Raw genomic sequence first — 57671 nt, 5'->3', positions numbered from 1 at the left:
CCGTGCCACCGGGACCCGGAACGGAGAGCAGGAGGCGTAGTCGAGGCCGGCGCGGTGGAAGAAGTGCACCGACTCCGCGTCTCCGCCGTGTTCGCCGCACACGCCTGTCTCCAGTGAGTCGCGGGCGGCCCTGCCCTCGGCGACGGCGACCTCCACCAGCCGTCCGACGCCCTCGCGGTCGATCGTCTCGAAGGGGGAGGCCGGCCGAGCCCGGAGGTGACGGCTCCCCCGCAGGGTGCACCAAGGCGGCGGGGGAGGGCCGTACGTCCCGACGTCTCGGGCCGGCCGGAACGGCTCTCTGCGGAGCCAGCCCCGTCGAGTACTCCTCCGGCCGACGGCGCACGCGCCGGCTCAACACCCGGGCGTGAGATCATCCGATGCGTCGAGCGATACGCCGTCCGCGAGGTCTTCAACCTGGTCAGACAGGTTCCCCGTACCCCCGCGTTACAGGGGCGTCCGTGAGACGTGAGAGGGTGCGGTGCGTGAGTGAGACACCGTCGAACACCCTGCGATACCGCTTTGACGGGCCAGAAGAGGCCCCGGTCCTGATCCTCGGTCCCTCACTGGGTTCCACATGGCACAGGTTGTAGAGACCGTCTGTGGGCGTCCACGCCAGTCCATGGTGTGTGCTTTGTAGCAGGTCAAGGCTTTGCTGTCCGGTGGTGTCGACGTAGTTGGTGACAGACGTGTGACAGGGCCGGTGATAGGCCGAGGCCCCGCCGGGGAGCATCCCTGGTGGGCCTCCTCTGCCCGGAGCCATGAGACGAGGCTCCGGCGGAGCGCTCCGGTGGGGCATCACCGTGCAGTTGACTGTGCGTACACGCGTGACGTGTTCGGCTCGTCATGCAGTTTGTCTTCCAGCGCTGTTCTCGATGACGCTGAATTTGCGATCGCAGCCATGACGGACGACTTGGCCCGCAGGGCAACTGGGCGGGCTCTGTCGGCTGGCGAGTGGATGCGCTGTGCCCTGCTCGGGCAGGCCAAACGGTATGCCGGATGCCCGTGGGTGAGTCGCGTAGCCGCCGTCGATGCTGACCCCCCGTTCGCCCCAGCGGATGCGTTTCTGGCTCTCGGAGGGCCTGTGGTTCGCCGTTCGCTACCCGGACACCGACGTCGCCCGCAAGAACTTGAGCCTGTACGTGGAGCGGCTGCGGGACGTCACCGCAGGCGTCGCCCGCGGTGACGTCCCGCGCAGTAGGGGGGCCGGTTCAGAAACCGACCGGGTGATTAAGGGCTGTCCCGCAAAGATCGGTTTGCGCATTCGGCCCCAAGACGTGTTTGAGATGTGGTCACGCCCGGGGCGCTTTGCCCCCGGGCTCGCGGCCTGTCAGGCGGCCGTCCCGCCCGCGTTGCGGATCAGCCGCTGGAGCACCTTCACCGTGGTGACGTAGTCCGCGTCGTCGATGCCCTCGTGGAGGACGGCGACGATCGAGGGCGCGATACTGGCCATGTCGACGCGGGCCTGTTCTCCCTCTGCGGTGAGCCACAGCCGTTTCTCGGCATCCCGGGTCAGCCAGCTGCGCTCCAAGAGCACTTCGGCCTCCGCCGCCAGATCGTCCTCGGGCCGGATGTAGGAGGTCATGGCCTGGCGCAGCTCGGGCAGGGTCATCCCCTCTCCGTCGGGCGAGATGTCGTTCTTCGACAGGTTGCGCAGCAGCCAGAACTGGGGCTGGGTGTAACCCTTTTCGGCCTGCCGGGCCCGGATGTACGCGATGAGCGCCTCGTAGGCGACACCGGTCCAGTACGCGGCGGGCTGGCTGGCGAGTTCGGCGTCGGAGAGCTGCTGGGTCGTCATGGAATGTCCCCTCCGGGTACTTCAGTGTGGAGCCCGCACACCGTGCAGGTCATGCGAAGAACGTAGGACCTCAAGTGCGGTTGAGGGCAAGCGAGTGTTCTTCCGAGTGGCCGTCGGCGCGTGAACGAGGAGCTTCTGCCTGCGGCCCCTGGCCGAGGGGCACTTGAGACGTTGACCCCTGCTGTCGAACGACCGCTGGAAGGCTTCCTGTAGCACCTGGTCACAGGTGGGATGATCTTCCGGTGGCTAGCGTGATCACGGCATCGGAACCGTCCTGGATAGCCCCGTTTGCCGGGCTGAGCCCGCGCCGCTTCAACAAGTTGGTGACAACCGTGCGCCGCGAGAGTGTGGCTGACGGACATCGCGGCCGACCGTGGAGCCTGTCGCTGGAGGACCGGATTCTGCTGGTCGTTGTGTACTGGCGCACGAACTTGACGATGCGACGGCTCGCGCCGCTGTTCGGTGTCTCGAGATCGGCGGCCTGCCGGATCATCGACCACCTCGGCCCGCTCCTCGCGCTCCAGTCACGTCAGCGGTTCCGTAAGGACACCGTGCTCATCGTGGACGGCACCCTCGTCCCCACCCGTGACCGCACGATCGCCGAGCAGTCCAAGAACTACCGATACTCCACAGCCCACCAGGTCGTCATCGACGCTGACTCACGCCTGGTCGTAGTGATCGGCCGGCCATTGCCCGGCAACCGACACGACTGCCGCGGCTGGGCGGAGTCCGGCACCAAGGACGCAGTCGGAACCACGATAACGATCGCGGATGGAGGCTACCAGGGCACCGGCCTGGTCATCCCGCACCGGCGCCAGAAGGGAAGGAATCTCCCGGCCTGGAAAGAGGAACACAACCGCTCGCACAAGCGAGTTCGCGCCCGCGTCGAGCACACCTTCGCCCGCATGAAGGGCTGGAAGATCCTCCGCGACTGCCGCCTCAAAGGCGACGGCGTCCACCATGCCATGCTCGGCATCGCCCGCCTGCACAACCTCGCCCTCGCCGGGTAGGGGACGAGCTCGCACGGCAGCCGACTGTGTCCACACCAACGTGGAGATCACTTACGGGACATCCTTTAGGCGAACAATGGACTCGCTCCCTTGTCGGCGGAATATTCGGACCATTGCTGAATCACTGCTCCATTTTCCACGGAATAACTATGCCGAATTTCCAGAGGTAGATTCCTGCCATGCAGTGATGATGACGAGCCCCGCCGTGGTGAGAATGATATTGCGCCGCCGTACTTTGGGATCGAGTGCGCGCTGGGCGGCTTCGGTTACCTTGCGCCGGGTCCAGCGTAGGACGATCTGTGCCCAGGTGAATTCGGTCGCCCAGATGGCCATGCCGCCGAAGATCACCAGCCAGCCCGGGCCGGGCAGCACCAGCATGGCGAAACCAGCCCCAACTACGGCGAGACCAACGACGAAAATTCCGACCCGCCAGCCCAGGCGGAGCAACCTTGACCTCCGGACGAACCCGGGGGCTCGCGAGCCCAGTTTCCGCCTAGTCGCACGCTCGTCCCCCGCAGTCGAATCAGCGGTCACCGTCACGGCGACTTTCTTCTGCATATCATTCTCCGCGTTCATGGAGCCCAACCTGTCGGAACCGAGACCTTTTCCGGATTGGAGGTGTGAGGAAGGAGCCGCCGCATCAGATCGTCGGTGGTGCTCATGATGCGCTGTTGTCTTCGCTGTCAGTGGTGGTGGCTGTCAGACGGCGGCGATGTCGATGGACATCACCCTGAATGCCTTATCCATCATGGCCGTTATGGCTTTCTTGCCGGTTCGGTTGGCCAGTGCCCTTTGCATGGCGGTGCGCATTACCTTGTCCTTGCGGGTCTGGGGGACGAATGTCGGCAGGCCCTCGGTGCGGGCGGACCTCTGTTGAGCGTCATGAAGGGGCGCAGTTTCTGGTCCCATTCGCGCAGGGCGCGGGGGGTGTTGCCGGGGTTGCGCTGGAGCAGGGTGCCCAGCAGGTCGGCGCCGGCCATTGCGGTGGAGGCTCCCATGCTGGAGTAGAGGGTCAGGCACCAGGCGGCGTCGCCGAGCAGGACGATCCGGTCGGTGTGCCAGGTGTCCATTTCGATCTGGTGGGCGGAGTCGAAGATGTAGTCCTCTGCCTGCTCGAATTGCCGGAGCAGGTGGCCGAGGACGGGGCCGACGGGCTCGGGTCCGAAGGCGGCGCGCACAGACTCGACGGGCGGGCGGCGGAACTGGGCGTCCTCGTCGTCGGTGCGGTAGTTGAACAGCAGTCCGGGCTGGTGGTCGGTGAAGGGGAAGGTCCACACGGAGCGCCCGGGTTCGGCGAGGACGCCGTCCTGGGGCCGGTATCCGGGAACGGGTTCCTTCATGGTGGTGGCGGCGACGATGTGGTGCAGCGGGCGCATGAACCGGCTGTCGGTCCCGAACGCGAGGCGGCGGACGGTGGAGCGCAGGCCGTCGGCGCCGATGACGAGGTCGAAGCGCTCGGTGGTCTCCGCGACGTCCTCGCCGGCGGTGGTGTGCAGGGTGACATCGACTCCTGCGAGGTGTTCGTCGAGGGCGGTGGGTGTGGTGCCGTAGCGGATTTCGGTCCGGGGCGCGACGGTGCCGTAGAGGGCGGTCTCGATGTCGCCGCGCAGGATCAGGCGAGGGCCGCCGGGCAGGTCGCCGTAACCCATGCCGGGACGGCGTCGTCCGTCCCGCTCGACGTCGTAGGTGATGCTGGTGGGGTCGGTGCGGTTGCCGATGGCGTCGAGGATGCCCATGCGCTTCGCGGTGGCGCGGCCGGTCTCGAAGAGGCCGATGAAGTAGCCGGCGGCGCGGCGTTCGGGGCCCGCTCGACGATCACGGGCTCCCACCCGATCTCATGCAGGCGCATCGCCGTGGCGAGGCCGCCGATTCCCATGCCGACGACCAGGGCTCGGGGCGCGGTGTTGTCCAATTGGGGTCTCTCCTCTGCAGTGCGTGCGGGTCCGTGACTGCGGATCCGCTACGTGATGCGGCGGCCGGGGGCTTGGGGACGGCGGGTGCGGCGGCGGGATCTTGCCTGACACGGCGCGGCGGCAAGCAGGCGGTGGACGACGGCTCCGATGGTTCAGGGAGACGGCGGACCGCGTGCAGAGCACGGAGGAGGTCCCCGGGGGTGCGCATGCGGGCGTGCTCCGGGCGGGCTGGGGCCGGTCCGGGGCGGACTGTTCCAGCCCTGTCCGTCGCTGCTGCTCGTGGCCTGCGGTAGCGAACCGCGAAGAGCAGGTGGTCAGGTGCCTTGCGGGAGGTTGAGCACGGCGGCCCGGGGGACGGAGCCGGCGAGGACGGGTGTCGTCACTGCCCGGCGTCGAGGCGTGCGGCCACTTCGGTGGCTGCGCGCCGGCCCGAGAGGATGGCGCCGTTCATGCTGCCGGAGGTCTCGTCGGCTGTCTCGCTGCCGGCCCAGTGGACGCGTCCGACCGGCTCGCGCAGGAACGGTCCGAAGGTGGTCCATGTCTTCGGTCCGACTGCCGGGTTCGGCCCGCCGGGTGCGAAGCTGTCGTTGCCCCAGGAGAAGTCGGTGTAGTCGATGGCGTGGCGCGCGGGTGCACCGTACAGGTGGATGAGGTGCCGCATGACGCGGCGGCGGCGCTCGTCCTTGTCGTACGCGTCGAATCCGCGGCCGTCACAGAAGACCATGAGGATGCCGGGGCCGTCGGCGTGGGGGCTGACGTCGAAGGTGAGGAAGACGGTCTCGTCGTCGGACATGCCTTCCCCCGAGAGACCTTCGTCCCGCCAGAAGGGCCGGTCGTAGGCGACGAATGCCTTGCTGAGCGCTCCCAGCCGCCAACTGCGCGAGAGCCCGTAGTGACGCTCCGGGAGTGCGGGTGTGAACTCGATGGTCGAGCGGTGTGTCGGCGACGCCGTAACGATGACGTACCGGGCATCGATGGCGTGCTTGCTGGTTTCGACCGTGACGCGTTCGCCGGCCGTGGTGATGCGCTCCACCGGGGAGGCGACGAGCAGACAGTCCTCCAACGTGCCGGCGAGCCTGGTGACGAGCGTGTGTGTTGTTCCCACAGCCGTCGCCCGCAACCACGGACAGCACCACCAGCACGATCAACGCCCGCACCCGCCCCGACACAGACGCCAGCACTCCCCACCCCTTTCACTCCATGCACACAAAGCAAGGCACCTTTGCGCAAGGTCAAGTTCCTGAGGATTCTCAGGTCCGCGATCAAGGGGTGTGCCATAGATTGGCTGATTGTCATGCCCTCGCCCGCCATCTGTCCCGTCCGCAACTCGGCAATCGGCAGGCAAATTTCAGGACGGACCGCAAGCCAAACGCCTGCAGGTAGCCCGTACCGCATGGCTGGTATTCGCCGTCTAAGACAGGCGTCCGGCCGCGACGGCAACCGCAATCGCCCGAGAGGCAAGCGGACCGGACCCGAGGCCGTCTTGGCCGCGAAGTTCCGGGCGCTGCTGTCGCTCCTGAACGCGCGTCACCGTCGGCTGTCCGTGGCGTCGGAAGCGCCGGCGCTGGGGTGCGGAGGGATTAGGGGGTGTCCGGCGGATCAGGGGCGGACCGGGACTCGGCGGGCCGGGGGCGTGTCATCGGTGGGCACGTCAAGGCTGGTGAGGAGGGCCTCTCCTGTGTCGGCGAACTCCCAGCGGGTTGTAATTGCTCCGGCCGCGGCGGGCCACTCGGCACGAACGACAGGGCGGCTCAACAGGCTCTCGAACCAGTCGGCGCACCGTAGGGCGAGTTCGTCGGCCGTGCCGGAGGCCCGGAAGAAGCCGTGCTTGTGTGACTCATGAAGGTTGAAGAGCTGGTCGGCGACTTTCCCTGCCCGCACGTGCGTGCCGTAGAAGTGCAGGGCCCACTCGCCGAGTATCAGTGGGTGTTCCTCATCGACGAGGGTGACCCAGACGAGGAGCGACGAGTCGTCCTCGGGCCGTGAGACGTTGTTGGAAGCCCAGGACACCCGCCAGGCGGCGGCCCGAGTGCGCAGCGCTGCAAGGAAGGCGAGTTCGGCCTCGTCGAAGTCCCAGGGGTCCTCGTCGTACTCCTCCGGGTTCTCAACTACGAACCAGGTGTGCTCACTGACCAGGAGGCGCAGCCCGTGCCCGGCCTCCGCCGCCCGTTCGCCGAGCGCGCGTCGGGAGTCAAGTTCGTCCCGGGTCAGCCGACGCCCGGTGGAGGAGGCCTCCGTCAGTATCTGCTCGTAGCCGACCAGATACTCGTCGGTCATCTCCCTGCCTCCTCCGCACCGCCCCTGAGGCAGTCGTGTGCTCGCGGTGTACTGCCCGTCCGCGCCGTGTCCCGTCGGAGCTTAGCGAACAGGGTGGGCTGAACCGGCGCTGCGTGCGAGTCCTGTGGCCGCTCTACGCCGCGTCCGCCGACGGCAAGGAGGGAGGAGCGGGGCTCGGTGACTCGACGACGGCACTGGACGTGCGGGGCGGCGAGGTGCTTTCGGGTCCTGTGGGCAGGTCCGGGGGCTCTTGGGGAAGGCAGGAGAAGAGTCCCAGCAGAACGGCGAGCGCGGCCGCGCCTGCCAGGATGCGCCCGAGGCGGCGTATTCGCCCACGTGTGTCGAGGTGGCGCCATGGAAGCTCGGCCGGTGCGTCTTCGCAGTACCAGGCATCGCCCACACGGACGTTCCTCCCCGGATGCCCAGTCCGTTCCCGGGCAGATGGCTCTCGCGGTGCGGACCGGGCGATGGCTTCCTCGCTGTCCGTGAGGAATCTTCTCCACACCGAGTCAGGGGTGGGATTCGGCACTGTCGCTCATTTCGCTGGTGTCGGTGCGTCATGACCGGGGCGGCGTGGCGCGTCCCGTGGGCAGGTGTCTGCATCGAGGCGGACGAAGGGGATCGTGCGCCCGGCCTCGCGCAGGGCCGACTCGGTGCCGTCGGTCGGCAGCCCCAGGTAGGCGCACAGGCGGCGGGCGGTGCGGGGGTGGCGTCGGCCGTAGTGCGCCATGACGTCGGCGCCTTCGTCCGGGGTGAGGAAGTGGGCGGTGACGGCGTGGTGGCGGTTGCCGAACTGCACGACCGTCTTCGGCTGGGCACGTAGGTTGCGGTACCAGTCGGAGCGCGGACCGAAGCCGGAGGCGACCGTCCAGGAACGATACGGCGCTTCGTAGGCCCCGACTTCGAGAACCACCCGGCGGTCGTGTCCGCTGATCCGCCCCACGTGGTGCAGCAGCAGCAACCGTCTGCCGAGCAGCGGTCCCAGGCCGGCTCGGAACAGGAAGATGGGCGCGCGAGCGGCCCGCCTGCGCCAGCCGGCCGGAACGCGCGGTCTGGCGGGGTCCGCTTCATCAGGTGTCATGCTCGCCTCCAGGGGGCGGCGGTGTCCAACCTCGCTTCGACGGGGCCGGAGACCCGAGGATTTTACTTCGGAAGGCAAAATTTTGCACAGTCTAAATGATGGATCCCGGGTAGAAAGGGTCCATGGTGGAGCGCGAGTCCCGCGAGGGGGCCATGGAGGACGTCGATGCCGTCACGCGGGAGGTGCTGACCGCCTCCCGGCTGCTGGTGGCGGTTTCCGCCCGGTCCCTGTCCGCCGTCGAGGAGCGGGTCACGCTGCCGCAGTTCCGGATGCTGGTCGTCCTCTCCACCCGGGGCGCCACGAAACTCGTCGCTCTCGCCGACCTTCTGCACGTCGCCCCCTCGACGGCCATGCGCATGGTGGACCGGCTCATCGCCGCCGGGCTGGCGGACCGCCAGGTCAATCCCGCCAACCGGCGCGAAACCCTGCTGCGGCTGACGTCGGAGGGTCGCCGCACGGTCGAGGAGGTCACCGCCCGGCGGCGCACGGAGATCGCCGTCATCGTCGAACGTCTGAGCCCAGAGAAGCGGCGGGTGCTGATCGACGCCCTGGCCGCCTTCAACGAGGCGGGCGCGGAGCCCTCCGCCCCGACTGCCGACACCGAGCCGTCCCCTCTCGGCTGGGAATGACGACACCGTACCCTGTTTTGCACAATGCAAGGAATTGGCGGAGCGGGCCTGTGCCCGTTGCGGGTGCGAGGGAGCCTACGTATGAGCAGACGGCGCCTGGGCCCGTCCGCGCACGGCTCTCACGCGGCGGCTCATGTGCGCGCCATGGTCTGGGGGCCGGCGGATTTCACGGGTCTGCCGCCTCGGTCGTTGATCGGTGAGGGTCTCTTCGCCGGATTCCTCGGAGCAGGGCTGATCGTGGGCGCCGGGGTCTTCGGCGCCTGGACCGGCGAGCCCGCATTCGCCGCGGGCGAAGTGGGCTTGGTGTGCGCGCTGGGCCTTGTTCTCTACCTGCTCCTGGTCCGCGCCGGCCGGGCCATGGTGGGGATCGTCGCCGTCCTTGCCCTGGGGCTCGCACTGCACACGCCTCAGACCGCCGCCGGCGTGGTCCTCACGGCCCGGGGGCGGGAAGGGTCCGTGGTCGTGACATCCGTCCAGGCGAGTGAGAAGGCGTCCGGGGCTCGGGGCCGACATTTCTGCTCGGTGGAAGGTCGGGACGGTGTGCCCTCCACGGCTCGGATCTTGCGGGGGTGCACCCAGGCCACCCGCCCGGGGGACGCGCTGGCGCTCGTCTACGACCCGAAAGGGCTGGTGCCTCCGCGCGGGGTCGAGGGCGCGACGGGCATCCTGAAAGAGCTGAGAGGTCTGGTCGGCTGGGCCGTCGGGCTGGTCGTCGCCTGCGTCATCGCGGTGGTGCGTTCCTTCCGCCTGCTCGACCGCCCGGCCGCCTCCGGCTCCGCCCGTCCTGGTGGCCGGAGTCCGACTCGTGCACGACGTTCGGGAACTAGTGGCGGCGGCGGGCGACGATTTCGCCGAGAAGACGGCTCCGAGGGACCCGCTCCGACCTGAGGTGTCCCGGTTGCACGACTGGCCGAGCGACTCTGTGCTGACCGGCCCGCTATGGGGTACCTGTCCACCTGATCATGGACGACCTCGACGAGCGGAGGTGAACGGATGGAGCGGCACGTGCAGCCGGCGGACTGGATCGAGGTCGTGGGCTGGTTCAGTCTCGCCGTGGCCTTCGCCAGTGCCCTCGTCATCCTGGCCGACATCGTTCTCGGCAGCCAACGCCAGAAGATGTGGATCATGAATGTGGTGTATCCGGTCACCGCCCTGTACTGGGGGCCGGTCGCCCTGTGGTTCTACTTCACGCGCGGTCGGCGCACCTCGAAGCCGATGGTCGAAGAGCAGGGCATGCCCGACTCCGACAAGCCACCGCAGTGGGACGTGCAGTCGAAGGCCATCAGCCACTGCGGGGCCGGGTGCACCCTGGGGGACATCGGTGCCGAGTGGCTCGTCTACGCGGCCTCACTCACGCTCGCAGGCAAGGCCCTCTACGCCGACTTCGCCCTGGACTTCGCCTTCGCCTGGATCCTGGGCATCCTCTTCCAGTACTTCACCATCGTCCCCATGCGCAACATCGGTCGGCTCAAGGGCGTCTGGGCAGCCGTGAAGGCCGACACCCTGTCCATCATCGCGTTTCAGGTCGGCCTCTTCCTCGGCATGTGGCTCTACCAGCAGGTCATCTTCTCGCCCGGCCTGCCGAAGACGAGTGCTGCCTACTGGATGCTGATGCAGGTGTCCATGGTCCTTGGCTTCTTCACCGCCTGGCCGGTCAACGCATGGCTGGTGCGGACCGGCTGGAAGGAGAAGATGTAAACCCCGGTCACGGGCTCCCCTGCGACGGTCAGCGGTGACAGTCACGGTACGGACAAACTGCTGCTGGTTCGTTGCCGGGCTCCGGCAACGAACAACGCTTGACCCTGCTGTGCTTCGCCCATGGACGTCTGGTGAAGGAGTCCGGGAGTATCGGATGGTCGGGTGTCGGGGGAGCAAGCAGGAGCGCTCCCAGCCCGACCGCCATCAGCACTGACAGGGGGAGGGCACGGGATGCTCGGACGCAGGCGGGTCAAGGGCCGGTTCGTGACACGTGACCGCATGCCGCGCGCCACGGGTGAGTCCGGCACCGGGAGTGACCTCTGGGCATGCCCGGAGCCTCCAGGGACGAAACATGGAAGGGGTGCTCCCATCGTCGTTCACACGCCCACCGTTTCGGACGGTGGCCGCGCCATGTCCCTGCAGGGCAGGGCGGTTGGTGTGGCACACGGCGCCCAAGACGTCATCCTGCTGATGCGTCGGCACGGTGTGGAGCTGGATCGCGAAGACCTGGACCGCAGTCCGCTCGTCGAGTGGCGGGGAGGCGGCTCCGAGGCGTGGGGGCTGTCGCAAAGCGTTTCTTCCTGAGCCCGAATCGGTTGGTCACCGAAGGTGCGCGCGCCTTCGTCCGGACCACGGCCCGCCAGGTGCGGTACCGCCTTCTGGAACGCAACTGGTGGACCCACGAACTCACTACCTCTACTGCCACGACGCAGGTCGCGCTATAGCGTCGGTCGCTCGGCCTCATCGGGTTGTTCGAGCCCTGGGAGCCGTTGTCGGCTCGCTTCACCGCTGTGACGGGGTCTCCTCCCCTGTGCCAGGTCTGCTATGGCGATCCGGCTCGTCGCGCGGTCAGAGCGGTGGTGCGCTGCCCATCTCTGCGGTGAAGAGGACGGGGTCACTGTCGAATCCTCGCACCGCTTCCCGGAACTCCCAGGCCCCCGAGGTGTTCCGGGTGAACTCCGCCACCGTGGCGGCAGTGGCCCCGGCGACCCGCTGGAAGTCGTCCGTCAGAAGTTCCTCGTATCCCTCCGCGACGACCACCCCGGTGTTCGAGACATCGCCGAAGGTCTTGTGTCCGTCGTCCTGATGAATCGCAACTCCAACGACCACGCGTGCGAAAGAGGGGGACAGGCGGTCGAGTTCGAACGTCATCTCCTCGACGAAGCCGAAGCCCTGACCGGTCCGGCTGTGCCGGCTCATGTTGATGGTCCCGTCCGGTGATCGCTTGTCGAACTGGACGACGTACACCGGCCGCCCGTGCGGTGCGTCCGTGGCGTAGGTCGTGGCGATGATGTCGAGGTGGTGAGGCGGCAGGTCCCAGGGGCTCGGGTCCCACTTGAGCCGCACATCGACCTTCTTCAGCCCCTTGGCGTTGCTGCTCACCGGCTTGCCACCCTCTCGTTCCAGTCACCGCGGGGCGCTCCCGCACAGTCAAGTATGAGCCGCCGGGCCCTCGGTGGACCGCTCGCAGCGGTGCGCTTGCCCGGAACCGTGGCGCTGCGTTTCCCTGGGGCGGTGTCCGAGGAGCCGTGGGATCGCGAGCCTCCCGCTCGCCGATCCCGGCGCTTTCGAGGACCTGCTCCCACCTGGGCCGCACGGGCCGTGGTCATGGGCCGCCGCCGTCACCACGGGAACGCGCCCGATCCAGGGAAACTGGCCAGGAACCAAATCACCAGCGGCATGAGTACGAGGAGCACGAACGCGGCCAGCGCCTTTGCCCACGTTGCTGACCTTCCAGGACGCTCGCCAGACATATCGGCTGCGGTGCGACGGCGCGGCGTCGGTGGGCGCCGGCCCCGCTGTGAGGATAGCTGCTGCGTGTACTGAGCATGAACCTGTCTTCGGCAGGGGGAGTTGCCCGCTCTGAACGGTCAGCGGCACCGCGGGCGGCGCCGTCGACGAGCCTCCGGCCCTGGTGAGGCAGCCGAGGGGCTCGTTGGGCAGGACGTGCGGGTCGACTAAGCTCGACGTCTTGGTCTGAACCATGAGGGGTGTGGTCTGTGCGGCGGTGGCGGTCGGGTCAGGGGCGCGCCGTCCGGAGCCGGATGGGGCGAACGTGGCTCGCCTGTCTGGTGGCCGGGGGTGTGCTGCTGAGCTGTGGGAGCGCGTACGGGTACTGGCGGTACAGCAAGACTGTGCGAGCCGTTGCCCGTTGCTTGCGGACCCCCGCCGCAGCATCGCACGCCGAGCACGGAGACCGGAGGGCGGTCTCCGTGCCGGTAATCGGTCCCGGCACGTTCGCCACCGCGGCCGCTGAAGGCCGGGTGGTCGGTACGGGAGCGCGGCTGCGGCGGTACCAGGTGCAGGTCGAGGACGGCAGCGGCGTCGTGGCGGACGCTGCGGCGCGGGAGATCGCCGGGATCCTGGGGGATCCGCGCGGCTGGGGCAGCGACGGCGCGGACTCGTTCCGGCTCGTGGCCTCGGGGCCGCGCGACTTCGTCGTCAAAATCGCTACGCCGCACACGGTGGACTGTCTGTGTGGCGCGGCCGGCCTGGACACGCACGGTGAGGTCAATTGCAGTGTCGGCCGTACCGTGGTGGTGAATCTGCGGCGCTGGCTGCTCGGGTCGCCGGAGTTCGACGGGCCGATCGAGGAGTACCGGGCGCTCATCATCAACCACGAGGTCGGGCACCGCATCGGGCACGGCCACGAGACCTGCCCCGGTGCTGGCCGACCCGCACCGGTGATGATGCAGCAGATCAAGGGGCTGAAGGGATGCGTCGCGAACGCCTGGCCGTTCGACGCCGACGGGCGCTACCTCGGCGGCCCGCACGTCTCGTGACCGGTGACGGGCGAACACCGAAGGGATACTTTGCGCGGATCGGCGAGCCTGAGCCCTCTGTCACCGAGGAGACGTGGCCGGCGGGATGTCCTGCGGCGGGTGCAGTGATCTCAGGGCGCCTTGGTGGCTCAACCAGCCGACCGGTTCGTCCTTTTCGGCGTCCAGGACCGGGAGTCCCGTGCCGGAGGCGGACAGCAATGGACGCAGGGCGTGCGCGAGTTGCTGGTCGGCGGTTACGCGTGGTGGCGTCTGCACGAGGTCGCCCGTCACCGACGGTGCGCCGTCGGGTTGTTCCGCCAGGGCTTCGGTCACTGCGCGCGCGGTGACGATGCCCATGTACGCGCCCTCGGGATCGCGGACCGGCAGCGCTCCGTGTGCGGAACGGCTCAGGAGACGAGCCGCTTCAGCCAGCTTCAAGGAGTCGGCCACCGGGGCCGGCAGCGGTTCCATGACGCTGGCGACCGCCTCGCCGCCAATGGCCGCGCCTGCCGCCGGGCCCTCCAAGTCGATGCCGCGGCGGCGCAGTTTGAGGGTGTAGACGGTGTCCCTGGTCAGCACCCGGCTGGTGACGGTGGCCAGGACGATCGCCAGCATCAACGGCAGAATGATCGAGTATTCACTGGTGAGCTCGAAGAGGATCACCACCGCAGTGATCGGGGCGCGGGCGGCGCCCGCGAAGACGGCCCCCATGCCGACCAGCGCATACGCGCCGACCGCGCCCGCGGCCCCGGGCAGCAGGGCGTGGGCTCCGGCGCCGAATGCCGCGCCCAGCGTCGCCCCGATGAACAGGCTGGGCGCGAACACTCCGCCCGACCCGCCGATGCCGATGGTCAGACTGGTGGCGATCATCTTTCCCAGGAGCAGGACCAGGAGGAATCCGATCGCGTACTTGCCGTCGGTGGCGCTTTCCAGTACCGGGTAGCCCACGCCGTACATCTCCGGCAGGGCGAGCAGGACGAGGCCGAGGGCCAGGCCGCCCGCCGCGGGTCGCAGCCATTCCGGCCCGCGCCAGGCCCAGTCGCAGGCGTCCTCGATCGCGTACAGGACGCGCGTGAAGGCGACCCCGACCCCGCCCGCGAGGACTCCCAGGAGGGCGAAGAAGGTGTACTGGATCAGGTGTTGGACATGGAAGGCGGGCAGGGTGAGGAAGGCCACGTCTCCGAAGGCGGCGCGGCCGATGATGCTGGCCACGACGCTGGCGAGGACGGTGGCACCGAACGCCTCGATACTGAAGGCGGCCAGTATCAGTTCCAACGCGAAGATGACTCCGGCCAGCGGGGCATTGAAGGTGGCAGCGATGCCTCCCGCCGCGCCACACGCGACCAGGAGCTTCACCCGGTCCTCGGTCAGTCTGGTCAGGCGGCCCAGAGTCGACCCGAGCGCGGAGCCGATCTGCACGATCGGCCCCTCGCGGCCCACCGACCCTCCCGAGCCGATGGTCAGCGCCGAGGCGAGAGTCTTGACCACGGCGACCTTGGGGCTGATTCTCCCTCCGCGCTGCGCCACCGCAAGCATGACCTCCGGGACACCGTGACCGCGTGCCTCCTTGGCGAACCGGTTGACCAGCGGTCCGTACAGCAGCCCGCCGACGACCGGCACCGCGAGCACGAAGAAGGGCCCCAGCCAGGAAACGTGCGGATTGCTGCTCCCGGGTGCCGCCGCGTAGTCGTCGTGCCCCGAGAAGAACCGGGTGAAGGTCTGGATGCACCACCGGAAGGCGATCGAGCCCAGCCCCGTCCCCGCGCCGACCAGCATGGCCAGTCCCATCATCGAGCCCCGGGTGTCCGAGACCGGGCGTCCGGCCCGTCCCTCACGATGTATGACGCTCACTGCTTCCCCTTCCTCACTTTTGCATTATGCAAAGAGTGTCAAGAGGGCGCGGCTCGCGGGTATCGGTTCCTTCCCGTCAGTCCGCGGCGGGGCGCGCGGGGGCGTTTCTTGCGGATCACCGCGGTGTGCACGTACGGCTGACGGTGGTCTCCGACGTCGAGCCGTCTGGGCAGGGGCAGCTCGTGGCGGACCGGGCGGGTGCGGTCGGCCAGTTGGCGGCGCGGGTTGTAGACCTGGTTGAACTTCCACAGCATCCGGGTGAAGTTGGACTGTCCGTGCAGCAGGTTCCGGCCCAGGATGCAGGTCGCGCCGAGAGCGGTGCGCGGGCCCAGGTGCCTGCGGTTGATCACGGCCTGGGTGCGCACCAGCTCCTCGTAGAACCGCTCCAGGGGTAGTGCGGTGGGGACCACAGCGTGCTGGGTGTCGCGAAGAGGCGGTAGTCGCGGGGTGTGAGCCGGCGCGACTCGGTGTGCCAGATCTTCGTGCCGGGGTAGGGCGTCATCACGGTGAAGTGGACGATCACCGGCACCGAGAGGGTGAACTCCCGCACCACGCGGAACCGCTTCTCGTCCCAGGCGGGATCGACACGGAGCCGAGAACGTGTGTACGGACCTGCCCGCAGCCAACGCCTTGTGGGGTGGGAAGACGGTGACCTATCCCACATACTGGTCCGACGTAGCCGAGCCGGACCTCGTCGTGGCAGGGGTCCCCGCACCCCAGGGTGCGGGATTCGCCATGTGGGACGTCAAGCCCGCCTCGGCCTACGGACGCAGCCGCACGGCATCCGTGGACAAGCTCGCCGGCTACGTCCAGGGCTCCCACAACGAGTTCGGCCGGCCCGTGGTGGCGGTGACCCGATTGTTCCCGAAGCACGCCCCGACCCGAAGGACCCGAACGGTGACGAAGGGGTCATGAGGCCGACGGCCTGATCTGCTGCCAGCTGGACAAACTCCAGCGGGAGAAGGGCCGGGGGCGCTGGGGTGCTGCGCTGACGCGAGGTCCGCGCCCGGTCGACGAGCACACCATCTTGAGCTCTGGACGATTTCTCGCCAAATCGAGCAATCCGGCGTTGTCCTTCGTCCTCTCAGCCAGGAGCCCCTTTCCCGGGGTGAATGCGAGCCCGTCGCATTTCGGCCCCGATTCCTGCAGCACGTTAGTTCGAGCGTTCCCCTGATCATGCATCACCGCGACCTCTCTTCACTCCTGACTCACAGGTGATGCACTGTGCGCACACAAGCGCGAAGACTCGTCACGGTCGTGCTGGCCCTGGCTCTCCTGACCACAGCGGGGGGCACGCCCTCCTGGGCCTCGCCCCGGGACCGGCCCCACACCTCGGCCACCGGGGCCATCGATCACCAGCCGGCCCGGACAGCCGACGACCTGCCCGAGCCCCCCAAGGCCATGACGCTGGCCGAACGCCGCAAGCAGGTCGCCGAGGACCGGCACGAACGATCGCCGATGCGTGACTACATGAACGCCCCGGAGCGGACACCCAAGGGCGAACGCCACAGCCGGCCGGACACAAACCACGTCGACCGTGGACCGGCCGCCCAGTCGAGCGTGTCACTGCAGCCCCTCGCCGCAGCGGCCGAAAACCCCACCTGGGTGTCGTCCTGGGCCACCGCCTATCCGGGGATGCTGTCAATCGGTGGACAGGTGAAACTGCCCAAGCAAGGATCGTCATACACCGGAATGTGGCTGTACGTCCTGGACGAGAGCGGATACCCCGTCGTCCAGCAGGAGATCAAGAAGTCCACGGACGATCCCAGCGGTGACACTCCGGACACGGGTGCCTGGTGCTACGACTGGTGGTCGAGCAACTCCTACCCCGCGGACCAGTGCTTCTGGTGGGCCGGCAGCGCGCTGGGCGGCATCCTCGAGGACGGCAAGGAGTACTACGCCTGGGTCTTCCTCAACAGCGCCGACGGGACGTCGAGCCCGGGCGGTACCACCTCGCCGTTGGTGGAGGCGTTCTACACGCCGGTCATCCCCGGGGCCCAGGCCGGAATCTGCACCTGCTACGCGCAGGCGCACCGCGCCGACCCGGTCAACACGGCCACCGGCATGTTCTTCGAGCAACTCACCGACGCCTCCCTGGTGAGCCCCGGCGTGCCCCTGGCCCTGGAACGCACCTACCGCTCCGACTCAAGCGCCGTCGGCCTGCTGGGACGCGGCTGGGCCACCCCGTTCGACGCCAAGCTGACCCTCGCCACGGGAAAGGTGACCTACCGGACGGACGACGGCGCGTCGTTCGTGTTCACGCAGAACGGTGACGGCTCGTACACCGGCCCGGCGGGCTCGGCGGCCAAGCTCGTCAAGGGTACGAACACGTACACGATCACCACCCCGGACCACACCGGACGGACCTTCGACAGCAGCGGCCGGCTCACCTCCGTGACCGACAAGGCCGGCCAGGGCCTGGCCCTGACCTACGCGTCCGGGAAACTCGTCTCCGTCAAGGACGCCGCCGGACGCACCACCACCTTCACACCCGGCACCGACGGACTGCTCTCGAACGTGGGCCTGCCCGACGGCACATCGGTGTCGTACGGGTACACCGGCGGTCTGCTCACCTCGGTGACCGACCCGGCAGGCAGGACGTCGTCCTACGCCTACGACGCGAACAAGCGCCTGTCCTCCTATACCGACCCTGCGGGCGGCAAGGTCACCAACGTCTACGACACGTCGGGCCGCATCACGTCCCAGACCGACCAGAACGGCAAGACCACCACCTTCGCCTGGGACGGCAAGAGCGAGTCCCACACCACGGCGCCGGACGGCGGCGTGTGGACAGACGTCTACGCAGGCAACGTCCTGATGGAGACGATCGACCCGTACGGCGAGAGCATCACCTACGACTACGACCGCCGTCTGCGTCCCGTCGCCATCACCGACCAGCGCGGCAACACCACGGAGATGACCTACGACAGCGCCGGGCGGATGCTCACCCGCAGCGCCCCCTCCGCTCTCGGCTACGCGGAGAGCTGGACCTACGACGGCGCGGGCAACATCACCAGCCACACCGACGGCCGCGGCAACAAGACCACCTACACCTACAACACGTCCAACCAGCTGACGTCGGCGACGGATCCCCTGGGTGGCAAGACCGGGTACACATACACCGCGCTCGGCTCACTGGACACCGTGACGACCCCGCGCGGCAAGGTCACCACCTACGGCTACGACGCGGCAGGAAACCGGACGTCGGTCACGACCCCGCTCGGCGAGAAGACGACGTTCACCTACGACGACGCCGGTCGCATCCTGTCCAAGACGGACCCGCGCGGCAACGCCGCGGGAGCCGATCCGGGCGCCCACACCACGGCGTACGCCTACGACGGCCGCGGGCTGCTCACCTCGGCCACGGACGCCCTGGGTCGCACGACCGCCTACGAGTACAACGGCGCCGAGCAGTTGGTGTCGGCCACCAACCCGGCAGGCGAGAAGACGACGTTCGCCTACGACGACGCCGGCCACCTGACCCGGACCACCGACCCGGCCGCCAACTCCATCACCCGCACCTACGACGCGAGCGGACGCCTGTCCTCCGAGACCGACGCGACCGGCGGCACCACCACCTACACCTACGACAAAGTGGGCCGCCTGCTCAGCAGCGTCTCACCACGCGGCAACGCCGACGGCGCCGACCCGGCCGGCCACACCACCAGCTACGCCTACGACGCGGCCGGCAACACCACCGAGGTGACCGGTCCGACTGGCGCGGCCTCCACCACGACCTACGACGCGATCAACCGTCCCCTCGTGGTCACCGACCCGCTGGGCCGCACCACTGGCTACACCTACGACGCCAACGACAACGTCACCAAGGTCACCGACGCCGCGGGCGAGACGGTCACATCCGTCTACGACAAGAACAACCGGCTCACCAGCAGCACCAACCAGCTCGGCAAGACCACCTCCTACGCCTACGACGCCGACGGCAACCTGCTCAGCCATACCTCCCCGCTCGGCCACAAGGCGAGCTGGACCTACGACGCCGACGGCCGTCAGACCACCGCGGTCGACCCGCGCGGCAACGCCACCGGCGCCGACCCGGCCAAGTACACGACCGCCTACGGGTACGACCCGGCGGGCAACCCCACCACGGTCACCGACCCGCTCGGCGGCGTGACCACCACCACCTACGACGCGGTGAACAACGTCGTCGAGCAGACGGACGCGGACGAGCGTGCCACCGTCTACGGCTACGACGACCTGGACCGGCTGACCGAGGTCACCGCTCCCGGTGGGGCAGTAACCGCGTACGAGCACGACACGGCCGGCAACGTCACCGGCCGCACCGACGCGAACGGCCACGTCACCACGTACGGCTACGACGCGGCCCATCGCCTGACCTCGGTCACCGACCCGCTGGAGCGGGTGACCAGCTACGGCTACGACGCCGACGGCAACCTCACCGGCAAGACCACACCCCGCGGATCCACCGACTACACCCACGACCCGCGCGGCCTGCTCACCGAGATCGACTACTCGGACGCCACACCGGACGTGACCTTCGGTTACGACGAAGCCGGCCGCATGACCGCCCGCGCCAACTCGAAGATCTCCGAAGACTTCGCCTACGACTCCGTCGGCAACCTCACCAAGACCCGCCACTTCGCCTACACCTACGACGCCGCCGGACAGATACTCACCCGCACCCACAGCGGCGGCTCCGTCGCGTACACCTACGACGACGACGGCCGCACGTCCACGATGACGGCCGACGGCGAGACCACCACCTACACCTGGGGCCCGGCCGCGCACCTCACCCGGTCCGCGCTGCCCAACACGGAGACGGAGGACCGCGGCTACGACCGCGCGGGCCGCCTGACCGCCGTCACCTCCGCCAAACAGGGCGTCACGGTCACCAAGACCGCGCTCACCCTCTCCGCGGCCGGTCTGCCCACCCACGTGGACATCACCAGGGCCGGTGTCGGCGCCGGCGGCTACGACCAGACCTACGACACCGCAGGCCGCCTCGCCACCGGGTGCTTCCCACAACCCGGAATCGCAGGATGCGCCTCCGGCCGGGCCACGTCCTACACCTACGACAAGGTCGGCAACCGCCTCACCACCACCCTGGGCGACACGTCGACCAGCCACACCTACGACGCCGCCGACCAGCTCACCTCCACCACCACCGGCACCACGACCACCGCATACGGCTACGACACCGAGGGCAACCGGACCAAGAAGGGCCCCGACACCTACACCTACGACCTGGCCGGGCAGATCTCCGCCGCCACGATCGCCGGAGCGAACTACACCTACGACCACGATGCCAGTGGCAACCAGGTCACCGTCGCCAAAAACGGCACGACAACCAACCGCTACCAGTGGGACCCCAACGCCCCCCTGCCTCTGCTGGCCTCGGAGTCCACCGGCCTGGGCAGCGCGCAGACCTACCGCTACGACCCGCTGGGGCAACCGGAGTCGACGGAGACCGGCGCCGGCGCCGTCTACTACTACCACCACGACACCCAAGGCTCCCCGGTCGACGTCACCGACAGCACCGGCACCCTCCACCAGCGCTGGGCCTACGACCCGTACGGCACCCGCACTCTGGACACCGTCACCGACGGGGCTCCCGCGAGCACCCCTTCCTACACCGGCGCCCGCTACGAGACCACCACCGGCAACCTCGACCTGCACGCCCGCCAGTACGACACCACCACCGGCCGCTTCACCCGGCCCGACCCGGCAACTCGCCCCCTGTCGACACCGTATGTGTCACCGTACGCATACGCGGACAACGTCCCTTCCCTCCTGACGGATCCCAGCGGTCTGTCTCCCGACGACCCGAACAACGACCGCGTCGACAGCCTCGGCGAGGCGGCGAGCATCTTCGGCGACGGCTTCGTCGAGGGCCTGAAGTCCCCCTTCGTCTTCCTCGGAGACGCCTACAACGCGCTCACCGGCCAGAACGGCGGTGCCGGCGCGTTCGTCGACAAGTACCTGCCCGTCCGCCCCGCCTACCGTCTGTACCGCGCCGATTACATGCTTCGCCAGCAGGGCTGCGACGCTCTCGCGGACCTGTACACCGAAGCGGCCGAAGAACTCACCAAACAAATCCTCCTCGTGGGAATCGGCGGGCTGACCGGATGGCGCCGGACGGCCGTCGCCCCCGAGACCGCGACGGTCCTCAACGTGGGGAACCTGCGGTTCGGGCCTGGAGGTGGCGGGGTCACCAGAGGGTACGGAGGCATTGCCTACAAGACCCCGATCACAGAACAGCTCAGAGCACTGGTGAACCCGCAACGCGGCGAAGCCAACTGTCGCGCCTGCGCGGTAGCAGTCGACCGCCTGCTGGCCGACGGTGCTCCGTCCTCAGCGCCCGGAGGTCTCAGGGAAGGCTCCACAGCGCCCATCGAAGCGCTGTACGGCGGACGGCAATTCAAGTCGTCCACCGTCTCCGGCATCGTCAATGAGATCAAGAACGCCGGAAACGGCGCCCGAGGTATCGTGATGGGGCAGAAGGGACGGCGAGCCCACGTGTTCAACGTGGTCAACATCAAGGGAGACGTCGTCTTCCTGGACGGTCAATCGGGCCACGCCAATCTCTCAACATGGCGCAACTTCTCCCTCCTGAGGACAGACTGATGCTCGACATGGAAGAGGCAACCAGGCTGGCCAGGCAGTTCCTGGACCAGGCGGTCAGTCATGAAGGCATGGCCTTCGCGCTAGTCGAGGGCGAGCGCGTCCAGGTGGGCACCGCCTTCTACTTCGACTGCCAGTCGGTCGCCTACCTCCGCACCGGGAACCTCCGGGACATGGCCATCGGCACGGGCTACATTCGCGTCGACGGGGAAACCGGGGAGTGCCGCATGCTGGGAGCAACCGAATCCGCCCAGCTCGACCTCTTCTGACCAACTGTGGCCGCACCTCTGGTGTGACGCATGAGGGCCGGGCCGGTGGACGGGGCGACGCCTCGCGCATCCACCGGCTCGGCAATGCCACATGCCTACGGAGAGCCGGCCCGAACCGGGGGCCGTACACATGAGGGCAGCCCATTGCTGCAGCCCGTCCCAGGGGCTGTCCGATGGGTCGTGCGAGCTCCTTGCCTGCGACGTCGGTTGAGGAATTGGGAGCAGCGCCTCAGGCGGATGCCGTGGTACTCCGGCATGAGTGGAGACGCCGAGGTCATCGTCCTCGCTCGCTGGTCGGACGAGGTGATGGATCCACTGACCCAGGACGACCCGGAGCGCACGCTCTACTCGCGACCAGGACGACGACTGCTTCGGGCTGTGGATGCTCCAAGAGGGCATGCTGCTGCGCACCGACCAAATCAAGGCTCTGCCCGGGCAGACGTCAGAAGCACGCCGCGACACCCGCCCACCCTGGTAGTCCGAGTTCGACGGCTCATCCTGGGACGTCAGGGCTGTCGGCGGACCTCACCGAGGACCATGTCGATGCATGGATGCGATGGGCGCTCCAGGAGGGGCGTGGGCGGGGAGGGAAGCCGGGCACCGGCCTGGGGGCGACTTCGGTCCAGATGTCGCTGGCCCGGCTGAAGGAGGCGCTTGACCGGGCAGTGACACAAGGCTTGCTCCGGGTGAACGTCGCTCGTGAGGTGACCGTCCCCTGTAGGGCACGGAAGGCAGAGCGCGGGGTCAGGAAGGCCGTGCCGCCGTGGAGCGTCGCGGAGGTACGCGCCTTTGTCCGTGCGATCGAAGGTGACCGCCTGCAGGCACCGTTCCTCCTGGCTCTGATGGGTCTTCGGCCGGCGGAGGTCCGTGGCCTGCTCTGGGCGGACGTCGACCTGGGCGAAGCCACGGTGTCCATCACCAACACCCGGACGGTCGTGGGTAACGACATCGTGGTGGAGAAGGACGCCAAGTCGCTTGCCGGTGAGCGGCAGCTCCCTCTGCCGGCTCCGGTTGTGGCTGCTTTGACCGCGTTCCGGGATGCTCAGGCAGCCGAGAAGACGGCGGCCGGGCACGGGTACGAAAACAGCGGCTACCTTCTCGTGGACGCTCGGGGCAGGGCGCTCAACGGACGCCAGCTGCGTGAGCGGGCCTACAAGGTCATGGACCGCAGCGGGCTGCGTCGGGTCCGTCTGTACGACGCCGGTGCGAGCTGCCTGACATACCTGGCGAACCACGGGGTCCCGGACCATCTCCTCGCCCGGTGGGCAGGCCACGCCGACGCCCGGACCACGAAACGCTGGTACGTGAAGCCGGATGTGGAGGACCTGCGGCCGGCGGCGGACACGTGGGGAGGTCTGGCGAGTGGCTCCGCCCCCGTTCACGGAGAGAATGTGAGATGTGGGAGCGTGAACGGGTGAGTGAGAAGAACGTCGACAGCATGCAATACCGCTTTGACGGGCCGGAACAGGCCCCGGTCCTGGTCATGGGGCCGTCCCTCGGTGCTACATGGCACAGGTTGTAGAGACCGTCCAGGGGCGTCTATGCCAGTCCACTGCGGGCATGAAATTGCAGGTCGGAGCCTCTTGGTCCGAGAGCGTCTGCCCAGTTGGTGATGGCTGTGTGATACGCGGGTGATATGGCGAGGCCCTGCCGCGGTCCGTCATGGCGGGGTCTCTGCCCGGATCCGTGAGACGTCGAAGCCGCACCGGAGCGCTCCGGTGCGGCTTCGACGTGAGGTCGAACGCGTTGGCGCGCACGATGCGGTCGGTGCCTCTAAGGGGTCCGTGTGCCTGTAACTCTCTCGGGTGCCTGATTTGCGATCGCACCCGCTTATCCGTCCGTACCGGGGTGCGTCTTTCTCCCAGCGCGACGAGACAGGCTCATGCATCTCGATTGCTACATTGCCCGAGGGGCCGACCACTTGGCCGGGCTCACACGGCCATGATGGCCATCAGAAGCGGAGTGGTAGGCTATAAAGCTTCCTCATCGAATCGGCGACCGAGCAGGACGCCGGACTCTGGGCGGGCTATCCCGCCGTGGTCCTGGCAGGGCTGCGTACCGGACGCTCCTGGAGGCATCCGAACTTCGCCCCCTTGTTGATACGGCGCGTCGAGATCATCCAAAAACCGGCTTCACGAAACGGCTGCTCGACGATTTCACGGACCTCGGTCCAGGCGCTGTCGCCGCCGAGGAGGATGCCTTGCTCCGACGACTGACCGGCAGGGGCACACCGCCGAGGTAACCGCCTACCCTCGTCGTGGCTTCGCAGCGGCTGGCCGTCCTTTCACAAGAGGGGCTTGTGGGAAACGAGCGGCTGCTGCCGGCTCCGAGTCATCGTTGCCGCGGTACGGCCGGACCGGGAGGAATCGAGGCCGTTCCGGCCATAAAGGAGGGCCTGTCTTCCGCGACGGCCCCGGCGAGTCGAGTGATCACGATCTTGCAGCCGAGTCGTGGAGGGCGGTAGCCCATGGGAGTGCGTCGTTGTCTCAGGTATGAGCCTTCTGGGGGATAACGGAGATGGTGTGACGTTCGCTCAACTGACGGATTCCTACTGGTTGGACGACGTTAGCGGTGATTGCCGCGAGAGCAGGCAGGATGTCGAGCCCGTTGGCGCCGGCCGCGTCGTGGGCCGCTGGGCCGGCTGCGTGTGGTCATGCTGCCGGTCGCGTCGGCCACGGTGAGCGCTGCGATCGTGGTGATGACCGCCGACGGCCCGCTGGACGACCTCGGCACCCGCATACGGCCGGAAGCCGGCACGCCCCCCTGCGCCGAGCAGACAAGGGACGATAGGAAGGGGGCCGGCCCGCCGCCCGTGAGGGTGGCAGGCCGACGAGGCCGCGCCGCCTCCGGTGGCAACGCCGTGGCCTGCCCACTTCGAATCGCCACTACGCGTCTTCAGCGGGTGCGTGAGTCAGACCTCTGGGGGACTGCACCGCAGTTCCGTTGCAGACCGGCTCCGCCCGACGCGTCATGTGGCCGGTCCCCGCCCCTGTTTCAGGCCAGCTTCGCGGTCAGGGTGATGGTCGTGCCGGTCAGGGCCTGGCTGACCGGGCAGTTCTTCTTGGCGTTCTCGGCGGCGGCGACAAAGGTGTCGTTGTCGAGGCCGGGGACGGTGCCCTCCACCGTGAGGTGGATGCCCTTGATGCCCTCGCCGGGCTGGAAGGTGACGTCGGCGGAGGTGGTGAGCTTGCTGGGCGGGGTGCCGGCGCCGGTCAGGCCGTGCGACAGTGCCATGGAGAAGCAGCTGGAGTGGGCGGCGGCGATCAGCTCCTCCGGGCTGGTCCTGCCGTTCGCCTGCTCGGCGCGCGACGGCCACGACACCGGCTGCTCGCCGATGCCGGACGAGTCGAAGGTGACGACGCCGTTGCCCTCGAGCAGGTTGCCTTCCCAGACGGTGTGCGCGGAGCGCGTGGTTGCCACGGTGGTTCCCTTCGTTGAGCCTTCGGCCCCTGATCGGGGCAGCGAGCCCATCGGATCACAGGAGGACGTGGCGCGGCGGCACGGTGTCCCACGGCGATACCGGCGGTCGTGCGGTGTCAGCACCGCCCGCGAACGCAGACCCTCGCCATGACGGCACGCTTCACGAAGTTGATCGTGATTTACTTCTGCGTAAGCGTTACTGCAGGCTGTGGGGGCACGTGAGTTAGTAAGGCTAAGGGGAAGAGCTCCGACAGATGATTCCTCGGTTGCTGGAGCAACCCTTTCGGGCCGGCTTGATCAGTCGCCAGGCCGGAGAAGCGTGCCCTCTCGTCTCTCCACGTCGGCTGCGTCACGCTGCGCGCATCGACCCAGCGCGTCCCGGACGACCCGTGCAGATATCGTGATCTGTCGTCATCGAGAGCCGGTACACATGCTCGTCATCGGCGCATCGCTCGGGGCGGCAGTCGAGTCGGCCGCCCGTTTCACCCGCACCGCACGCCGGTGCACCGCACGAAGGAAGCCTCTTCCATGGAGTCCGTCCGCGTTCTGCTGGTCGACGACCAGCAGATGATCCGCACCGGTTTCCGTCTCATCCTCGAATGCGAACCGGACATCGCCGTTGTCGGCGAGGCGTCCGACGGCGACTCCGCTGTCGAGCAGGTCTTCGCCCTGCGGCCGGACGTCGTCCTGATGGACGTCCGCATGCCCGGCACGGACGGTGTCGAGGCCACCCGGCGCATCGTGGAGTCCGGTGCGGAAGCCCAGGTCGTGATGTTGACCACGTTCGACCTGGATCGGCACGTCCTGGACGCTCTCAGGGCCGGAGCCGTCGGTTTCCTGCTCAAGGACGGGCCCGCACAGTCTCTGGTGGAGGCGGTACGGATGGTGGCCGCCGGTGACGCGGTCCTGTCCCCCCGTGTCACTCGGCGGCTTCTGGACCGCTTCGCCCGTCTGCCTCAGCCGGCCGTCGGGGCCGCGTCCAGGCGGCTGGAGCATCTCACGGCCCGCGAGGTCGACGTGTTGCGTGCGCTGAGTCGGGGGCTGTCCAACGAGGAGATCGCTCAGGAGTTGGACGTCAGCAAGAACACGGTCAGGACACACATCGCTCATATCCTGGAGAAGTACCATCTGCGTGACCGGGTGCAAGCGGTGATCCTGGCCTACGACGCCGGCCTGGTCACACCGGTCGGGCACGCTTCCACCGTCCGCTGACAGGCTGTTCCTCCCTGACGGCCTCCCACGAACGAGTCGTCAGCGCGGGGCGCGAGATCAGAGGCGCAACGGCGACTGCTCGGGCGGCACTTCGTACGGCACGCCCTCGCGCATACCCGTGTACCTGGTCCGGCCCCACCGGTGTACGGCGTCGACGGAGACCCCGTACGGCGCCAGACGTCCGTTCAGACGCATCACACGGGCTTGCAGCGCCCGTTTGCTCACCGGCTCCCCGGCGGTGCCGAGCAGCAGACCCAGATCGTGACAACACCACTCACGGGAAGGCAGGCTCAGAAGTTCCAACAACACCTGTTGAGAAGCCTGGTGAGGCACGACCTGCGGACGACTCCGGGACGGTGCCCGCAGGCGTTGACGCCTCGAAGAGAGATCGATCCACCTGCGTTCGGCGACGATCCGTCCGGCCAACTCCCTAGGAGGGGTGTCCCGGGGGAGCACGTTGACGGCCCCCGCACGCAGCGTGGCGACCACGTCCACGTCCCGGGGGGCCAGCACCACGACCGAGGAGATCGTGCTGAGCACGCGCACGCGCTGCTCAAGTCGGTCCGTTCCGCCGTCCTCTGACACATCGAGGACGGTCAGTCCGTCGGGCCTGCGCAGCAGCGACATGTAGGCCGGTGCGGAACCCCATGAGTGGGACAGGGCCGGCAGCACGTGGTACGGGCGCATGGTGCGCAGCAGACGGGCTGTCTTCTGCCGGCGCAGTGAGAGGACGACATCGACGGGGCAGGAGGAGGACATCGCAGTTGTGGGCATGGGCATGGGCATGGGCATGGGGGTGGGGTGGGGGTGGTACTCGTGTGGCGGGTCCGTTCCATGCTCGGCACCCCCGCGCGCCACCGGCTGCTCAAGCGGTGGTCGTCATGTGCTCACCTGTGCTCAACGGCGGCCGCCGAGGGTGCAGGGGCGACGAACTCTCCGCCCCTCGTGGGCGGCCGCTCTTGGTGATCCACGGACGCATATGCTCCTCTCGGAGTACTCCCGTCGCGGCCGCGCTCCGCGCTGTCGCGGTCAGCGGCCCGGGCGCGTCGGGCGAGACGGAGAGGCGGAGTGAGTGAGCACGCGCGGCGGCAGCCTGGGCCGGCGGTTGGAACGAGTCCGGGAGCGTTCATTCCTCGGACGCAGGCATGAGCTCCACTTCTTCCGCGCAGCGTTGCACGGAGCATCCGGCGCCGCCTGCGTTCTCAACCTGCACGGTCCGGAGGGCACGGGCAAGTCGATGCTCTTGCGCCGGTTCGCGCTGGAGGCCCGTGCCGCAGGCCGCACCGTCGTACGGGTCGACGGGCGGACCACGCCGGCGACCGCCGATGCGTTCACGCGTGCCGTACGTCCCGTCACGCGGGAGCCTGGAGCCGTTCTGCTCGTCGATTCCTTCGAGCACTGCCGGTCCTTGGAGGACTGGTTGCGTGAGGAGTGCCTACCCCGCCTCCCCTGGGGCACCGTGGTCGTCGTGGCGAGCCGCCACGAGCCTGACCCTCACTGGCCGGCCGACCCGGGCTGGACGGGGCTGCTGCGTGTACTGCCCCTCGGCGGTCTGAGCAAGCCCGACACAGCGGCGTTCCTCCGGCAGCGAGGCGTGCTCCCTCACCTGCACGACGCCCTGCTGGAGTTCACCGGAGGGCACCCCCTGGCTCTCGCCCTGGCTGCGGAGGCGGCGGTGCGCACGGAGACCGATGGCGGTGCCGATCACGCGGATCCTCCGCTGGGCCAGGACGCCGTCGCCACTCTGCTGCGCCGCCTCGTCGGTACCCCGCCCGACGAGGCTCACCAGGCAGCCCTGGACGTGTGCGCCCAGGTCCGTGTCACTTCGGTGGCGTTGCTGCGGGCGGTCCTCGGTGACCAGGGCGAGGATCTCTTCCTCTGGCTGCGCGACCAGCCGTTCGTCCAGACCACCCGGCTCGGTGTGGCCCCCCACGCCGTCGTACGCGAGGCGCTGAGAGCCGATCTACGCTGGCGTGATCCGGCCGGATTCGCAGAACTGCACCGGAGGATCCGGGGCCACCTGCTCGAACGGACGAGGCTCGGGCCCGCTTCCCGCGTCCTCGAGACCGTGGGGGACCTGCGGTTCCTCCACCGCTCCGGGCGCTTTCTGGCAGATGCGCACGGCCGGGCGTCGGGCGGCCGGGCCGAAGAGCTGCCCCGCGCGGTCGGGCACGAGGCGACGCTGATCCGCCGGATACGCCGCCAGGAGGGACCGGAGTCGGCGCGCATGGCCGCGCACTGGCTGCGCGAGCAGCCCGAGTCCTTCCTTCTGCAACGCCTCGGACCTGGTGAGGAGGACGTCGGAGGTTCGGCGTGGTTGAGGCTCATGCCCTTCGAAGGGGAGGCGGAGGACCCGGTCGTCGCCGCCGCCTGGGCGCACACCAGGAAGCACGGTCCGGTGCGGGCCGGCGAGCACATCGCGCTGGCGCGGTTCCACGTCGGCGAGTATGGCGATCACCGTCCCTCCCCCGTGATGGACGCGTCCCTCGGGCGCATGGTGGGGGACATCATCCGCGACGACAGACTGGCCTGGGCGTTCGCCGTCCTGCGCGACGACGGCTTCTGGGACTCTCATCTGCGCCACCACGCCATGGAACCGACGGCCGGCACGGTGACCGTCGACGGCCACCGTCACCGTCTCTTCGCCTGCGACCGGCGTGCCCTGCCCGCGGTGTTGGGGGGTGCGGCGAACGCTCCCTTGCTCACCGGCGCCGCTCCTGGTCCAGCCCGCTCCGGGAAGGAATCGTGCACGGCGGCGGAGATCCTGGTGCTGGGCGAGGAGGAGTTCGCCGTCGCCGTGAAGGCCGCTCTGCGAGCCTTGCACCGGCCACGTGAGCTGGCGCTCAACCCGCTCCAGCGCAGTCGTCTCGTCCTGGCGCACGGCATGGGTCTCAAGGACGTGGTCACCAGCGCGATCGGCAGCCTGCCGCTCGAGCGCGGTGGTGACAAGGGCTACCGGGCGGCGACCGCCGCCTACGTCGAAGGGGCCTCGACGCAGGCGGCCGCCGCTCGGCGCCTGGGGCTTCCCCTCAGCACCTACCGCCGCCACCTGGCGTGGGCGACACACCGGATCACGCGGATCATGTGGGAGCACGAACTGTCCGGAACCCCGCTGCTGTCACCCGCGGACCGGCCGCGGCGTTGACTCAGGTGACCGGGAGAGCGAGGACGGTCCCGGCCTCGTCGTCGTGGGACCCGGTGCCGTCGTCGTGGGACCCGGTGCCGTCCTCGTGGCCAACGGGATCGGCGAGGACGCAGGAGCTCCGGTCGTCCGGCGGGGGCGGGCCGTACACGGACGGAAGGGGGAGGGCGGCATGCACACAGTAACCGCCTCCGGGCCGGTGACCGGTGTGCAGTGTGCCGCCCATGGCCGCGACCCGTTCCCGGATCCCGACCAGCCCGTGCCCCGCCCCCCGGTCGAAGACGTGGGCCGGTGAAGGCGCGGCCTGCTCGCCGGGGCCCGCGTCGCAGATCCTCACGGAGAGCCTGCGGCGGTCGTGCTCCCACGTCAGCGTGACGGCGGTGCGGGTGCGGCCCGCGTGCTTGAGGGTGTTGGTGAGGGCTTCCTGCACGATCCGGTAGACAGCCAGTTGCGAGCCGGCCGACAGGTCGACCGGTTCCCCGCTGATGGTGCAGTGGACCTGGAGACCGGCGGCACGTACCGACTCCAGCAGCGCCGGGATGGCGTCGATGGTGGGCTGCGGTGGCTGCTTGCTGGGGTCGGTGTCGTCCTCGTCGTCGGTGCGGAGCACGTCCAGCAGTTGCCGTAGCTCGGCGACGGTGGCCCGGCCGGTCTCCTCGATGGTGCGGTGCAGTTCGTGGGCCTTCTCGGGGTCGCGGGCCTGGACCCGGTCGGCGGCGATGGTCTGCACGACCATGAGGCTGACGTTGTGGGCGACGATGTCGTGCAGTTCCCGGGCGATGCGCGCGCGTTCCTCCATGACGGCGGCACGGGCTTTGGCGAGCTGTTCACCCTCCAGTGCCTTGGCGCGCTCCAGCGCCTGATCCTGCATAGCGGTCCGGGTTCGTACCAGCCGGCCGAGGGACCAGGCCGCGGCCGTCAGCACCGCCTCGGTCGTGCCCGCGGCAAGCCAGTGATCCGCGGGCGCCAGCACGGCTTCCGTCACGGACAGCGCCGGAACGTGGAGGAGCGCCACAAGAGCGGCGGTGCGGTGTTCGGTCCGCACGGCGGTCAGGAACAGAGCCGTCGCGGCGCACAGGTAGGTGGGGCTGATCGCGGTCCCCTGCGGCCCCACCAGGTGGGGCACGTAACGCAGCGCCTGAAGGATGCTGCAGGCGACCGCGACAACCACGAGGCTCGCCAGCGGGAACCGGTGATGAACGGTAATGGGCGCACCACAGACCAGGATGAGCGCGACCCACCAGCCGCCCGGCGCGTTGTGCAGGGCCTCGCTCGCAGGGACCAGGGAGGGCAGGGCCAGGCACCAGCCTGTCAGGAGAACGCCCAGGGCCAGGTCGGTCAGGGCGGGGGGCAGACGGCGGCGCGGCCACGAGTTCAGTGCGCTCATGACGGTCCACGGTAGACCGCGCCGGCCGGCAGCGGCCCGCCGGGACAGCGGAAGACGGCGTACCCCTCGTCCGTGGGTCAGCGCGAGCACGGACAGTCCGGATGTCTGTGCAAAAGCGTCCGGGTGCACGTACTCGTTCTCCAGGACGAGCAGGAGAGCGACCTCGTCCGGTCGGCCGATCCGCGAGTTCGCCTCGAAGGCGGAGCTCGCGGACGACCGGGACGGTTGGACTGGAGGGGTTGACCGATCCCTTCGCAGAGGAGTTCCGGTGAGTCCGGGACCAGTCCCTACCCGAGCCGACCCAGTGAGCGGCAGCAACGCCACGGACCCCGCCGGCTCCTGTGGTGGCGGTCTGCTCGGCGAGCACGTGGCCGCCGCACGTGCCCGGGCCTTCGTCGGCAGGGCGGCCGAGCGGGACGCGTTCCGAGCGGCGCTGGCGGGAGAAGCCGAAGCCCGTCCCGTCCTCTTCGTGCACGGGCCCGGCGGTATCGGTAAGTCCGCCCTGCTGCACCGCCTGTCCTTGGACGCGACCGCCGCCGGCAGGACGGTGGTGTGGGTGGACGGTGCGAGGACACCGGCGGACGCCTGCGGTCGCCTGGATGTGTTCCGTGATGTCCTTGACGATCCCGCAACAGTCCTGTTGGTCGATTCCCTGGAGCGGTGCACCGGGCTGGAGGCGTGGCTGCGCGAGAGCTTCCTGCCCGACGTACCGAGTGATGCGGTCGTGGTCATGGCGTCAAGAACCCCGCCGCAGCTCGGCTGGAGAACCGATCCCGGCTGGGCCGCCTGCGCCCGGTCGATGAAGTTGCCCGCGCTCAGTGCGGAGGAGACCAATAGGGTCCTGGGCGACCAGGACGTGCCGCCGCCCCTGAACGTGTGCGTGCGGGAGTTCGCGGGCGGCAATCCCCTGGCTCTGTCCCTGGTCGCGGCCGCCGCCCGCACAGGTGGGGAAGCAGGGTGGTCCATGGACGGGGGCGTCTCCCGACGGCTGACCGCGGTCCTGTTCCACCGTCTCGTCGGCGGCCTTCCCACCGAGCAGCACCGACGGACTCTGCAGGTGACCGCCCGGGCGGGGACCGTCACGGAGGAGTTGCTGCGCGCCGAACTCGGCGCCGGCGCGGCGGCCCGGTCGTTCGCGTGGCTGCGTGCGCAGCCCTGGGTGACGGCCGTCGGATGCGGCCTGCTGCTGGACGAGGCGGTACGCAACACGGTCGCGCACGACGCCAGATGGAACGACCCCGACGGGTTCGCCGCTCTGCACGAGCGCCTGCACGACCATCTGGTGGAGCAGATACGCACCGTGCCTTTCGGCCGCGCCCTGGACGCTGCGGCAGCCCTGCACCGCCTGTACCGGGACATCACGGTGCTGCCACCCGCTCATGAGTGGACCGCGCGGGACAGTCACGAGGATGAGGCGTGCAGACCTGTGGACGAGGCCGCCGTGCTCGGCCTGATCGCGGACTGCGAGGGGCCGGACTCCGCGGAGAACGCACGGTTCTGGCTGCGTCACCAGCCGGAGGCGTTCAGGGTCCGGCGGCCAGTCCCGTACGGCCCACCGCGAGCCTGTTCGGCCTGGCTGAGGCTGACGGCGTACGAAGGGGAGACAGCGGATCCCGTGGTCGCCGCCGTCTGGGACCACGTCCGGCGGCACGGGCCACTGCGGGCGAACGAGCGGGTCTCGGTGGCCCGCTTCCACGCCGGCCCGCAAGAGCGACGGGACGCCTCATCGGCCGTGGCGCTGTCGCTGCGGTGCCTCGTCGCGGAGACCGTGCGGACCGGCGGACCGGCCTGGGTGTTCTTCGTGCTCCGGGACGACGGCGACGGCGTCTGGGACGGGGCGCTGCGCCGGCACGGGCTGCTTCCCACGGAGCACCGCTGGGACGTCGGTGGTCTTCCCCAGCGTCTCTTCGCCCGTGACGTGCGGGTCTTCCCCACTTCCGACTGGCTGCGCGGGCTGCTGCGCTCCGTGGCGGGTGAGGGCGACGGCCGCGACCCCTGTCATCGGGTGAACGGTGCCGGCCTCGTCCGCACGGACGAGGCACGGACGCCGGCGGGTGCACTGTCCGAGCGGGAGTTCGCCGACGCCGTGCACGCGGGACTGCGTGCGTTGCGGCGGCCGTCGGAGCTCGCGCTGAATCCGTTGCGGCGTAGCCGGGTGGCTGCCGTAGGCGGTGCAGACCTGGCGTCCGTGCTCCAACAGGCCGTCTACGAGCTGGCCGAGGAGCAAGGCGGGCACGGACCGCACCAGGCCGCGGTGACCGCGTTCGTCGAAGGGACGGCCACGCACCGGGCAGCGGCCGAACGACTGGGTGTGTCACTGAGCACCTACCGCCGTCATCTCAGGACTGCGGTCGAGCGCGTCTCGGCTCGTCTGTGGCATGAGGAGGTGTACGCGTCCGGTGTGCCGGACGGGTACACCTCCTCCGTGGGCGACCGGGAACAGAGCCGCGTGGACCGCTGACGCACGAGGGCGGCAGCCGGAAGGGCGGCACCCTCGTGCGGGTCTATGCTTCGCGGACTAGGTGCAATTCCTCCTGGTGGCCGAGATCGCAGCGGATTCCGCGCGAAAGGATCGGCTCATGGATCGCATGCATGTTCTCGTCGCCCTGATCGCTGTTGTGGCCCTTGCCCTCACTGCATGGACCAAGCCTCTCAAGGTGTTGTCCTTCTGGCCCCTCGTCATCGTCTGCATGATCTCCTACCCCGTGGGCGCACGGCTGTTCTCAGCGTTCGAGAAGGGGCGGTCCGGCGGTGCGTGGGTCGAATGGACCTTCCTGCTCAGCGTCGCCCTTCTGATCACCGTGCTCGTCGCGTCGGCCCTCCGGTTCCTCACGTCCTCCCGAGGCCCACACACCGACCGTCACGCCTACCACCAAGACCCCGACGCGTGAGTGTCCCTCTCCCGTAGTCCGGTGAACCTTGATCTGTGACGGCCCGGGGTTCCCCTGAGTTCGGAACGCTGCTGCGGCCCCGGACCGAGAGGTCGTGTCGGTGAGCGGGGCGCGGGGCGCGTGTTCCGAACACTCCGTGTCGTTCGGCAGCGTCGCCGACACGGCTGTTCAGCACCATGCTTCGACGGTCAGCTTCGTCATGGACGACAGCCTCCCGCTCCGGCCGGGCCCGCACGGGAATGACTCCCCTCCAAGGGGCCGAGATCCTGTCACGCCGGGATCCTGTCACGGGGGACGACGCCGCAGCCGACGGTGACGAGCCTCGGTCGGTGGCCCCGCAACGGCTGTCGGCGGTTGCCGCACTCCTGCACCGTGCCCTGCCCCCGCCTTCTCTGACTCCATAAGCCGAGGACCACTATGCCCGCCCCCGCTGCGATGACCACCGCACCCCATCGCCCCCGCCTGCCGCACACCGGGACCCGCACCATCACCCGTCCCGCTACGCTCGATGACTTCGACGCGGTGAACGCGCTGCACAACCGCTGCTCGCTCGAGACGCGCTTCGCGCGCTACCAGGCCGCCCGGCGTTCCCTGCGCCGAGGCGAGTTCCACCACCTGACCCGCCCCGACCTGGGCCTCACCTGGGTCACCCACCCGGAGGACGATCCACAGCGACTCATCGCGACCACCAACCTGGTCCGCACGACCGAGCCCGCACCGCCGAACTCGGCATCATGATCGAGGACCCGTGGCAGAGCCGTGGCCTGGGCACCACGCTGGCGCAGCACGCCCGGGAGCAGGCCCGCACCTTCGGCTGCTGCTCCATGAGTGTCATGACCGGCTTGGACAACGTGCGCATGCTGAGAATCCTAAGGACGCTCGGTGCCTCCCGGCCCGCCGTTCACCGCTCGACCGCCGACCTCACAGTCTCCGTCGAGCAGCCGTAGCCGCTGCTGCCGGGCACCGGTGTCCTCCAGGACCGCACCGATCAGCTCGGGATCGATGATGTCGGTCAACTCGCCCAGATGGCCGGGCGCATACACGTCGAGGGCTGTCGCACCGGACCTGACGCTGACAGGATTCTGCGGCAACGGGACCTCCGGGACACTCGCAAAGGCTTCGACACCATGCGAACTACCAGAGGTCCCGCCTTCTCGACAGGGCGCACGAACCCTTAACGCACTGGCGTTGCACACAGCGGGACGCCAGCTTGGCGCACCGTGGCCGGTGACCGGTATGCGTCTGGTGAACGTCCGCCCAAGCACCGGGTACGGCGGTTGCGGCGGCGTCGCGGAGGGGCGGTCGTTCAGCCGAGGGTGTAGCCGTACTTCTCGGCAACCTCACCCATGGCGACCACATCGGCCGGGTCGAGGGGAGGGCCGACCTGGCCCCGGACACCGGGGCGGCCGATCTCCTGGAACATGCCGTCCATGCCGCCAGGCACATAGAGGAAGTACATGCGGGCGGGGTGGCCCGGGCTGGTGTTCTTGAAAGAGTGACGAACGCCCTTGGGGACGTACACAACCCCTCCGGGTTCGACGTCGAACTGCTCGTCACCGGCGGTCACACGAAGTGTTCCGTCAAGAAGAACGAACGTCTCGGACTCGCCATGGTGGGTGTGCGGCGGGGGGCCGGCATCGGCCGGAACGATGGCCTCTGCCAGGGACAGTTCACCGCCGGTGTCAGCGGCGCTGAGCAAGGTGGTGTAGGTGTCCCCCACGAGGAACACCGGGTAGCCGCCGTCCGGCGGTATGTGCAGTGGGGGCAAAGACATGGTTCGTACTTTCTTGCGGGTGCGGGGAGCGCTGTGTTGCGCCTTGCTTGCGGGAAGAGGCGTGGCCTGTGCCCGAACCACGGGCACGTCGGCCGCCACCTCGCGCCCATCCGGTGCCGGGAACGGTCGAAGAGCAGTCGGCGAAGATGCTCGCCGGACGGGTGGCGAGAACAGCGCCGCTCGTGGAGGGCGTGTCGTTCTCGGGGGTGTCGCGGGGGTGTCGCCGGGGCAGTGACGGCGGCCCGCCGGATCGGCCCGTTGCGTCGACGACTGCGGAGCGTGTGGTCTCCCAGGAGTCGCCGGAAGGATCGCCTGCCCGCCGTTGGGGCCGGGTAGTTCGCGCCTCGGTGGGTCCGTCCGCCAACAGCATGAAGGGGCGGCAGAAGCGGGCGGCCGCGGTCAGCTCCTCGGGAGCCCTGCTGCCGCTCGTCTGCTCGCCGATGCCGAAGAAGACGAAGGCGACGGCGCGTTCGCCCTCAAGCGGGTTCCTTCCCAGACGGTGGGTGCAGGCACGGTGGGTCCCATCCTCCTCGTGTATCGAGCCTCTCGTCGGGGCTGCGGGACATATCCGAGCACACGATGCCGCGATACGGCGGCTGGACGAGTGACAGCAACATGGCACCTTGTGTCCCTCTTGTGAGGAATGATTCGCAGGGTCGGCGGCCGTCTCGCCGACCGTCGAATGACGCACTCCAAGAAGCGCCGATCGCCTCGACCGTCAGCGGGATTCACTTCCGCGAAAGGCATGAGGGGAGGTTCATGGTCAGAAGAAGCCTTGAATTATGTAGGGAAGATGCCGTACAAGCGGCCTTCGCGTTGCTTCAGTAATTGATGTGGCGCGACTCGTCGATCACCGGCAGGAGCAATGCGCCGTCTCGTCCGTCCGCGAACCCCGTGTCTCGACGGCACGGATCGTCGCAGTGAGATCACGGAACGACCCGTGCGGGTTTCGTGACCTGCTCTGCCGGTGGTCTTCGTGGTCGTACCTGCCGAGTAGCAGCGCACGGGGAGCGGACAAAGGCCCGGTGGTGACTGTTCCGGGGCCTGGCCCGTCCGCGCTGGGCGGCCTTGCTTTCGGGGTCCAGGACGGCAGGCGAAGAAGACTGGGCGGAGTCGGCCCGCGCAGGGCAGCGGCGGCGCAGTCCACCGCGGGTCCGCGATCGCGACTGCCGGCTTCGCGGCCAACTCTCCCTCTGATCGCCCTGGTGCAGGCAAGCGGAGGGCGCTCAGAGAGTCGGCGTCACCGACGGGCGGACCAGCCCACTCTCGTAGGCGAAAATGGTCGCCTGCACACGATCCCGTAGGCCCAGCTTGTTGAGCACTGAGCTCACGTGCACCTTCACCGTTCCCACGGCTACTTCCAGACGCGCGCCGATCTCCGCGTTGCTCAGGCCCGTGGCGACGAGGACGAGGATCTCGCGTTCGCGGTTGGTGAGGCTGTCCAGCGCCCTCGTGATCTCCGGAGGGAAGGAGGCCCCCCGAGCGAAGGCTGCTATCAGACGTCCCGTGACCGCGGGCGCGAGGACGCCGTCACCGGAGGCGACCACCCGTATCGCGGCCAGGAGGTCCTCCGGCTCGGAATCCTTGAGTAGAAAGCCGGAGGCCCCGGCGCGCAGAGCCTCGTAGACATAGGCGTCGAGGTCGAACGTGGTGAGCACGAGAACCCGGGCGCCGCTGCCGTGATTGGTGATCAGCCGGGTCGCCGTCAGTCCGTCCATACCCGGCATGCGGATGTCCATGAGCACCAGGTCGGGCGCGAGCTGTGCCGACATCGCCACAGCCGCGTCACCGTCCGCTGCCTCGCCGACCACGGTCATGTCGGCCTCGGCCGTCAGGATCGCCACGAAACCCGCGCGGACGATCGCCTGATCGTCCACGACCAGCACACGGATACCGATGGTCCTGCTCCTCTCTTCGCCCGCACCGGGGCCACTGTCTGTGCCGCATCCTCCCATGGAGGCGGTGCGCGGGAACCACCAGGTCGGCGTGCGCATCCAGAGGCCGCCACGCAGTCGCCGACCTGTCGGCACGGGCCACTTCTACATGCGAGGGGTGTTCGCCACGACGGCTCTTCGAGGCGCTTTCGGCGCTCTGCCGGCGTCCAGGCTTCCGAGCAACTGGCGCATGGCGCTCAGTGTCGCCCGCGTAGCGGCGGCCACCTGCTCCAGGCTGCCCTCCTCAGCCGAGGAGATCATCCGGTCCGTCTGCCGGAGCACCGTCTCCCGCAGACCGACGGCGACTCGCTGCCGTTCGCCGTGGACCATGGCCCTCGTGCTCGACAGCACAGTGGTGAGGGCCGTGTCCTCCCGGCTCAGTTCCCGCCGGCGACGCCTGTGCATCAGCCATCCCGCCCCCCAGGCGGCCGTGCATCCCAGGCCGCACAGGACCAGCGTCCAGCAGGCGAGGAACAGCACGAGAAAAGGCCCGGCCGGGTCTCCGAGCAGCGTCCCGTCGGCGGCGAAGGCGGCCGTCAAGGAGATCGCCGACGGGAGAACCGCGGCGGGCACGGACAGAAACGACAGCCGTGAGCCCGCCGGAGATGTCAGTGGATGCGCCGTCGGCGGCGGGACGTTTCGGCCGGAGGGCACGGGCGCGGTTCTCAGGACCCGGCCGTACGCCGCGACCGCGTAGACCGCGGCCGGTGCGACGATGCCGCCGCCGAGGAAGCAGATCGCGGAGGACGGCGGCAGCGCGCCACCGCGGAGCAGAACCGGCCACAGGAGGGCGGCGGCCCCGGTCACCGCCAGGACCGCCCAGGGCGCGTGGCGGCGCCACAGCAACGGCAGTGCGTGGAGGGTCAGCACCGACACGAGCAGCAGGCATGTGCCGGCCTCGTAGCCGGCGTCCTCCGCCTTCGTCAGGGCGACGCCCGACGCCACCGCGGCGGCCGAGCCGAAGACCGCCCTGTCCGCGATCCGCTGTTCGCGAGGAAAGTCGCGCCGACGTCCTGGGCTCGGCCGAGGGCCGGACGCGGCGTCGGGGAGCACGGCGTGTACGCGCCAGCCTCCGTCGGGGCGGGGTCCCGCGGACAGCCTCCCGCCGAGGACGGCGGCACGCCGGTGCATTCCTTCCACCCCCCGGCCGGAGCCGATCCCCGCCGTGCCGGTGTGCGCGCCGCCGGGCGGCCTGCCGTTGTCGACGGTCAGATGCAGGGTGTCCCCGTCCCGTTGCACCCGCACGCTGACCGCGGCGCCCGGCGCGTAGCGAAGGGCGTTGGTCAGGGCTTCCCGGATGATGCCGTGGGCCGCTTCCGCCGCGGGTCCGGTGAGATCAGCGGGCAGGGAGACGGAGACGGGGCGGCCCAGCCTGCTGAATCCGGCGATCAGCGTCTCGATCGGAGCGGTCATCGCCTGGGGAGCCGGTGGGTCGTCCACCTGCATGACCGCTACGAGACGCCGCAGTGCGGACTGGGTCTCCCGTGCGGTGCGGCGCGCGAACGCGAGTGCCTCCGCGGCCAGGTCGGGCCTGCTGTCACCGAGCCTGCGGGCGGCCTCGACGGATACCACGACGGAGGTGAGGTGGTGCGCGCTGATGTCGTGCAACTCACCGGCCAGCCGTTCCCGTTCCGCCTCGGCGGCCTGCGCCTGCTGCTGCTCGGCACCGGCCAGCCGCTCCGCCGTGGCCTGCCGTTCCCGCAGCCAGTGCCGGCGGCCGGTGCCGAGAGCGGACACCAGCAGAAAGGGGCCGACGCCAGTGAGCCAGTCGGAGAGGAGAAGACCGCCGACGCCGTGCCGTGCGGCCGCCTGCAGGAGCTGGACGACGGCGACAGCCGCGGTCGCGCCCAGGCCGACGGGCCAGCTGCACAGAACGGTGGCGGTGAACAGCGCCACCATGACCGCCAGCCCTGGTACCAGGCCCAGCAGGTCGGGTGGCGCCAGGATCTGTCCCACCACGGACACCGCGACGATGACGCCCAGGGCGGCGATGGGTGCCCGGTGACGCCGATCGAGCGCCACCACAGCGAGCGTCGTGGCACAGAAGGCGGTGATCCACTCAATGGTGTCCGGCGGCTCCTTCGAAGACGCAACGACGCTGAACCACAGCAGCAGTTGCGCTCCCATGAACAGTACCGGCAGTGGCCTGACCCGACGTCCTTTCCCCATTGGCGCAAGTGTATGGCCGGGTGTCGCCCTTCCCGTCACCGCGGGGTTCAAGGGGTCACGCGGTGCCGGCCCTGCGGTCGCGCCACCGCTCTATGTCCCGCGGACTAGGCGACGATCCTTCCGGCGGGCGACGGGGCGGCACGTTCAGCGCGAAAGGATCGGCACATGGATCGCGTCGTCGCGTCGAGCCTCCGGGGGGATCAGGTCCTTCCAGGGCACACGCACCGACCGGTACGCCCACCACCACGACTTCGTGTGAGCGGCCGTCCACTGCGCCCGTATCACCCACACCAACTGGAGACCGGCACAAGCATGCCCGCACAACCTCGCATGTCCCGGACCGCTGTCGCCCTGGCGTCGCTTGCCGTGCTGGCGGCCACCGCGGTGACAGCCTGCAACCCCGAGACCGCCGACGACGCTCGCGGCGATGCCGCGATACCCGCGGTGCCCACCGCTCTCAGCGAGCAGGAACTGAAGTGGAGCGCGTGTTCCGCTCCGTCCACGGCCCAGGGCGGCGGAGACAGGCCCGAGAAGCTGCCGGACGGAACGACGTGGCAGTGCAGCACCATGAAGGCTCCGCTGGACTACGCGGACCCCGACGGCGAAACCATCGATCTGGCCCTGATCCGGGCGAAGGCGTCCCCGGACTCCGGCGAGAAGCGCCTCGGGTCCCTGGTCTTCAACTTCGGCGGCCCCGGCGGCTCCGGGGTGCTCACCCTCCCCCTCGCCGCCGGCGACGAGTACATGACGCTTCACAAGCGCTATGACCTGGTCAGTTTCGACCCTCGCGGGGTTGGGGACAGTGCCGGCGTGCACTGTCTGGACACGAAGGCCATGGACGCCTGGCTGGCCGCGGACGCCACCCCTGACGACGCCACGGAGGAGAAGGCCCGCGAGCGTGGGGTACGCGCGTTCGCCCGGGCCTGCCAGAGCGAGTCGGGCGCGGTGCTGGATCACGTCGGCACCCAGGAGGCGGCACGTGACCTCGACCTGATGCGCCACGTCCTGGGTGACGAGAAACTCAACTACTTCGGCATCTCCTACGGCACACAGCTCGGCGGCGTCTACGCACATCTCTTCCCGAAGCGTGTCGGGCGCTTCGTCTTCGACGCCGTGGTCGACCCCACCGAGGACGCCCTGAACGGTGCCCTCGGCCAGGCGAAGGGGTTCCAGGGCGCACTGCGCAACTTCCTGGAGGACTGCGCACGGCAGGACTCCTGCTTCTTCGAAGGCACGAACCCGCAGCAGGGCGAGAAGGACATCATCGCGCTGCTCGAGCGCCTGGACACCGACCCCCTGCCCACGGAGTTCGGGCGTCCCCTGACTCAGAGCCACGCCCTCAACGGCATCGCCGCCGCCCTCTACGACCAGGAGAGCTGGCTGCTGCTCAGGGGCGGACTGGCCGCCGCCATGGACGGCGACGGCAGCGCACTGCTGCTGCTCTCCGACCTCCTCAACGAACGGATCGACGACGACGGATACGCCAACATCAACGCAGCCAACACCGCGGTGAACTGCGCGGACTACAAGGACCGCTTCACCCTTGAGGACGTACACCGTCACCTGCCCCGATTCCGCACGGCATCTTCGGTGTTCGGCGACTGGATGGCCTGGGGGCTGCTCCAGTGCACCGGCTGGCCCGCTGACGGCCACGCATCCACCGTCGAGGTGTCGGCCGACGGCGCGAACCCAGTCCTCGTCATCGGCAACACCGGTGATCCGGCCACTCCCTACGAGGGTGCCAAGAAGATGGCGGACGAACTGGGAGAGAAGGTCGGCGTCCACCTCACCGTGGACGGCGAGGGGCACGGCACCTACGCCGTCAACGACTGCCTGACCGAGCTGGTCGACGCGTATCTGCTCGACGGGACGGTCCCGGCGAACGGCACCGTCTGCTCGTGACGTTGGCGTCCCCGCGGCTTCCCTGAGCCACCGTCCCCAGCGGCGGGCAGGTCCGCTGCCCGCCGGCGTGGACGGTGAGGTGAGCCCGCCTGGCCTCAGGCCCGACGGATCACCAAGGTCTGGGTCCGGCGGGTCGCCGCCCGCACGGCTCAGGGACCCGGCCGTTTGGAGCCCGGCGCCGGTTCCCCGGCGGCCACGACGTCCCACCCGCCCCGGTGCTCCTTGTGCTGTGGGCGCGCCCCTGCCGAGGTTCCGTAGGCGCTGAACGGTTGGGGGCGGATGGCACAGCGCGGTCAGTGTCCGCTCACCGTTGACCATCCCGTGCGACGCGACGGTCCGACCACTACATCGGTGCCGATGACAGCCGGGGCTGGGACGGAGGCCCGGCTGGGTGCGGTACCCCCGGGTTCGGGCCTCGAGGGCACCGTCCAGGGGCGGTATCCGGTCCGGTGAGGCGGCGGGTCCGGGAACCGCCCCTTGTACGAAGGACGACGGTCTCGTCACGGACGGGTCTCTGATCAGCGGTCAGGAGGGGACCGGGCCAGAGATTGTCGCCCCCGGGTTCCGGCAGACCGTTTCCGCTGCCGGCCCGGACAACGCTTCTGCTCCGTCCGATGCGCCTCGATGGCCGGCATCCGCACCGGACGGACTCCGCTGCCGAGCCCGGCGCGTTCGGCCGGCGGCGGTTCCGGCTCTCGCGGGCCCGCCCGTGGCACGGCGGGGGAGCAGCGGTCGGCGTACGGCTGTCGAGGGAGGCTCTTGCGGGGCCCGACGCGCTGTGTGCCGGGCCGATGGCGGGGGTCACGGGGTGGGGTGGCGCATGGCCGGCAGGATCAGGGAGGCGCCCAGAAGGAGCACCCCGGCGACGACGAGCAGAATGCCGTCGAAGCCCAGCCCCGTGAGCGCACCGGCGAGCTGTGGGCCCAGGCTGGCGCCGATGAACATGCTGCACCCGTAGAGGGCGACCGCCGCACCACGTGCCTGCGGGGCGTTGGCGTTGATGGTCTCGACGACCGCGGGCGCCGCTACCGCGACGGCGGCCACGAACAGCAGCAGGGCCAGGGCGAGCAGCGCCGTGTTACCGCCGAGGAAGGAACCGGTGGCGACGGTGAGAGAGGCCAGAGTGAAGGCGAGGGCCGCGCGCAGGGGCGCGGGCAGCCGCCCGAGCACGGGGACCAGCAGGGGTACGGCGATCAGGGCGGGGAGCGCGCTGGCCCGCAGGGCGAGGATCGCCGTGGAATTGCCGGTGACGGCCGGTGGACCCGCGATGGCCACCGCCGTGTAGAGGGAGACGAAAGCCGTCATCAGGGCGACGGTGGACAGGCACAGGGCGCCCAGCCGCGGCTGTCGCAGCAGCCGCGGCATCGCCGCGAACGCCTGCAGCAGTCCGCCGTCGGTGCCTCCACGCGGAGTGGGTCGCAGGACCCGGCGCACCGGGAACAAGTTCAGGGCCATCAGCACGGCACTGATCCAGAAGACCGCACGCCAGCCGATTCCGGCCGCAACGGCCTGCGCACCGACCTGAACAACGACGGCGGCGGCGAGCATGCCACTGGTGATGCAGGTGAGGGAGGTGCCGCGGTGTCGAGGCGCGATGTGCCGGACGACGTAGGAGAGCGCGGCAGGGGCGAAGGTCGCGGCGGTCAGTCCCTGCAGGCTGCGCAGCACGACGGCGGTGGGAAGGTCGGAGACCGCGCTGACCGCCGCGGTGGACGCCGTGGCGGCCGCGAGCCCCACGGTGATCACGGCGCGTGGTCCGTAACGGTCGCAGAGCGGGCCGGCGAAGAGGAACCCGGCTGCGTAGGCGAAACCGAACGCCGTCGCCGTCCACGTGACCTGACCGGGTGTGGTGCCGAACTCGGTGGCCATGGGGTGCAGCAGTGCCAGGACGGTGTACATCTGACCGACCATCAGCATGCCCAGCGTGGTGAGCAGCGCTGTGGTCCTGGCGGCCGGGGCCCAGCCTGGTGGCCGACCGGGCGTTCCGCTCCCGGTTGTGTGATCGAGTGCGCTGGTGGGGTGGGACATGGGGACTCCGAAAGAACGTCTGGTGGCCCCGTGTGCGGCATGACCGGCCGATGGCAGGCGCCGGGGACCGGGTCGCCCCCGGCCGGCGAGGGGCTGGCCGGGGGTGGTCACGGGATGATCAGGCTGCGTGGGTGTTCAGCACGTACTCGCGTGAGGCGTGGACCTCGCAGCGCAGGGCGGGCAGGTCGACGTCGAGGACCTGTCCGTCCCACTTGCGGGGCTCGCCGTTGATGAGGACGGTGCTGATGTTGCGGGCGTCGGAGCCCAGTACGAGGGTGCCGATCGGGTCGTTGAGCGGCATGTTGTTGAGGTCCTCGGCCTGGATGACCAGCAGGTCGGCCTTCTTGCCGGGGGTGAGTGAGCCGGTGACGTCGGCGAGGCCGTTGGTGCGGGCACCCTGGAGGGTGGCGAAGTCCAGGACGTCGTGGGTGGTGATGCGGACCGGCTGCTGGCCGGTGCCGTGGGCGGCGTTGACGGCCCGCATCCGCTGGATGGCGTGCAGGGCCCGCATCTGGGTGAACATGTCGCTGGCCAGGGCGACTTCGACGTCGATGCTCAGTCCGGGACGGATGCCGGCGGACAAAGCCTCGTCGACGGCGGGGATCGCGGTCTCCAGGCCGATCTGTGCGTCGGAGGTGGGGGCGAGGGCCACGGTGGTGCCGCTTTCCCCCATCGCCTTCCATGCTTCGGGGGTCAGTCCGGTGGCGTGGATGAGGGTGACGTCGCTGCCGAGGATGCCGTCCTTCGCCCAGTTCAGGATCACCTCGGAGGAGGCTGTGCCGAAGACCGCGTCCACGCTCACACCGATGCCCAGGTCCTTGGCGACGCGGGCGAGTTCGGGGCCGTAGGCGAGGGCCGGGCCGGCGATCTCGTCGGTGGCGAGCGTCGCCAGGCGCAGGGTCAGCAGTTGGTCGTCACTGTTGAAGTACTTCTCCCTGAGGCGTGTCAGGTCGCCGGGCCACTGCTTGTCCCAGCCACCGAAGTGCGGGCCCATGGAGGCGTGCACACCGCGGATGCCGGTGTCGCGGAGGGCCTCGACGGCGGCGTCGGAGTGTTCGGGGGTGCGGGAATTGTGGGAGAAGTCGAGCATGGTCGTGATGCCGCTGTCGATCGCGGTGAGGGCAGCCAGCTTGGTGCCGGTGTACATGTCCTGGGGCCGGTAGACCGTGGCGTAGCCGGCCAGGGTGGACATGACGTAGGCGCCGAGGTCGTCGACGTCCGGCATGATCCGGCGCAGCTGGGCCTCCCAGGCGTGCCGGTGGGTGTCGACGAAGCCGGGACTGAGGACGGTGCCGGTGGCGTCGACGACCACGGCGTCACCGGCCTCGAGACCGGGACCGACGGCGGTGATGGTGTCGCCCTCGACGAGCAGGTCGGCGTTGGGCAGGACACCGAGGTCGGCGTCCATGGTGACGACGGTCGCGCCGGTGAACAGGATGCGCCGTTCGTCCGCGGGGCGACGGCGGAGCTGTTCGAGGGCGGCCGTGGCGGCGGTGCCGTTGACGTGGGTCATGGAAAAGTGCTTTCAGTACTTCGGGGAGGGGGAGGGCTGCCGGGAACGCCCGGCAGCCCGGTTTCCGGTTCTGGCGGGGCCGGCCCCGCCAGCCAGGGCGCCGTTCACCCGGGCGTCGTGCGTCAAGGACCGCAAGGCTGCGGAGGCAGGTCCGGACCCGGTGTTGTCGCCGTGTGTGCGGGTGGCTCGGCCGTTGCCGGCCGGGCGGTTCAGCCCAGCTTCATGACGTAGCCCGCGTGGTGCAGCTCGTCGCCCCTGAACTCTCCGTAGGCCCAGAAGCCGAGGTCGTCCAGGTAGTCGATGCGGTCGCCGTCGATCCAGAACCGCCCCTGGTAGGCGTGGGGGCGGCCGCCCCGTGTCTCGTCGTAACGGCCGTCCGCGGTGAGTTCCTGGTGCAGGAAGTCCTGCCGGTCGATCCAGACGCCGAGCCGCGGGCTGCCGGTCAGGTCCGGAGCGGCGGGGATGCCGGCCTGGGGGGGGGTGTGGGCCCGCCGGGAATTTCCGTGCCCGACCACCGGACGGGACGGCCGGCCGCGACCAGCGCGCGGACCTGCTCCGGGTGGGACACGAGGGTGGCCACCGCGCTCGACACGTCGGCGGCGAGTGCGTCGGGCACCACCAGGAAGTCGGTGTTGTTGCCGGGCGTCAGCGTCGCGACGTACTCCGAGCGGCGGCCGCGGCCGCCGGCCAGGGCGACGGTGTCCACGACGGCGGGGACGATGGTCGTGCCCGTGCAGTCGACGACGATGGCGTTGTCGTCCTGTGCCGCGGTGATGATGCCGGGGCCGACGCCGACGATCAGGTCGCCGACGAACAGGATGTCGGCACCGGTCATGGTCCCGATCAGCGGGTCCATCGTCACGATCCGGGCGTTGGTGAACAGGACGGGGCGGCCCCCGTCGTTCGAGAGGATCTCGTCGAGCGCCTCCGGGTGCCAGCTCAGGGCGCCGGTGTGGGCGTGGGTGTCGTTGGTGGTCATCGTTTTCCTCAGGGGTTCGGCTCTTCGGTCCGCCCGGCGAACGAAGCGGGCTTCTTACGGGCGGGTCGCGGCTGCTCGGCGTCACGGCAGCCGCACGACCACCAGGTTCGTCCGGCCGGACAAGCGGAACCAGGCCGCCGTGCACCCGGGTGCACGGCACCCACCCATGCCCGGCCGGAGGAGAGCGGCGGGGGAGCCGGCACGATGGCCGGCGAAGAGATGGCGAGTCCGGCACAGGCCCGGTGCACCGCGTCCGAGACGTCGGTCCGTCCCGGCACGGCACTCCCGCTGCGTTCCGGCCCGCATTCTGGGTGCACGGCTCCCAGGAAGCCCGTACCCGGGGGTACGGCGGCCTGGCCACTTCCCGTGACGGGCCCGAGAGTGAGGCCATGACCAGCAACGACACGCCTCGCGCTCCGCACCCGTACGTCGGGATGTGGGTGACCGCGGACGGATTCATCCGCCAGGAACTACTGCCGAACGGCCGCTACGACGAGGCCCGCGGACGGCGCCGGAGTGCCTACACCGGCCGGTACACCGTCAGCGGCAACCACATCGACTACGTCGACGACACCGGCTTCACCGCCACGGGGGACGTTCGTGACGGGGTTCTCTTCCATGAGCATCTGGTGCTCTACCGTGAGGGCGATCACCGCATCCGGCGGGACGGTACGGGGTCGCGCGGCTGAGGACCCCCTCCTGGACTCCCGTCGGGCCGTCGGCTTCGGGCTGCGACTCCGAGAGCGGGCGGCCGACGGTGTGGGGCACCGTCGGCCTCACAGGCTCTGACATGCCCGCTGTCACAGCGAGGGCCCGTCGCCGGCCGACGGGCCCTCCTTCTCGTTCAGGGCCCCTCCACGAGCGGGCTCACACCACAGTCAGCTGCCGTCGAACGACAGCGACACCTCCCGCACCATCTCCACCGGTGCCTCTCCGTCGGCACCGGACCGGAGCACGGCGAAGGCGGCCGCGGTGGCGCTCGCCGGCTCTGCCTGGTAGACGACCAGCTGCTGATGCGGGGCTCCCCCGACGGTGAAGGCCGAGAACTGGATCTCCAGAGCACCCACCTCGGGATGCGACAGGTACTTCTCCTGCTGCGTCTTGCTCCTGACCTCGTGCCGTGCCCACAGCCCGGCGAACTCGGGACTCCTCCCGCGGAGCGTGTCGACGACCTCGGTGATCCGCGGGGACTCGGGGTCGTGTCCGAAGGCCGCACGCAGTTCGGCCACGCACGAGTGGGCGGAGTCGTCCCAGTCCCTGTAGAAGGCACGTCCCGCCGGGTCGAGGAAGACCATGCGAGCCAGGTTGTCGAACCGTTGGAATCCGCTGTGCAGGGCCGCGGCGAGCGCATTGCGCGCCAGGATGTCCAGGGCCGGGCCCAGAACGAAGGCGGGGGTGTCGGGCCAGCCGTCGATCAGCCGCAGAAGGTGGGGGTGGACCCTGTCGTCGCCAGCCGGAACACCGCGACGTTCCTGGGGCGCCCTGGTGAGCCTGCGCAGATGGTCGTGCGCCTCGTCACTGAGGCGCAGGGCGGCGGCGACCGCGTCGATCACCTGCGGGGACGGGCTGGACTCCCGTCCCTGTTCCAGGCGCATGTAGTAGTCGGCGCTCACCCCGGCGAGCATGGCGACCTCCTCACGGCGCAGCCCCGGTACCCGCCGGCGCCCGTGCTCCGGAAGCCCCACGTCCAGCGGTTTCAGGGCTTCGCGCCGTGCTCTCAGAAAGTCTCCCAAGGGAGTGGTGTCGCTCATTGTTCCAACCTAACGGAGAGGCCGGCCCGCCCTTCGTCCCTCTCGTGCGGGCCTGGCCGGTGGACCCGGCCCGAACGGCGGCGACTCAGTCGAGCGCGGCGCTGGCCGCTGGCTCCTCGGCCACTGCGCCGGCACTGAGGGAGCCGAGCAGGGACAGTGCGTCGGCGGACGCCGTGCCTGGTTCGGCCTGGTAGACGACGAGCTGCTGCGTCGGGGCGCTGTTGACGGTGAAGGACTCGAAGTGCAGTTCCAGGTCACCGACCTGAGCATGGTGGAAGCGTTTCGCCTCCCGCGTCTTGGCGCGCACGTCATGCCGCGCCCACAGCGTGGAGAAGTCCGCACTTCTCAGGGACAGCTCACCTACGACCTGGCTCAGGCGCGGATCCTCGGGATCGATGCCGGCCGCACGGCGCAATGTGGCCACCGTCGACTCGGCCGCACGGTCCCAGTCCCGGTGAAACCGCCGCGCGACCGAGTCCAGGAACGTCATGCGCAACAAGTTGTCACTGTGAGTGAAGTCGGCGTGAAGAACGCTCGCGAGCCGGTTACGGGCCAGGATGTCCAGTACGGGGCTCATGACGAAGGCAGGCGTGTCACGCCACGTGTCGAGGAGACGCCTGAGGTGCGGGGCGACTCGTTCCACGCGCGGTGCTCGGCGTGTCCGGCGGGTGGTCGGGCCGGCCACGCGGTGCAGGTGGGCCATCGCTTCGCCGTCCAGCTGCAGTGCCCGCCCCACGGCCTCGAGGATCTGTCGGGACGGATGCCGCTCGCGGCCCTGTTCGAGACGCGTGTAGTAGTCGGAACTCACCCCCGCGAGGGCGGCCACCTCCTCACGTCGCAGACCGGGCACCCTGCGACGACCGGAGGTGGGAATCCCCACGTCGCAGGGGCGCAGGCGGGCGCGCCGCGCCCGGAGGAAACCTCCCAGCGTGTTGTCGACGCACTCCTTCTCTCTGTCCATACGTCGAGGCTAGAGCGGCGCGACGCACTGCCGTAGGGGCGAGGGAGGGTGCGCTTACCCTGGGAACAGCACACCCTGGACAGTCACACCCCTGTCCGAGTCGACGACGGCCTTGCTCTCCGAGGGCGGCACAGGCCGAGTGCTTCCCACCCGTCGCAGGTGAAGCGCCGCGACTCCTCAGCACTGTCTTGGCATGCGTCTGCCTGGCCGGTCCGCCCTGCGCCGGGAGATCCGAGCCGGTACGACGTGGTGACGAACCGGAACCGGAACCGGAGCCCACCCACAGCCACTCGCCGCTTTCCGGCTGCCTGGCGCATACGGGCACGCTCAGGTACGGCTGGACGCCTCGGTGCCTGACGTGGTGCCTGACGTCACGGTGCGGTCGGCAGACCGGCCAGCAGACTGCGCCGCGCGGATTCCACATGCTCTTCGGCCCGGCGGGCCAGCGTCCGGATGTCGCCGGAGCGCAGGAGAGCGGCCAGCTCGCGATGCTCGTCGACCACGCGTGCGCGGTAGTGGTCATAGGCCACGTCGACGCGGCGCAACTGGAACAGGTGCACCTGAGAGCGGATCGCCTTCCAGGCGGAGGTGAGCCTGCCGTTCCCGGCCGCGGCGTAGATCTGGTCGTGGAAGGCGATGTCCAGCGCCACCAGCCGGGGGGCGTCACCGCCCTCGGCGATCTCGGCCGTCATCTCGGCCACCAGCCGATCCAGCGCGGACAGCTGCTCCGCGGTCGCGGCTCGCCGCGCGGTGGTCGCGGCCAGGCGGTCCAACGCGGCCCGCAGCGCGTAGACCTCCTGCGCGTCCTCGGCCGTCACCCTGATGACGGTGGTGCCGCGGTGCCAGCCGCCACGCACCAACCCCTCGTGCTCCAGCTGGGCCAGTCCTTCCCGGACCGAGCCACGGCTGACCCCGAGGCGTTCGGCCAACTCCACTTCGCGCAGTGGGGCTCCGGGCGGAAAGTGACCCGAGAAGATCGCGGCGCGCACCAGGTCGGCGGCTTCGTCGGCCAGCCCGCGCCGGGCGGCCTTCGGCAGTGCAGATGACATGCCGCCATGTTGACATCCGGACAATCGGAACCACCAGACCGGCCAGGCGACTCGCCCCGGACTTCCAGCCGACTCTTGTCCTAATGTTGACATTAAGACATCGGGTGGGTCAGGCTGCCCTGGCCGCCGACTCCACCAGAGGGGACCCCGATGCCACACCGACCCGCCTTCCACCTGGCAGTCCCGGTCGACGACCTGGTCGCCGCCCGCGGCTTCTACGGACAGGTGCTGGGTCTGCCCGAGGGGCGCAGCGCCGATCACTGGGTGGACTGGAATCTCGAAGGCCACCAGTTGGTGACCCACCTGGTACCGACCGTGCCGCAGCCGGCGGGTACCAGCGTGGTGGGACAGCACCGGGTGCCGATCCCGCACTACGGTCTCCTGCTGCCCGAACAGTCCTTCCACCAGTTCGCCGAGCGGTTGCGAGCCGCGGGGGTGCGCTTCGACATCGAACCGCATCGCCGCTTTCCCGGCGAACCCGGCGAACAGTGGACCATGTTCTTCCGCGACCCCGCGGGCAACGCCCTGGAGTTCAAGTCCTTCCGTGACGAGTCGATGGTGTTCGCCCGATGAGGGGCGTGCTCGTCACCGGTGGATCGCGGGGCATCGGCCGCGCCGTCGCGAGGGCCTTCGCCGCTGGCGGTGACCGTGTCGCGGTGCAGTACGCCGGTCGCCGTGCGGACGCCGAACGGACGGTGCGCGAGCTTCCCGGCACCGGGCACACGCTGCTGCAGGCCGACCTGGGCGAGCCAGGTGCGGCCGAGCGGACCGTGGCCGAGGCGGTGGCCGCGCTCGGTGCCGTGGACGTGCTGGTGAACAACGCGGCCCTGGCACCCGCGGCGGACACCCGGCACCCCATCGCCGAGACCTTGCTGGAGCACTGGCAGCAGGTCTGGCGGCGGATGGTCGACGTCAACCTGCTGGGCGCGGCCGACTTGTGCTGGGCCACAGCCCACCACCTCGTCGACCGGGGCACCGGCGGGGCGATCGTGAACATCGGCTCGCGCGGCGCGTTCCGGGGCGAACCCGATTTCCCCGCCTACGGGGCCACCAAGGCCGCCCTGCACGCCCTCGGTCAGTCACTGGCTGTGGCCCTGGCTCCGCACGGCATCGCGGTCACCTCCGTCGCGCCCGGGTTCGTGGCCACCGAACGGCAGACGGGGAAGTTGTCCGGCCCGGAAGGCGAACGTCTTCGCGCGGAGAGCCCTTTCGGGCGCGTCGGCACCCCGGAGGAGGTCGCCGCCACGGTGCATTTCCTCGCCTCCCCGGCCGCGGCATGGGCCTCGGGAACCATCGTCGACCTCAACGGCGCGTCTCACCTGCGCACTTGACACCCAACCGTGCGAGAGAAGAACGGCGCGCGTGTGGGGCCCCGCCCACGCAGGGGACCAGCTCGGCCTGGAGGTGACGGTGCGCGGGAAACTGGAACCGCTGAGAACGAAGATGGCCGAGCTCGTCGATCGCGGCGGTACGGGCCCACGGCGAACGCAGCCCGACTCACCCGGCCGTCGTCGCCCTCGACCGACTCGGCATGACCGCTGCCCGAGCGACAGGAGTTGTCGCGCTCGGAGGTCCTGGCGCCGGCCTCGGCCGCACTCCGTGCCGCCGAGGCCGATCACCTCCCGCTCGAGCCGGGCGGCATCGGACCGTCCCTGCCACACCACGTGGCCCTGCAGCAGGATCCCCCGGGCGGATGCGCCTCTTCGGACCTACGCGCCGGCACGTGCTGCGCGTAGGCGACGGGCCTGGCTCACCAGCCGTGAGCTGCCCCGCCGGTCGGCTATCGGGTCGAGTCCCGGTATCTCGCCCTGGGCTCCGATGCGTTCGGCGCACTCGGCGACCACGGTGAGCAGTTCGCCGAGGCCACGGGACTCGGCGGGGGAGAGGTCTTTGGACAGGAGCGGTGGCAGTGCGTCACGCAGTACGGTCCAGACGGTGCGGTACGCGCTGGTGGACGCGGCCGTTCCCAGGGAGTCCGCCAGGCGGCTCGGAGTGACGATCCCGATGAGCATCAGCGCACCGAGGTCGGTGGCGAGCGCACCGGGATCCAGCTTCTTGCGTGCCGCCAACAGCAGCAGTGCGTCGACCGCGGCGATTCTGTCCTCCTGGCGCTGGACGCCGAGCCCGCCGGCCACCACCAGGGACGTCGCGGGCCCGCTCGCGCCGGGTGACTGCGCGAGCAAGGGCAGGACAGAGCAGACGTTCTAATGACGGACCCGGCGGGTTCGTCCGAAGGATCACGCCCCGCCGATGAGGGCAGAAACGTGTCGCGAAGCGCGGGCGGCCTTCCCGCTCCGCATCTCACCTGGCGTCGAAGGACTCCCGTGCCTCCTCGATCTGGGGCATGTACGTCCGTACCCAGTCCAGGAGGACATCGACGGGCGGGCGCATGTTTTTCCCCAGCGGAGCGACCCGGTACTCCACAGCCCCCTTGCGGTGAATGGGCCCCATCGGGGTGCTGATCACGGAGTGGAGCCGCTGCCGTAGCCGACGAGGTTACCACCTCCTTGCGTGACGCCCCCCCCGTCAATATCGGTCAGGAGTGGACGAAAGGAAACGTCTTGTCAATCCACCTAATCAGATTGAGCATCGGTTCGGGCGAAGCCATCCGGCAATGATCGAGTCATGCCGCTGTGCCGGGTTCGATGGGACGGTTGTGCAGCGCCATCCCGGACGGGGTCTGACTCGTGAGATCTATGACCGAAGTGTCCAGTCACGGACCTGTCGACTGCCGTTGCGGGATGCTGCCTGCCGCCGAGCCACAGGGCGTGTCCCAATAGGGGCCTTGCCACGATCAGGCGCCATCACGGTTCAGACCGCCCGAGCAGGCCGGTGCCATCCACCCAGCCAGCACGTCATCACGTGGGAGGCCGACCACCATGAAGACCCGACAATGCAGCACCTCCTCGAGCACGGATCCTCTCGTTCGGCGCGAGGTCGTCCTGGGCGTGGACACGCACGGCGAGGTGCATGTCGCCGCCGTGATCTCCCCGCTCGGGAAGGTCCTGGGAACCGAGTCCTTTCCCGCGACGGCGGCCGGCTACCGACAACTGCTTGTCTGGGCCCGCAAACGGGGGACGGTGCGCCGGGCCGGCGTGGAGGGCACGGGCACCTTCGGTGCGGGCCTGTCCCGTTATCTGCTTGCTCAGCAGATCCAGGTGTTCGAAGTCAACCGGCCCGACCGGTCGGCCCGCCGGTTGCTCGGTAAGTCGGACCCGCTCGATGCGCAGGCCGCAGCGCGAGCCGTGCTCAGCGCTCGCGCCCGGGCCCAGGCCAAATCCGGCGACGGACCCGTGCACAGCGCCCGGATCTACAAACTCGCCAAGGACTCCGCGGTCAAGGCCCGCACCCAGGCGATCAACCAGCTCAAGGCCGTCCTGGTCATCGCCGACCCCGCCCTGCGGGAACGCATGTCGAGCCTCGGCAACGCCGAGCTGTTCCGCACCTGTGCGCGCCTCGGCCCGCACGACGGTGGTGGGGGAGACGAGGACGCGGTGGCCCAAGCCACCCACATGACATTACGCATGCTCGCCGAACGCATCGAGCAGCTCACCGGACAGATCAATGAGCTGAACCAGCGACTGACCCGGCTCGTCGAACGCCACGCGCCGCAACTGCTCGTACCGGTGGGCATCGGTCCGGACAGCGCCGTCACCCTGCTGATCACCATGGGGGACAACCCTGAGCGGCTCAACACCGAGGCGTCCTTTGCTGCCCTTTGCGGAGTCAGCCCCATCGAGTACTCCTCCGGCCGGCGGAGCACGCGTCGGCTCAACCACGGCGGCGACCGGCAGGCCAACGCCGCCCTGCACCGCATCGTCTTCACCCGCCTGCGTCACGACCCACGCACCCAGGAGTACTACGAACGCCGCACCCAGGAGGGCAAGACCCGACGTGAGATCATCCGATGCCTCAAGCGATACGCAGCCCGCGAGGTCTTCAACCTGGTCAGACCAGCTTCCCGCACCCCTGCGTTATAGGGGCGTCCGTGAGACGTGAGAGGGTCTGGGGCGTGAGCGAGACACCACCCAACACCCTGCAATACCGCTTTGACGGGCCAGAAGACGCTCCGGTCCTGATCCTTGGTCCCTCACTGGGTACCACATGGCACATGTGGGACCGGCAGGTGCCCGAACTGACGCAGCACTGGCGGGTCTTCCGTTTCGACCTGCCCGGACACGGGGGTGCGCCGGCCCACCCGGCGGGGTCCGTCGCCGAACTCACCACGCGGCTGCTGGCCACCCTCGACGGACTCGGCGTGCAGCGCTTCGGGTACGCCGGCTGCGCGTTCGGCGGCGCCGTCGGCATCGAACTCGCCCTGCGGCACCCCGAACGGCTGGCCTCCCTCGCGCTGATCGCCGCCTCGCCCCGCTTCGGCACCGCCGACGAGTTCCGCCAGCGCGGCGTGATCGTGCGCACCAACGGGCTGGACCCCATCGCCCGCAGTTCTCCCGAGCGCTGGTTCACCGGCGGGTACGCGGCGGCGCAGCCCGCGATCACGGAGTGGGCCGTGCAGATGGTGCGGACCACCGACCCGGGCTGCTACATCTCCGCCTGCGAGGCCCTCGCCGCCTTCGACGTGCGCGGCGAACTCGGCCGGGTCGGCGTCCCGGCCCTGGTCCTCGTCGGCTCCGACGACCAGGTCACCGGGCCCGCCGAGGCCCGCACCCTGGTCGCCGGTATCCCCGACGCCCGCCTCGCCGTCGTCCCGGGCGCCTCCCACCTGGTCCCGGTCGAGCAGCCCGCGGCCGTCACCGACCTGCTGGTGCGGCACTTCACCACCGCCTGGCAGGCGGCCCCCGACGCCACCTCCACCGGCCAGATCCCCGTCCCGCCCCCGGTCCACCCCACCGCGCACCCCGTGCCGGCCGCCCCCGTCCCGGTACCGCCCGCGCCCCTCCAGCCGGTGCCGGCCCAGCCGCCGCAGGCCGCACCCATCGCCGAGATCGCCCCGGCCCCCGTCGTGCCGCCGCAGGCACAGGGGAGGCCCGACCCGTACGACGCCGGTCTCAAGGTGCGCCGCGAGGTCCTCGGCGACGGGCACGTGGACCAGGCCCTCGCGCAGGCGGACGAGTTCTCCGGGGACTTCCAGGAGCTGCTCACCCGGTACGCGTGGGGGGAGATCTGGCACCGTCCCGGCCTGGACCGGCGCTCACGCAGCTGCGTCACCCTGACCGCCCTCGTCGCCGGCGGCCACCTGGACGAGCTGGCGCCCCACCTCAGGGCCGCCCTGCGCAACGGCCTCACCCCGGGCGAGATCAAGGAAGTACTGCTCCAGGCGGCCGTCTACTGCGGCGTACCGGCCGCGAGCGGGGCCTTCCGGGTGGCCCAGCAGGTGATCCGCGAGGAGACCACACCACCGGAGTGAGCCCAGCGGGCCGGGAGCGGGCATGCGGCGGCAGGATGGGGGCATGAAGCTCACCAAGAAGTCGCACGCCTGTGTCCGCCTCGAAAAGGACGGGCAGACGCTCGTCCTGGACCCCGGCGGGTTCACCGAGGAGGACGCCGCCCTCGGCGCGGACGCGATCCTCGTCACCCACGAGCACCCGGACCACTTCGACGAGCTGCGGCTGCGCGCCGCCATGGAGGACAACCCGGCCGCGGAGATCTGGACGCTGCGGTCGGTCGCGGAGAGGATCTCGGCGGCGTTCCCCGGCCGCGTGCACACCGTCGGCCACGGCGACACCTTCACCGCCGCCGGGTTCGACGTGCGGGTCCACGGGGAACTGCACGCGGTGATCCACCCGGACATCCCGCGCGTCACCAACGTCGGCTTCCTCGTGGACGACGGCAAGGTCTTCCACCCCGGTGACGCCCTCACCGTCCCCGACCACCCCGTCGAGACGCTGATGCTGCCGGTCATGGCCCCCTGGAACAAGATCGCCGAGGTGATCGAGTACGTGCGGGAGGTCGGCCCGCAGCGGGCCTACGACATCCACGACGCGCTCCTCACCGACCTCGCCCGCCCGGTCTACGACCGCCAGATCGGCGAGCTGGGCGGCACCGAGCACCTGCGGCTGACGCCCGGCGACTCGGCTCGCCTCTGAGGCCCCGCCCGGGGCGGGACCGCGTTGTCGGTGCCGCCGGGTAGGTTGTGGGACATGCGCATCGCGACCTGGAACGTGAACTCGATCACCGCCCGCCTGCCGAGGCTGCTCGCCTGGCTGGAGAGCAGCGGCACCGACGTGCTCTGCCTCCAGGAGGCCAAGGTCGCCGAGGCGCAGTTCCCCTTCGACGCGCTGCGCGAGGCGGGCTACGAGGCGGCGGTCCACGCCACCGGCCGGTGGAACGGGGTGGCGGTGCTGTCCCGCGTGGGCCTCGAGGACGTCGTCAAGGGCCTGCCCGGCGACCCGGGCTACGAGGGCGTCCAGGAGCCGCGCGCCGTCTCCGCCACCTGCGGACCGGCCCGCGTCTGGTCGGTGTACGTGCCCAACGGCCGCGAGGTGGAGCACGCGCACTACACCTACAAGCTCCAGTGGTTCGAGGCGCTGCGCGCCGCCGTCGAGAGCGACGCCTCCGGCGGCCGGCCCTTCGCCGTGATGGGTGACTACAACGTCGCGCCGACGGACGACGACGTCTACGACCGCGCGGCCTTCGAGGGCGCCACCCACGTCACCCCGGCCGAGCGCGCCGCCCTCGCCTCCCTGCGCGGCGCCGGCCTGTCCGACGTGGTCCCGCGCCCGCTGAAGTACGACCACCCCTACACGTACTGGGACTACCGCCAGCTCTGCTTCCCCAAGAACCGCGGCATGCGCATCGACCTGGTGTACGGCAACGAGCCGTTCGCCAAGGCGGTCACCGACTCCTACGTCGACCGCGAGGAGCGCAAGGGCAAGGGGGCCTCGGACCACGCGCCGGTCGTGGTGGACCTGGATCTGTAGCCCCGCCCGCCGAGTGCGCCCGGCCCGCGCGCCCCATGGTGCACATGGCGGTACGAATGACAGTCTGGAGGTATGAACTTCCCCTTCCTGGGCAAGCGGCGCCAAGAATCCCGGGTGCACGACGCGGAGGGCATCGGTGAGCTGCTCGCCGACTGCGATCTGCTGCGCTCGCGGGCGCTGCGGGAGGGGGTCCGGCTCGACGACTCCGCGCTCTCCCTGGAGCAGCTGGACCAGGTGCTGCCGCGCTGGCGCAGCGACGAGGAGATCCTGACCTGGCTCGGCAACGACGCCGGTCTGTACCTCGGCACCGTGATCGTGCGCACCGTCCCAGGCGCCGTCTGGACCATCCGGTCCGACGGGCAGCCGGTCGTCCGGCTCGCCTCCGGCCGGGAGTTCGACGTGGTGGCGAACGGGCACGCCTGGGCGGAGGACGGCGTTCCAGAACTCTCCCAGCTGTACGGCGAAGTCGCCGAGGCCTGAGTCGAGTACCGGCAGCCCCGGCCGCCCCCTGGCCCCGCCCGCCTTAAATAGGGGTAATGCCCGAAAGGTGCGTGTCGGCGGCATTCACGGTGTTCCTCTCGATACGTTGCAGTGGTCGGAGCGGACACGAACGCACGGGGGCATGCGCAGGGTGCAGCCGGAGATCACTCCTTACGGACGAGGAGAAGGTCAGCTGCACACCGGCGAGCGATCTCGTCGAGGCACCGCTCGATCACGTACCGCTCGCCGGTCGGCTCAGTGGGAGGCGCCGGACGGCGCCGAGGGCAGGTACCCGGGCGCCCGCCAGGCGCCC

48 protein-coding genes and 5 pseudogenes (2 of these 53 running past the window's edge) are annotated in these 57671 nt (G+C 69.7%); 27 read left to right on the top strand and 26 right to left on the bottom strand.

Annotated elements, in window-relative coordinates; genetic code table 11:
• Positions 1–201 (bottom strand): annotated as a pseudogene (locus OHA99_RS05795) (putative PEP-binding protein) (its annotated part extends 54 nt beyond the left edge of the window); the annotation flags it as partial.
• A 281-nt stretch (positions 202–482) separates the two neighbouring features.
• On the opposite strand from OHA99_RS05795, the pseudogene OHA99_RS05790 reads away from it, so the two are divergent.
• A pseudogene (locus OHA99_RS05790) lies at positions 483–581 on the top strand (3-oxoadipate enol-lactone hydrolase); the annotation flags it as partial.
• Between the two features lie 746 nt (positions 582–1327).
• Here OHA99_RS05790 and OHA99_RS05785 read toward each other — a convergent pair.
• Positions 1328–1795, bottom strand: coding sequence for a MarR family transcriptional regulator (locus OHA99_RS05785; protein ID WP_153177152.1), 468 nt, complete (start codon positions 1793–1795; stop codon positions 1328–1330).
• Between the two features lie 242 nt (positions 1796–2037).
• On the opposite strand from OHA99_RS05785, the gene OHA99_RS05780 reads away from it, so the two are divergent.
• Positions 2038–2805, top strand: coding sequence for a transposase (locus OHA99_RS05780; RefSeq protein ID WP_405694512.1), 768 nt, complete (start codon positions 2038–2040; stop codon positions 2803–2805).
• Positions 2806–2926: 121 nt separating this feature from the next.
• Here the strand turns inward: OHA99_RS05780 and OHA99_RS05775 are convergent.
• The 5 genes and pseudogenes from OHA99_RS05775 to OHA99_RS05755 form a co-directional block, all read right to left on the bottom strand.
• Positions 2927–3381, bottom strand: a pseudogene (locus tag OHA99_RS05775) (TIGR02611 family protein).
• A gap of 233 nt (positions 3382–3614) precedes the next feature.
• Positions 3615–4634, bottom strand: coding sequence for an FAD-dependent monooxygenase (locus OHA99_RS05770; RefSeq protein WP_405694510.1), 1020 nt, complete (start codon positions 4632–4634; stop codon positions 3615–3617).
• Between the two features lie 463 nt (positions 4635–5097).
• Positions 5098–5823 carry a flavin monoamine oxidase family protein gene (locus OHA99_RS05765; protein WP_405694508.1) on the bottom strand — a complete coding sequence of 242 codons (726 nt, stop codon included), beginning with the start codon at positions 5821–5823 and terminating at the stop codon, positions 5098–5100.
• Positions 5824–6317: 494 nt separating this feature from the next.
• Complete coding sequence (locus tag OHA99_RS05760; RefSeq protein WP_405694506.1) at positions 6318–6995, bottom strand: hypothetical protein; 678 nt, start codon at positions 6993–6995, stop codon at positions 6318–6320.
• 535 nt (positions 6996–7530) lie between these two features.
• A complete protein-coding gene (locus OHA99_RS05755; RefSeq protein WP_366471289.1) occupies positions 7531–8076 on the bottom strand; it encodes a nitroreductase family deazaflavin-dependent oxidoreductase in 546 nt (181 codons plus the stop codon).
• 122 nt (positions 8077–8198) lie between these two features.
• Between OHA99_RS05755 and OHA99_RS05750 the strand changes: the two genes are divergently transcribed.
• From OHA99_RS05750 to OHA99_RS05735, 4 genes are all read left to right on the top strand, one after another.
• Positions 8199–8705: a MarR family winged helix-turn-helix transcriptional regulator gene (locus OHA99_RS05750; protein WP_194279870.1), complete on the top strand. Its 507-nt coding sequence runs from the start codon at positions 8199–8201 to the stop codon at positions 8703–8705.
• 81 nt (positions 8706–8786) lie between these two features.
• A complete protein-coding gene (locus OHA99_RS05745; protein ID WP_405694504.1) occupies positions 8787–9593 on the top strand; it encodes a hypothetical protein in 807 nt (268 codons plus the stop codon).
• Positions 9594–9698: 105 nt separating this feature from the next.
• Positions 9699–10403 carry a DUF4396 domain-containing protein gene (locus OHA99_RS05740; RefSeq protein ID WP_405694502.1) on the top strand — a complete coding sequence of 235 codons (705 nt, stop codon included), beginning with the start codon at positions 9699–9701 and terminating at the stop codon, positions 10401–10403.
• Between the two features lie 411 nt (positions 10404–10814).
• Positions 10815–10988 (top strand): hypothetical protein, encoded by a 174-nt coding sequence (locus OHA99_RS05735; RefSeq protein ID WP_153177148.1) that lies wholly within the window; start codon positions 10815–10817, stop codon positions 10986–10988.
• 264 nt (positions 10989–11252) lie between these two features.
• On the opposite strand, the gene OHA99_RS05730 is transcribed toward OHA99_RS05735, so the two are convergent.
• Positions 11253–11786 (bottom strand): TerD family protein, encoded by a 534-nt coding sequence (locus OHA99_RS05730; protein ID WP_194279869.1) that lies wholly within the window; start codon positions 11784–11786, stop codon positions 11253–11255.
• A gap of 662 nt (positions 11787–12448) precedes the next feature.
• On the opposite strand from OHA99_RS05730, the gene OHA99_RS05725 reads away from it, so the two are divergent.
• Positions 12449–13186, top strand: coding sequence for a DUF3152 domain-containing protein (locus tag OHA99_RS05725; RefSeq protein WP_228126062.1), 738 nt, complete (start codon positions 12449–12451; stop codon positions 13184–13186).
• A gap of 60 nt (positions 13187–13246) precedes the next feature.
• Here the strand turns inward: OHA99_RS05725 and OHA99_RS05720 are convergent, their stop codons facing one another.
• Positions 13247–14953 carry a chloride channel protein gene (locus OHA99_RS05720; protein WP_194280263.1) on the bottom strand — a complete coding sequence of 569 codons (1707 nt, stop codon included), beginning with the start codon at positions 14951–14953 and terminating at the stop codon, positions 13247–13249.
• Between the two features lie 101 nt (positions 14954–15054).
• Positions 15055–15608, bottom strand: a pseudogene (locus tag OHA99_RS05715) (hopanoid C-3 methylase HpnR); the annotation flags it as partial.
• A gap of 56 nt (positions 15609–15664) precedes the next feature.
• On the opposite strand from OHA99_RS05715, the gene OHA99_RS05710 reads away from it, so the two are divergent.
• The 5 genes and pseudogenes from OHA99_RS05710 to OHA99_RS05690 form a co-directional block, all read left to right on the top strand.
• Entirely contained in the window at positions 15665–15931 is a 267-nt protein-coding gene (locus tag OHA99_RS05710) for a hypothetical protein (protein ID WP_405694499.1), read from the top strand.
• A 486-nt stretch (positions 15932–16417) separates the two neighbouring features.
• The gene (locus OHA99_RS05705) at positions 16418–21619 is read left to right on the top strand and encodes a DUF6531 domain-containing protein (RefSeq protein WP_405698903.1); all 5202 of its coding nucleotides are present in this window, start codon (positions 16418–16420) and stop codon (positions 21617–21619) included.
• Between the two features lie 8 nt (positions 21620–21627).
• Positions 21628–21885, top strand: a complete 258-nt coding sequence (locus OHA99_RS05700) for a YrhB family protein (protein WP_228126061.1) — start codon at positions 21628–21630, stop codon at positions 21883–21885.
• Positions 21886–22511: 626 nt separating this feature from the next.
• The gene (locus tag OHA99_RS05695) at positions 22512–23303 is read left to right on the top strand and encodes a site-specific integrase (RefSeq protein ID WP_405694496.1); all 792 of its coding nucleotides are present in this window, start codon (positions 22512–22514) and stop codon (positions 23301–23303) included.
• Positions 23282–23398 (top strand): annotated as a pseudogene (locus tag OHA99_RS05690) (3-oxoadipate enol-lactone hydrolase); the annotation flags it as partial. The gene OHA99_RS05695 and the pseudogene OHA99_RS05690, both read left to right, overlap by 22 nt.
• 1481 nt (positions 23399–24879) lie before the next feature.
• On the opposite strand, the gene OHA99_RS05685 reads toward OHA99_RS05690, so the two are convergent.
• Complete coding sequence (locus OHA99_RS05685; protein ID WP_030856509.1) at positions 24880–25305, bottom strand: OsmC family protein; 426 nt, start codon at positions 25303–25305, stop codon at positions 24880–24882.
• 528 nt (positions 25306–25833) lie between these two features.
• Between OHA99_RS05685 and OHA99_RS05680 the strand changes: the two genes are divergently transcribed.
• Positions 25834–26517 (top strand): response regulator transcription factor, encoded by a 684-nt coding sequence (locus tag OHA99_RS05680; protein ID WP_125537121.1) that lies wholly within the window; start codon positions 25834–25836, stop codon positions 26515–26517.
• A gap of 57 nt (positions 26518–26574) precedes the next feature.
• On the opposite strand, the gene OHA99_RS05675 is transcribed toward OHA99_RS05680, so the two are convergent.
• The gene (locus OHA99_RS05675) at positions 26575–27309 is read right to left on the bottom strand and encodes a hypothetical protein (protein ID WP_405694493.1); all 735 of its coding nucleotides are present in this window, start codon (positions 27307–27309) and stop codon (positions 26575–26577) included.
• Between the two features lie 379 nt (positions 27310–27688).
• Between OHA99_RS05675 and OHA99_RS05670 the strand changes: the two genes are divergently transcribed.
• A complete protein-coding gene (locus OHA99_RS05670; RefSeq protein WP_405694491.1) occupies positions 27689–29662 on the top strand; it encodes an ATP-binding protein in 1974 nt (657 codons plus the stop codon).
• Position 29663: 1 nt separating this feature from the next.
• On the opposite strand, the gene OHA99_RS05665 is transcribed toward OHA99_RS05670, so the two are convergent.
• Positions 29664–31046: a sensor histidine kinase gene (locus OHA99_RS05665; RefSeq protein ID WP_359577791.1), complete on the bottom strand. Its 1383-nt coding sequence runs from the start codon at positions 31044–31046 to the stop codon at positions 29664–29666.
• 304 nt (positions 31047–31350) lie between these two features.
• On the opposite strand from OHA99_RS05665, the gene OHA99_RS05660 reads away from it, so the two are divergent.
• The 4 genes from OHA99_RS05660 to OHA99_RS05645 all read left to right on the top strand — a co-directional run bounded on the left by OHA99_RS05660 (position 31351) and on the right by OHA99_RS05645 (position 34884).
• Positions 31351–33507, top strand: a complete 2157-nt coding sequence (locus OHA99_RS05660) for an AAA family ATPase (protein ID WP_405694488.1) — start codon at positions 31351–31353, stop codon at positions 33505–33507.
• A gap of 76 nt (positions 33508–33583) precedes the next feature.
• On the top strand, positions 33584–33937 hold the full coding sequence (locus tag OHA99_RS05655; protein ID WP_143660383.1) for a hypothetical protein: 354 nt from the start codon (positions 33584–33586) through the stop codon (positions 33935–33937).
• A 417-nt stretch (positions 33938–34354) separates the two neighbouring features.
• On the top strand, positions 34355–34675 hold the full coding sequence (locus tag OHA99_RS05650) for a hypothetical protein (RefSeq protein ID WP_359752695.1): 321 nt from the start codon (positions 34355–34357) through the stop codon (positions 34673–34675).
• Entirely contained in the window at positions 34672–34884 is a 213-nt protein-coding gene (locus OHA99_RS05645) for a GNAT family N-acetyltransferase (RefSeq protein WP_359752693.1), read from the top strand. Before OHA99_RS05650 ends, OHA99_RS05645 begins: the two co-directional genes overlap by 4 nt.
• On the opposite strand, the gene OHA99_RS05640 is transcribed toward OHA99_RS05645, so the two are convergent.
• The 4 genes from OHA99_RS05640 to OHA99_RS05625 all read right to left on the bottom strand — a co-directional run bounded on the left by OHA99_RS05640 (position 34807) and on the right by OHA99_RS05625 (position 39814).
• On the bottom strand, positions 34807–34980 hold the full coding sequence (locus OHA99_RS05640) for a transposase domain-containing protein (protein ID WP_359752706.1): 174 nt from the start codon (positions 34978–34980) through the stop codon (positions 34807–34809). The two genes, OHA99_RS05645 and OHA99_RS05640, sit on opposite strands and share 78 nt — an antisense overlap.
• A gap of 263 nt (positions 34981–35243) precedes the next feature.
• A complete protein-coding gene (locus OHA99_RS05635; protein WP_385468096.1) occupies positions 35244–35810 on the bottom strand; it encodes a cupin domain-containing protein in 567 nt (188 codons plus the stop codon).
• A gap of 1127 nt (positions 35811–36937) precedes the next feature.
• On the bottom strand, positions 36938–37609 hold the full coding sequence (locus tag OHA99_RS05630) for a response regulator transcription factor (RefSeq protein WP_359752704.1): 672 nt from the start codon (positions 37607–37609) through the stop codon (positions 36938–36940).
• Between the two features lie 141 nt (positions 37610–37750).
• Complete coding sequence (locus OHA99_RS05625) at positions 37751–39814, bottom strand: sensor histidine kinase (RefSeq protein WP_405694485.1); 2064 nt, start codon at positions 39812–39814, stop codon at positions 37751–37753.
• Between the two features lie 312 nt (positions 39815–40126).
• On the opposite strand from OHA99_RS05625, the gene OHA99_RS05620 reads away from it, so the two are divergent.
• Positions 40127–41716 (top strand): alpha/beta hydrolase, encoded by a 1590-nt coding sequence (locus OHA99_RS05620; RefSeq protein WP_359752687.1) that lies wholly within the window; start codon positions 40127–40129, stop codon positions 41714–41716.
• Between the two features lie 801 nt (positions 41717–42517).
• Here OHA99_RS05620 and OHA99_RS05615 read toward each other — a convergent pair.
• The 4 genes from OHA99_RS05615 to OHA99_RS05600 all read right to left on the bottom strand — a co-directional run bounded on the left by OHA99_RS05615 (position 42518) and on the right by OHA99_RS05600 (position 46236).
• The gene (locus tag OHA99_RS05615) at positions 42518–43633 is read right to left on the bottom strand and encodes an MFS transporter (RefSeq protein WP_359752685.1); all 1116 of its coding nucleotides are present in this window, start codon (positions 43631–43633) and stop codon (positions 42518–42520) included.
• Positions 43634–43862: 229 nt separating this feature from the next.
• Complete coding sequence (locus OHA99_RS05610) at positions 43863–45257, bottom strand: amidohydrolase family protein (RefSeq protein WP_359752683.1); 1395 nt, start codon at positions 45255–45257, stop codon at positions 43863–43865.
• A 209-nt stretch (positions 45258–45466) separates the two neighbouring features.
• Entirely contained in the window at positions 45467–45772 is a 306-nt protein-coding gene (locus OHA99_RS05605) for an Atu4866 domain-containing protein (protein WP_405694483.1), read from the bottom strand.
• Positions 45700–46236 carry a hypothetical protein gene (locus OHA99_RS05600; protein ID WP_405694481.1) on the bottom strand — a complete coding sequence of 179 codons (537 nt, stop codon included), beginning with the start codon at positions 46234–46236 and terminating at the stop codon, positions 45700–45702. Before OHA99_RS05600 ends, OHA99_RS05605 begins: the two co-directional genes overlap by 73 nt.
• A 389-nt stretch (positions 46237–46625) precedes the next feature.
• Between OHA99_RS05600 and OHA99_RS05595 the strand changes: the two genes are divergently transcribed.
• On the top strand, positions 46626–46925 hold the full coding sequence (locus OHA99_RS05595) for an Atu4866 domain-containing protein (protein WP_190097637.1): 300 nt from the start codon (positions 46626–46628) through the stop codon (positions 46923–46925).
• 189 nt (positions 46926–47114) lie between these two features.
• Here OHA99_RS05595 and OHA99_RS05590 read toward each other — a convergent pair whose 3' ends face one another.
• The 3 genes from OHA99_RS05590 to OHA99_RS05580 form a co-directional block, all read right to left on the bottom strand.
• Positions 47115–47987, bottom strand: a complete 873-nt coding sequence (locus tag OHA99_RS05590) for a helix-turn-helix transcriptional regulator (RefSeq protein ID WP_190097636.1) — start codon at positions 47985–47987, stop codon at positions 47115–47117.
• 85 nt (positions 47988–48072) lie between these two features.
• On the bottom strand, positions 48073–48948 hold the full coding sequence (locus tag OHA99_RS05585) for a helix-turn-helix transcriptional regulator (RefSeq protein ID WP_405694478.1): 876 nt from the start codon (positions 48946–48948) through the stop codon (positions 48073–48075).
• A gap of 371 nt (positions 48949–49319) precedes the next feature.
• A complete protein-coding gene (locus tag OHA99_RS05580; protein ID WP_359752676.1) occupies positions 49320–49997 on the bottom strand; it encodes a GntR family transcriptional regulator in 678 nt (225 codons plus the stop codon).
• A 150-nt stretch (positions 49998–50147) separates the two neighbouring features.
• Between OHA99_RS05580 and OHA99_RS05575 the strand changes: the two genes are divergently transcribed.
• Entirely contained in the window at positions 50148–50570 is a 423-nt protein-coding gene (locus OHA99_RS05575; protein ID WP_055469143.1) for a VOC family protein, read from the top strand.
• Positions 50567–51328, top strand: coding sequence for an SDR family oxidoreductase (locus OHA99_RS05570; protein WP_359752674.1), 762 nt, complete (start codon positions 50567–50569; stop codon positions 51326–51328). The genes OHA99_RS05575 and OHA99_RS05570 overlap by 4 nt, the downstream gene beginning before the upstream one ends.
• A gap of 378 nt (positions 51329–51706) precedes the next feature.
• Here OHA99_RS05570 and OHA99_RS05565 read toward each other — a convergent pair whose 3' ends face one another.
• Positions 51707–52180 carry a hypothetical protein gene (locus OHA99_RS05565; RefSeq protein ID WP_397629779.1) on the bottom strand — a complete coding sequence of 158 codons (474 nt, stop codon included), beginning with the start codon at positions 52178–52180 and terminating at the stop codon, positions 51707–51709.
• A gap of 696 nt (positions 52181–52876) precedes the next feature.
• Between OHA99_RS05565 and OHA99_RS05560 the strand changes: the two genes are divergently transcribed.
• The 5 genes from OHA99_RS05560 to OHA99_RS05540 all read left to right on the top strand — a co-directional run bounded on the left by OHA99_RS05560 (position 52877) and on the right by OHA99_RS05540 (position 57358).
• Positions 52877–53977 carry an IS110 family transposase gene (locus tag OHA99_RS05560; protein WP_356558462.1) on the top strand — a complete coding sequence of 367 codons (1101 nt, stop codon included), beginning with the start codon at positions 52877–52879 and terminating at the stop codon, positions 53975–53977.
• A gap of 32 nt (positions 53978–54009) precedes the next feature.
• Positions 54010–55365, top strand: a complete 1356-nt coding sequence (locus OHA99_RS05555) for an alpha/beta fold hydrolase (RefSeq protein WP_405694475.1) — start codon at positions 54010–54012, stop codon at positions 55363–55365.
• A 43-nt stretch (positions 55366–55408) separates the two neighbouring features.
• Entirely contained in the window at positions 55409–56044 is a 636-nt protein-coding gene (locus tag OHA99_RS05550) for an MBL fold metallo-hydrolase (protein WP_153177133.1), read from the top strand.
• A gap of 54 nt (positions 56045–56098) precedes the next feature.
• On the top strand, positions 56099–56878 hold the full coding sequence (locus tag OHA99_RS05545; protein ID WP_153177132.1) for an exodeoxyribonuclease III: 780 nt from the start codon (positions 56099–56101) through the stop codon (positions 56876–56878).
• 72 nt (positions 56879–56950) lie between these two features.
• On the top strand, positions 56951–57358 hold the full coding sequence (locus OHA99_RS05540) for a DUF6278 family protein (protein ID WP_153177131.1): 408 nt from the start codon (positions 56951–56953) through the stop codon (positions 57356–57358).
• Positions 57359–57613: 255 nt separating this feature from the next.
• On the opposite strand, the gene OHA99_RS05535 is transcribed toward OHA99_RS05540, so the two are convergent.
• On the bottom strand, positions 57614–57671 hold the 3' portion of the coding sequence (locus OHA99_RS05535; RefSeq protein WP_405694472.1) for an amidase family protein. 1550 nt of this gene lie beyond the right edge of the window; the window shows 58 of its 1608 coding nt (coding positions 1551–1608); the start codon falls outside the window, past its right edge; its stop codon occupies positions 57614–57616.

It is taken from the genome of Streptomyces coelicoflavus, assembly GCF_045041415.1.
GTDB lineage: Bacteria > Actinomycetota > Actinomycetes > Streptomycetales > Streptomycetaceae > Streptomyces > Streptomyces coelicoflavus.
Note: the sequence above shows the minus strand (reverse complement) of the source record. Positions and strands in the feature narration are given on the sequence as shown.

Coding starts and splice junctions, on each gene's coding strand:
- OHA99_RS05665 (WP_359577791.1), bottom strand. CDS start 31,046: ATGAGCGCACTGAACTCGTGGCCGCGCCGCCGTCTGCCCCCCGCCCTG.
- OHA99_RS05750 (WP_194279870.1), top strand. CDS start 8,199: ATGGTGGAGCGCGAGTCCCGCGAGGGGGCCATGGAGGACGTCGATGCC.
- OHA99_RS05720 (WP_194280263.1), bottom strand. CDS start 14,953: ATGGGACTGGCCATGCTGGTCGGCGCGGGGACGGGGCTGGGCTCGATC.
- OHA99_RS05545 (WP_153177132.1), top strand. CDS start 56,099: ATGCGCATCGCGACCTGGAACGTGAACTCGATCACCGCCCGCCTGCCG.
- OHA99_RS05740 (WP_405694502.1), top strand. CDS start 9,699: ATGGAGCGGCACGTGCAGCCGGCGGACTGGATCGAGGTCGTGGGCTGG.
- OHA99_RS05745 (WP_405694504.1), top strand. CDS start 8,787: ATGAGCAGACGGCGCCTGGGCCCGTCCGCGCACGGCTCTCACGCGGCG.
- OHA99_RS05645 (WP_359752693.1), top strand. CDS start 34,672: ATGATCGAGGACCCGTGGCAGAGCCGTGGCCTGGGCACCACGCTGGCG.
- OHA99_RS05705 (WP_405698903.1), top strand. CDS start 16,418: ATGACGCTGGCCGAACGCCGCAAGCAGGTCGCCGAGGACCGGCACGAA.
- OHA99_RS05595 (WP_190097637.1), top strand. CDS start 46,626: ATGACCAGCAACGACACGCCTCGCGCTCCGCACCCGTACGTCGGGATG.
- OHA99_RS05725 (WP_228126062.1), top strand. CDS start 12,449: ATGGGGCGAACGTGGCTCGCCTGTCTGGTGGCCGGGGGTGTGCTGCTG.
- OHA99_RS05585 (WP_405694478.1), bottom strand. CDS start 48,948: ATGGACAGAGAGAAGGAGTGCGTCGACAACACGCTGGGAGGTTTCCTC.
- OHA99_RS05560 (WP_356558462.1), top strand. CDS start 52,877: ATGAAGACCCGACAATGCAGCACCTCCTCGAGCACGGATCCTCTCGTT.
- OHA99_RS05575 (WP_055469143.1), top strand. CDS start 50,148: ATGCCACACCGACCCGCCTTCCACCTGGCAGTCCCGGTCGACGACCTG.
- OHA99_RS05600 (WP_405694481.1), bottom strand. CDS start 46,236: ATGACCACCAACGACACCCACGCCCACACCGGCGCCCTGAGCTGGCAC.
- OHA99_RS05570 (WP_359752674.1), top strand. CDS start 50,567: ATGAGGGGCGTGCTCGTCACCGGTGGATCGCGGGGCATCGGCCGCGCC.
- OHA99_RS05615 (WP_359752685.1), bottom strand. CDS start 43,633: ATGCTGATGGTCGGTCAGATGTACACCGTCCTGGCACTGCTGCACCCC.
- OHA99_RS05620 (WP_359752687.1), top strand. CDS start 40,127: ATGCCCGCACAACCTCGCATGTCCCGGACCGCTGTCGCCCTGGCGTCG.
- OHA99_RS05550 (WP_153177133.1), top strand. CDS start 55,409: ATGAAGCTCACCAAGAAGTCGCACGCCTGTGTCCGCCTCGAAAAGGAC.
- OHA99_RS05735 (WP_153177148.1), top strand. CDS start 10,815: ATGTCCCTGCAGGGCAGGGCGGTTGGTGTGGCACACGGCGCCCAAGAC.
- OHA99_RS05625 (WP_405694485.1), bottom strand. CDS start 39,814: ATGGGGAAAGGACGTCGGGTCAGGCCACTGCCGGTACTGTTCATGGGA.
- OHA99_RS05695 (WP_405694496.1), top strand. CDS start 22,512: ATGTCGCTGGCCCGGCTGAAGGAGGCGCTTGACCGGGCAGTGACACAA.
- OHA99_RS05785 (WP_153177152.1), bottom strand. CDS start 1,795: ATGACGACCCAGCAGCTCTCCGACGCCGAACTCGCCAGCCAGCCCGCC.
- OHA99_RS05650 (WP_359752695.1), top strand. CDS start 34,355: ATGCCCGCCCCCGCTGCGATGACCACCGCACCCCATCGCCCCCGCCTG.
- OHA99_RS05680 (WP_125537121.1), top strand. CDS start 25,834: ATGGAGTCCGTCCGCGTTCTGCTGGTCGACGACCAGCAGATGATCCGC.
- OHA99_RS05755 (WP_366471289.1), bottom strand. CDS start 8,076: ATGACACCTGATGAAGCGGACCCCGCCAGACCGCGCGTTCCGGCCGGC.
- OHA99_RS05675 (WP_405694493.1), bottom strand. CDS start 27,309: ATGCCCATGCCCATGCCCATGCCCACAACTGCGATGTCCTCCTCCTGC.
- OHA99_RS05610 (WP_359752683.1), bottom strand. CDS start 45,257: ATGACCCACGTCAACGGCACCGCCGCCACGGCCGCCCTCGAACAGCTC.
- OHA99_RS05590 (WP_190097636.1), bottom strand. CDS start 47,987: ATGAGCGACACCACTCCCTTGGGAGACTTTCTGAGAGCACGGCGCGAA.
- OHA99_RS05580 (WP_359752676.1), bottom strand. CDS start 49,997: ATGTCATCTGCACTGCCGAAGGCCGCCCGGCGCGGGCTGGCCGACGAA.
- OHA99_RS05760 (WP_405694506.1), bottom strand. CDS start 6,995: ATGACCGACGAGTATCTGGTCGGCTACGAGCAGATACTGACGGAGGCC.
- OHA99_RS05540 (WP_153177131.1), top strand. CDS start 56,951: ATGAACTTCCCCTTCCTGGGCAAGCGGCGCCAAGAATCCCGGGTGCAC.
- OHA99_RS05700 (WP_228126061.1), top strand. CDS start 21,628: ATGGAAGAGGCAACCAGGCTGGCCAGGCAGTTCCTGGACCAGGCGGTC.